The sequence below is a fragment of the Pseudomonas sp. GP01-A4 genome (genome assembly GCF_058780865.1).
This window is the reverse complement of the sequence record NZ_JBYSWF010000025.1, coordinates 1-56,469: the sequence shown is the minus strand read 5'-3', so window position 1 is coordinate 56,469 and position 56,469 is coordinate 1. Positions and strand designations below refer to the sequence as shown.

The window sequence follows — 56,469 nt, the reverse complement described above, 5'->3', positions numbered from 1 at the left end:
CAGTTTGTATAAGTTTCTATTCAAACGGATGGCGTTCCCGGATTTGGCAGCTGTAAAAGTGGCAACCCGTTTGCGGTTGTCGCACCGATATCCGGGGAGAGCGGGCCTTCAGGCTCGTTTCGAATCACTGGAGCGGCCACATATATGGCCATTGGATGGCGACCTCATCATGTTTACTCACCGACGGATCGAGCGGCATCAGTTACCTTGCTTCCTTCAAGTGTTCAACCGCCTGACGGACAAGCCAATCGGCTATCTGGGCAATGTTTCCGAGCAGGGCCTGATGTTGATCAGCCAGTTACCCATGATGGTCGATGTGGAGTTCGAGCTGCGCTTGAAGATCCCCGGGCCTGAGGGTGAGGTGCAGGCGGTAGACCTCACGGCCACCTGTCTGTGGTGTCATGAGGATATAAACCCCCAGCATTACGATTCCGGGTTCACCATATCCCAGGCCCCAGCCGAATATGGGGAGGTGATCAGCGCGCTGCTGGATTACTTCAGCTTTGATCCGTTGCAGGCCTCTGCCTAGGTGCTGCATCCGGCGTTCATAGCGCGCCGGCTTTTTTCCAGCCCAGGTAGCGGGTCACCAGGGCGGCGCCCAGGTCCGAAGGCAGTGTGTCCAGTACCGACAGCCCGTGGGCGTTCAAGCGGTCGTGGAGTTCGTCCCGGGTATTGAGATAGTTGATCGTGCCGCAGTAGGCCAGGGCTTCGTGCAGGGTTTGCACGGGAGCCTGGCGTAACTGGTCAAGGACCTCCTCCCGCAGGCTTGCGACCATTACCCGGTGCTGGCGGCTGATGCGCTTTACGGCGCTGAGTAACTCTTCATCTTCCTCATCCCGCAAATTGGTCACTACGATCACCAGCGAGCGACGTTTCTGCCGGGCCAGCAGTTGGCTGGCGGCCGCCTGGTAATCGGCCGTACGCCGGGACGTGTCCAGGTCATACACCGCATTCAGCAACAGGTTGAGCTGGCCACTGCCCTTGACCGGCGCCAGGTAGCGCGGCTGGTCGCAGGCAAAGGTGCACAGCCCTACGGCATCGCCCTGGCGCAAGGCTACATAACTGAGCAGCAGGCAGGCGTTGAGCGCGTGGTCGAAGTGCGACAGTTCGGCGTCCTGGCTGCGCATACGGCGGCCACAATCGAGCATGAACATAATCTGCTGGTCGCGCTCGTCCTGGTACTCCCTGGCAATGGGCGTGCGTTGCCGGGCGGTGGCTTTCCAGTCGATCTGGCGCAGGCTGTCACCTTCGCGAAACTCACGCAGCTGGTGAAACTCCAGGCCCAGCCCACGCCGTTGCCGCTGGCGTACGCCCAGCTGGTTGAGCCAGTTGTCCACCGCCAGCAACTGCGCACCATACAGGCGTGCGAAGTCCGGGTAGACCCGGGTGGCGTCGCTGACGTCGATCAGGCGCCGGGCCGACCATAGCCCCAGGGCGCTGGGCAGATGCACTTCACAGCGGGTAAAGCTGAAATGCCCGCGCCTTTGGGGCCTTAGCCGATAACCCAGTTCACTGTGCTCGCCGGGCCGCAGTTCGATGGATTGCGGCAGGTCCTCCACCGCCAGGCCGTCAGGCACATGATCGAATACCTGGACCGCCAACGGTTGGGGATAATCGTGCTCCAGGGTTACCCGCACTTCCCCCCAGCGCCCCAGTGCCAGGCTGCCGGGCATCTGCCGTCGCACGCGCGGGGACGGCCGGCGGCGCAGGCGGCTGGCATCCAGCAGGGCCAGCAGCAACAGGGCCAGCAGCAGGCCCCACGTCACTGAGTGCAGGGCGTCTGGCACCTTGACCTGTAGCGCCACCAGTGCGCCGAGCAGGATACTCAGGCCCAGCAGTACACCGAGCCAGGTCAACAGCAGGCGGGTTGGTCTCATGGGCGTCTCATTGGCGTGGCGCCGGGACTTGGTCCAGCAATTGCCGGAGCACCTGGTCGACTTCCAACCCGTCGATATCCAGCTCCGGGGCAATACGCACCCGATGGCGCAACACTGCCAGGGCGCAGCCCTTGATGTCGTCCGGGGTCACGAACTCGCCCCCGCGCAGCAAGGCCCGCGCCCGTGCACCGCGAACCAGGGCGATGGAGGCCCGGGGCCCGGCGCCGATGGTCAGGCCCGGCCAACTGCGCGTAGTGCGGGCCAGGCGCACGGCGTAGTCGAGCACCTGCTCATCCAGCGCCAACTCGCTGGCAATCTGTTGCAACAGCAGCACGTCTTCGGCTTGCAGCACCGTGCGCAGCGGCTGTACGTCGAGCATGTCGGCTCGGGACGAGCGGGTGACTTCGCGCACCATGTCCAGTTCCTGCTGTGCCTCGGGATAGTCCATGCGCACCTTGAGCATGAAACGGTCCAGTTCGGCTTCGGGCAACGGGTAAGTACCTTCCTGCTCGATGGGGTTCTGGGTGGCCAGTACCATGAACGGCTGGCCGATGGGCAGCGCCTCGCCTTCAAGGGTTACCTGGCGTTCCTGCATGGCTTCCAGCAACGCTGCCTGGGTTTTCGCCGGGGCACGGTTGATCTCGTCAGCCAACAGCAGGTTGGTGAACAACGGTCCCTTGCGCAGCTTGAACTGTTCGGTATGCAGGTCGTATACGGCATGGCCGGTCACGTCGCTGGGCATCAGGTCCGGGGTGAACTGGATGCGCGCGAACTCGCCTCCAAAACAGCGTGCCAGCGCGCGTACCAGCAAGGTCTTGCCCAGGCCGGGAACCCCTTCAAGCAACACATGGCCGCCCGCGATCAACGCCGTGAGCACGTCATCGATCACCGGGTCCTGACCGATAACCGCCTTGCGCAGTTCGACGCGCAAGGCCTGGGCCAGTTGGCTGGCGCGCTGAATCGGATCAGTGGCGGGAAATTCGCTCATAGGGCATTCCTGAGGGTTTGCAGGCAGGCCACCTGGCGGCTGAAATCGGCGCTGGAGAGCCGTTTCGTCGCAGGTGGGCCAAGGGCCTGGCTGATAACAAGGGAGGGTTGGCGGGTCAGGCGTTCAAGCACCCGCAATTGTTCGGCTGTATCGAGGTGTTCGAACCCGGGATGACGGCGCCGAGCGGTGCGCTGGATGTCGCGCTGCAAAGCTTGCAGCAAGCTGTCTTGCCCGCTGCGGCGCAACAGGAAGTCGGCACTGGCGTTCAAGTGTTCCTGCAATTGCCGCCGTGCCTTGGGCGCCGGTTGCCGGATCGGACCCTGGCGCAGGCTGGCGTGCCAGAGGCCCAGGGCGATCAGTGCGGCAAGTGCCACCAGTGCCTGGGGGAAGTAGCGCAACAACAGGCTGAACAGGTCCTCGACATCCGTGTTGAACAGCAGTGTGACCTGGGTGCCCTGGCTCAGGTACCAGAGCAGCCACGCGTTATCGTGCAGGCCGATGCCCGGGTTTTTCCACAGGTCGCTGTCGGTGACCACGGTCACACGCCCTTGCCCGAGGTTGACCTGCATCAGGTGCGTCGACCGGGCGCTGTTGGCCGAGAATTGTGCCAGGTGCCTGGGGTCGGTGAGGTTGAAGTCGGTGTCGAAGCTGAAATAGGCCGGCGCTGTTTCGTTGTCCACATAGAGTTTGGTCAGGTCCGGCGTTTTCTTTTTACGCGCGGGTGCCGGAGCGTCGAATTCTTCACTGAAGGATTGGTGTATCTGCACACGATCCAGCAACAGGTCGCCACTTTCACCGGTGTCCTCATCCCACAGCGCTTCGGCTACCAGCAGCAGATGGCCGCCAGCCCGGGTCCACTGCAGCAATTGATCAACCTGGGGCGGGCTCATGTTGCTGCGCTCGCCCAGCAACAGCAGGCTGTTGCCCTTGGGCGAAAGGCTGGCCAGCCGTTCGAGGCTGTTGGCATGTTCCACCACCAGGCCCTGCTGGCGCAGAAAGTGTTCAGCTGCCAGGTAGGGGTTGGCCAGGGCTTCGGGTGAAGGGCCGCGATCGACCACTTCCTGATAAGGAATCGCCGTGTGCCAGGCATAAAAACCGCCTGCTGCCACCAAGCCCGCGACCAGCAGCCCGACCCACAGCAACGGCCGGTTCATTGCGCCGCTCCCGAGCCGAACAGGGTTCGCCAATCGCTGCATAGCTGTTGTTGCGCCAAGGCAGGCGGCAGGCGATGGCCATAGGCAAGGTTTTGCCAGTAACGGGTCAGCTCACCGCTGAATGCCAGCAGCTGCGGTTGTTGCAGTTGGCGGATACGTTCCAGGACTTCACCTTCCGTGTCGGCACTTTTCAGCGGCAGGTTGAAGTCGTGCAGCAAGCGGCTGAGCAACCCACGGTAGAGCAGGCCGAGGGCTTCCCGGGGCTGTGTTACCCACAGCTGTTCGGCGGCGTCTGCGATATCTTCGGGCAAGGTGTCAGCCCCCAGTTCAAGGCCGAACAGCTGCGAAGGCACGGGTTTGGCAGCCTTGGGTTTGCGCGGGCTGCGGCGGCTGACAAAGGCATGCAGCCAGTCGCGGTAGCGCCAGATCACCAGTGCCAGGCCACCTGCCAGCAATCCCCAGAGCAGTACTTCAAGGCCCTTGGCGATGTGCTTGAACGAATCACTGTTGAGGTTTTTCAGCAATGCTTCCAGCCAGGCTGGCAGCTTGGCATCACCTGCCGCTTTGTTTTTGTCGGCTGCTTTATCCTCGCCGAAGCGGTAACGAGTGAGCGTTTCCGGGTTCTTGAACGGTGGCTGCTCCAACAGCGTCTTGATCGAGTGACTGGCCGATTGTGTAGTCAGCGGCGTTTGGGGAACCGGTTCATCAGCCCATGCCGATGGGATCGGCGGAATCAGCGTCAGCCCGGCCACCAGCAACAGCAGCGACGCCACACCGCTCAGGCGCTGGCGCATTCGGCGGAACACCAGTTCCAGGTCCCAGGCTTCCAGCACCGTGCGGCGGTTCAGGTAAAGGCTGAAGCCACAGGCGACATAGATCGGCTCCCAGAACACCAGGATCAAGGCGTAGAACATGTTGGTCAGGTGCTCCAGCCAACGCCAGTCGTGGCCGGCGGTGAGCACCAGTTGCTGCCAATCCCAGTCGCGTTCGACCTCTTGCGGCAGGAAGAAATAGAACACGGCCATCAACCCGAACCACAGGGCGATTTCCAGGTGCACCCCGATCAGGGTCAGCCAGCGCGCGGCGCCTGCGTTGCGCTGCTGCAACACCCCGAGACGTTGTTGGCGCGCCTGGCCTTGCAGCCCTTCGAGCTGGACCACCGGCATCTCGAAGCTGCGGCTGAGGCTGAAGCGCCGCCAGGTCAGGCTGGCCAGCAGTTGGCCCTTGAGCAGCCGCGGCGATTGGCGCAGCGCTTGTTTCAGGCTGGGTGTTTCGCCGAACAGGGCCTTGGACAGGATATACAGTGGCAGGCGGTCGAATGCCGGTTTCAACCACCAGAACAGCAACAGCGCGGTGGTGGGGTGATTCCACAGGAGCACGCTGAACAGGGCGAAGACCGGCAAGGTCACGATGGCCCAACTGCTCATCAACAGCAGCCGGTGTTCCCGGGCCAGCAGGATGCCGAGGTCCATGGCCTCCCAGGAGGTACGCGGGCGGATCACGACGCTGGCATCACTCAGGCGCATGGCGATTCCGTCCGGCAAACAGCAGGTAGGCCGCCATCAGCAACCACAGGGCGGTGCCGACCAGGTACTTGACCCACGGCGCCACGGCATTGGTGGACGACCAGTACGCCTCGATAAACGCGGCGATCAGCAGGAACACCATCACACCACAAATCATTTGCACACTTTTGCGCGCGGCCAGGCGCAGGGATTCGCCTCTGGTGAGGGGCCCCGGTGCAATCAGCGCCCAGCCCAGTTGCAGGCCAGCCGCGCCAGCCAGGGCAATTGCGCTGAGCTCGAAGGCGCCATGGCCGATGACAAATGACCAGAACGTTTGCCCGTAGCCGATTTGCGTCAGGTGCCCGGCAACGGCGCCAATGATCAGGCCATTGAAGAACAGGAAAAATACGCTGCCCAGGCCGAACAGCAACCCGGCGGCAAAGGTCTGGAAGGCGATACCGATGTTGTGCATCACGTAGTAGCCGAACATCATCCAATCTTCGCTGGAAGCGCGTTCGGCTGCCCGGCCCAGGCGGCTGGCATCGGGGTTGTACATGGCCTGCATCTCGGCCACCTGCCGGGGGCTGACGATGCTGTAGATCAAGTCCGGAAACAGGTACACCAGCAAGGCAATGCCGAGCAGGCTGCCAAAGAACAGCAGGCCGGCAGCCAGCACAAATGGCCATTGCGCGCGAACCAGCCTGGGGAAATCGGCCAGCAGGAAGCTCAGCACGTTTGCCCCCATCCGGCTGCGATGACGATACAACTGTTGATGGCCGCGCAAGGCAAGCTGCTGCAACGGGTCCACCAGGTAGCTGCTGTAGCCGCGCTCCTGGGCCAGGGCCAGGTGCTGGCACAACTGCCGGTATTGATGAGGGAAGTCGACGAAGTCGGCGCCTTTGGCTTTGCCTTTCTCCAACTGCGTCAATTGCTCGGCAAAGGCTTGCCATTGTGGCTGATGGCGGCTTTCGAAAAGACTCTGTTTCATGCTGGCCCCAACAATCCGCGGGCCACACCGTTGAGTTCTGCCACGGCGCGGGCAGGGGAGACCTGCAGGGGCGTGGCCAGGATAGCGGCCAGTTCGTTGACCCGTTCGGCCGACAGTTCGCCCTGGCGTTCGGCGAAGCTGAGAATCGCCCGTTGTTCGTTCAGCTCAAGGGCGAACGGCAGGCGCAGCGCCGGGGCCTGGGGCACTTGCGGGCGGGAAAGCGGTTGTTCGCGGTAGATCACCAGGGTCCCGGCCGCCAGGTCGCCCAGGCGCTTGAAGTTGGGGTGTTGCAGGCAACTGATGGCGCCGAGGAAATAGCCGAAGGGCAGCATGTCGACAAAGCGCAGCAGGTTACGGATCAGCGAGGCGGACCAGCCGATGGGCGTGCCATCGTCCTGTACCACCCGCAGGCCCATGACCTGTTTGCCGGGCGAGCAGCCCTGGTTGAGCACTTCGAAAAGCACCATGTACCACCAACTGACGAGGAACAGCAGCAGCGAACCCAGGCCAATGCCCAGGTTGCCGAGAAAGGCCAATGCGATAAACAGGATGCCGAGAATCAGGCCGCGCAAACCCAGGTCGAAGGCAAAGGCCAGTGAGCGTACCAGCAGGCCGGCCGGGCGCAGGGGCAGGTCGATACCCTCCGGGGTCTCGATCTGGTAGCGGGTATCCAGTGGCGCAGGTGGCATCGCGGTCCTTGGCAGTGCGGCGCTGGCGCCTGGGCGGCAGCGGCGGGGTTGGAAAGACCGATGCTAGCAGTGTCGACGGTGGAAGCAACCACTCAACGATTTACTGAATATTTGTACAGGGAACACAGCGCTGGCCCCCGATGCCTGCAAGCGCCTAGACTTTGCCGGTCTTCAGCACAGGAATAGCCCGTGACCACCATTTTCTGGTACGACTATGAAACCACCGGCATCAATCCGCGTACCGACCGCCCGCTGCAGGTAGCCGGTATTCGCACCGACCTCGAGCTTAACGAGGTCGGGCCGCCGGTCAATCTCTACTGCCACCCCAGCGACGATATCCTGCCGCATCCGGCAGCGTGCGCGATCACTGGCATCACTCCCGGCGTGCTGGCGGAAAAAGGCCTGGCCGAAGCCGACTTCATGACCCGGGTGCACGCCGAGCTGGCCACCCCGGGCACCTGCGGGGCCGGCTACAACACCTTGCGTTTTGACGATGAGATGACGCGCTACAGCTTGTACCGCAATTTCTTCGATCCCTATGCCCGGGAATGGCAAGGCGGCAACAGCCGCTGGGACCTGATCGACGTGGTGCGCACTGCCTACGCTCTGCGCCCTGACGGGATCGTCTGGCCGGAACAGGACGGGCGCGTCACCCTCAAGCTTGAGCGGTTGACGGCCGCCAACGGCATCGACCACGGCCAGGCCCACGACGCCTTGTCCGATGTGCGCGCCACCATCGCCCTGGCCCGGTTGATCCGCGAGAAGCAACCCAAGCTCTATGACTGGCTGTTTCAACTGCGCAGCAAACAACGGGTCATGGACCAGGTGCGGTTGTTGCAGCCGATGGTGCATATTTCCGGTCGTTTTTCTGCCGAGCGTCATTACCTGGGGGTGGTGCTGCCGCTGGCGTGGCACCCGCGCAATCGCAATGCATTGATCGTCTGCGACCTGGGGCTCGATCCGCAAGGGCTGTTGGACGAGGACGCCGATACCTTGCGCCGGCGCTTATATACCCGCCGCGACGAACTGGCCGAAGGTGAATTGCCGGTACCGCTCAAGTTGCTGCACATCAATCGTTGCCCGGTGGTCGCACCGTTGAGCGTGCTTCGGCCGCAAGACCGCGAGCGTTTGCAGCTGGATATGGATGAGTGTGATGCGCGGGCCCTGCGGCTAAGCGACGCACAGGAACTATGGCGCGATAAACTGGCGGCGATTTACGCCGAGGAAGATTTTGCGCCAAGCGCCGATCCCGAGCAGCAGCTATACGATGGTTTTATCGGGGATCGTGATCGACGTTTATGCGAGCAAGTGAGAGTCGCCGAGCCGGCGCAACTAGCGCGCCAGCAATGGCCTTTCGATGATGAACGTTTGCCTGAATTATTATTTCGCTATCGTGCACGCAACTTCCCGGACACCTTGAATAGTGAAGAGCAACAACGCTGGAGAGTTTTCTGTCAGCAACGTTTGTCAGACCCTCAATGGGGCGCGCCAAACACCCTTGAGGGTTTTAAGCAGGCGTGTCTTGAGTTGGCTGTTAGTGCCACACCGTTTCAGCGCCAGGTGCTTGATGAATGGCAGGAGTATGTTGATGCCTTAGCGACTCGAATGAGTCTGTAATCAGCTTCCCGGTAAAATACGGACAATAAAAAACGCCAGCAAGCTGGCGTTTTTTATTGCGTTGCGTATCACGCAGCGTCCTGGCGAGGCTTAGCCCAGCAGGGTAGCCCAGCCTTCAACCACGTCGCCGCCCCACTTGGCTTTCCACTCTTTCAGAGTCTTGTGGTTGCCACCTTTGGTTTCAATCACTTCGCCGTTGTGCGGGTTTTTGTATTGTTTAACCTTGCGAGCACGCTTGGTGCCGGTAGTTTTTACGGCGCCACGTGGAGCCTTAACTTTCGAATCCGGATCCAGCAGCGCGATGATGTCACGCAGGGATTTGGAGTATTCGCCCATCAGGGTGCGCAATTTGCCTTCGAATTCCAGCTCGGTTTGCAGTTTGTCGTCTTGGGACAGGTTCTTCAAACGGGCTTGCAGCTCTTTGATAGCTTCTTCGGTGGCGCGATATTCGTTGATCAGGGACATGGGGACTACCTTATGCAGGGCGCTGGGTGAAAGGGGATAGTGGCTCAATAATAGTCAGACAGTTTGCCCAAGTAAACATTTAAGGCCGCATTTATGTAATTTACTTTGGTTGTTTGTGGCAAAAGCGTGGAATTGAGTTAATTAGTAAGGGGGATGGCCTAAAGATACTCTGGTTAAGTCTTGGCTTACTGCCGGAGTCCACGCGTTTGCACACATAATGGGGAAAAACCTTACGCTATTAAGGGGCAGGGTTGACGCAGCCGATCAGAATAAGCGTTGAGGAATACTGCAGTTTTTCTGCGCAATCGCTAGAATGGCGGCCTTTGCGAAGTTCTGGAGTTTCCCCCTAATGCGCACTTTTCGGCTGGTGATTGCTTGCCCGGACCGGGTTGGCATCGTTGCCAAGGTCAGTAACTTTCTGGCTTCCCACAACGGTTGGATCACCGAAGCGAGCCATCACTCGGACAATCTCAGCGGCTGGTTTTTCATGCGTCACGAAATTCGTGCCGATACGCTGCCCTTTGGTCTAGAGGCATTTCGCGAGGCATTTGCGCCGATCGCTGAAGAGTTCTCGATGACCTGGCGCATCACCGACACGGAACAGAAAAAACGCGTGGTCCTGATGGCCAGTCGTGAGTCCCACTGCCTGGCAGACCTGCTGCACCGCTGGCACAGCGATGAACTGGACTGCGAAATCTCCTGCGTGATTTCCAACCATGACGACCTGCGCAGCATGGTCGAGTGGCATGGCATTCCGTACTACCACGTCCCGGTCAACCCGCAGGACAAGGAGCCGGCCTTTGCCGAGGTCTCGCGCCTGGTCAAGCAGCACGATGCGGACGTCGTGGTACTGGCGCGCTACATGCAGATTCTGCCGCCGGAGTTGTGCAGTGAATACGCTGGCAAGGTGATCAATATTCACCACAGTTTCCTGCCATCGTTTGTGGGTGCCAAGCCGTATCACCAGGCATCCCTGCGTGGCGTGAAGCTGATCGGTGCAACGTGCCACTACGTCACCGAAGAGTTGGACGCCGGTCCCATCATCGAGCAGGACGTGGTGCGTGTCAGCCATAGCGACAGCATCGAAGACATGGTCCGTTTTGGCCGTGACGTCGAGAAGATGGTGCTGGCTCGCGGCCTGCGCTATCACCTGGAAGACCGGGTACTGGTGCACGGCAACAAGACTGTCGTGTTCTGATTGAAGTGTTTTGATTGAAGAATGAAGGGCCTGGGCGTTAAATCGCTACAGGCCCTTTTTTTGAGCGCGGGTGAGGACTGGAGCATGAGCGATCCACTGGACAAGGCGACTTCCAAAGCCCCCGCGACGCTGGGAGAGGGTTGTTTGAGTCGATATGACCCGGATGACCTGAGCAGTGAGGACGGCACCGAGTTTCCAGGCGCCGCCGAGTTGTGGGAACAATTGCAGGACACATCCGAATTGCCTGAAGAAAAGGCGTCAGCGGCTGTGCAAGGCAGCCGCTGACCCGGCGGGATCAAATCCGGAAACTACCCACCAGTTGTTTCAAGCGCGCCGCTTGCTGTTCCAGGTCGGAACAGGCCCGCAAGGTTGATTGCAGGTTTTCCACACCTTCCTGATTGAGGGTGTTGATCTCGGTGATGTCCATGTTGATTGACTCCACCACCGAGGTCTGTTCCTCGGTAGCGGTGGCTACCGACTGGTTCATCCCGTCAATTTCGCCGATACGCTGGGTCACGCTGTTCAGACGCTCGCCCGCCAGGTTGGCGATTTCCACACTGTCCTGGCTGTGCCGCTGGCTTTCGCTCATGGTGCTGACCGAATCCCGGGCGCCGACTTGCAGCTCCTCGATCATCTTCTGCACCTGCTGCGCCGACTCCTGGGTGCGGTGCGCCAGGTTGCGCACTTCATCGGCCACCACCGCAAAGCCGCGCCCGGCTTCCCCGGCCCGTGCGGCTTCAATCGCCGCGTTGAGGGCCAGCAGGTTGGTTTGCTGGGAAATGCTGGTGATCACTTCCAGAATCTGCCCGATGTTCACTGTCTTGCTGTTAAGCGCTTCGATATTGGTGCTGGAGGCGCTGATCATCTGCGACAACTGGTTCATCGCCTTGATATTGCGTTCCACCACTTGCTGACCGTCTTCGGCCAAGTGCCGGGCATCGCTGGCCTGGTTGGAGGCCTGTGCGGCGTTGCGGGCGATTTCCTGGGCGGCGGCCCCCAGCTCGTTGATCGCGGCCGCGACGCTGTTGGTCCGGTTGGCCTGCTCGTCGGAATTGACCATCGAGGAATTGGAGGCGCTGACCACCCGCAGGGCCACTTCATTGACCTGCTCGGTGGCCGAGGAAACTTCGCGAATCGAGGTGTGAATCCGCTCCACGAAACGATTGAAAGCGCTGCCAAGCACGCCGAATTCGTCGTGGTTCTGGATGGTCAGGCGGCGGGTCAGGTCGCCTTCACCGTCGGCGATGTCTTCCATGGCGCGGGTCATGACGTGCAGTGGCTGCAGGAGGATGCGAATCAGCATGCCCAGCAGGGCGATGATGATGACCACGGCGATGATCGTGGCGATGATCGCCGAGGTGCGGAATTCGCTGAGCATGGCGAAGGATTTATCTTTATCCACCGACAGGCCGAGGTACCAGTTCACCGAGGGCAGGCCCTTGATCGGGGTAAAGGTGACGATACGTGTCTTGCCGTTTACCTCGACTTCACTGAAGTCGCTGCTGATTCGGGGGGTGTTGTTCGGATAGACGTCGGCCAGGGTTTTCATCACCAGGCCCTTGTCCGGGTGTACCAGCACTTTACCGTCGGCACTGACCAGGAAGGCATAACCCATGCCGCCGAAGTTCAGGGCACCGATGTTGTCTACCAGGGTTTGCAGGCTCAGGTCGCCGCCCACCACGCCGACACTCTGGCCGGCCTTGGTGCTGGGGGTGGCGATGGAGATGATCAACTGGCCGGTGGCCGCGTCAATGTAGGGTTCGGTCAGGGTTGAGCCGTTGCTGCCCTGCGCGCCCTTGTACCAGGGGCGTACCCGTGGGTCGAAGCCGTCGGGCATCTTGGTATCGGGGCGGATGACGAAGCCGCCCTTGCTGTCGCCAAGGTACGTGGCCATGAACGAGGACGTCAGGGCCTTCTGTTCCAGAAGGCTGGCGACGCTGGTTGAATCCGGGTTGATGGCGATGTTCTGTGCGGCGCTTTCTATTAGCACTATGCGCCCGGTAAGCCAGGTCTGGATGTTGCTGGCAGTGACATCGCCCATTTCATGCAGGTAGTTGTTCAGGTCGTCGCGAATCGCATTACGCTGCAAGTAGTCGTTGTAGAGGGTAAACAACGCAAAGGCGGCAATGACGACAAGAGCGGCGGCAAGCAGGATTTTATGGCTGAAACGCAGATTTTTATTCATGGCTTGTGGGGTCCGCTATGGTCTTAATATCCGATGCACGTCCTTCTGGGACGCGCGGAATGGCTGCGTCAAAAAAAGTGTGATATTTCCATCTGCTCCTGCAGGAATTATCCGGCCTGTTTTTCCAAGACTTTTTGGGTCTCTCGCTTTATCTGTATCGACCATTCAGCGCCAAAGATTAACCATGGGTGACAAAATGCCTGACTCCTCGCAACTCATTATTGGTGCAGATCTTCAGGGCCAGCCGATTGCCCAGTCGATGCGCCTGGCCAACCGCCACGGCCTGATCGCAGGCGCCACCGGCACCGGCAAGACCGTGACCTTGCAGCGCCTGGCGGAAGCTTTCAGCGACGCCGGGGTCGCGGTATTTGCCGCCGATATCAAGGGTGACCTGTGTGGCCTGGGCGCTGCGGCCAACCCTCAGGGCAAGGTCGCCGAGCGCATAGCCGGCATGCCTTTCCTTAATTACACGCCCAAGGCGTATCCGGTGACGTTGTGGGATATCCACGGCCAGTCCGGTCATCCGTTGCGCACCACCATGAGTGAAATGGGCCCGCTGTTGCTCGGCAGCCTGTTGGAGCTCACCGACAGCCAGCAATCGGCCCTCTACGCAGCCTTCAAGGTGGCCGATCGTGAAGGCCTGTTGTTGCTGGACCTCAAGGACCTCAAGGCGCTGCTGAACCATTTGCGCTATCACCCGGAGTTGCTCGGGGAAGACGCGGCCTTGATGACCATCGGTTCCAGCCAGGCGCTGTTGCGGCGCCTGGCGGTGCTGGAGCAGCAGGGTGCCGAAGCGTTGTTCGGCGAGCCGGCGCTGCAACTCGAAGACATCCTGCAACCGGCCAGTGACGGCCGCGGGCGTATTCATCTATTGGACGCCAGCCGGCTGGTGCATGAGGCGCCGAAGGTCTACGCGACCTTCCTGCTTTGGCTGTTGGCCGAACTGTTCGAGCAACTGCCGGAACGTGGCGATGCCGACAAGCCGCTGCTGGCGCTGTTTTTCGATGAGGCGCATCTGTTGTTTGCCGACACCCCCAAGGCCCTGCAGGATCGCCTGGAGCAAGTGGTGCGGCTGATTCGCTCGAAAGGCGTCGGTGTGTATTTCGTCACCCAGTCTCCCGGGGACTTGCCGGACACCGTGCTGGCGCAACTCGGCTTGCGCATCCAGCACGGGCTGCGGGCGTTCACCACCAAGGAGCAGAAGTCCCTGCGGGCGGTGGCCGATGGTTTCCGGCCCAATCCGGCATTTGATGCGCTGGCGGTGCTGACCGAGTTGGGTACAGGTGAGGCATTGGTGGGAACCTTGCAGGAAAAGGGGACGCCTGAAGTAGTCCAACGCGTACTGGTAGCACCGCCGCAATCGCGGATCGGGCCACTGAGCGAAGCTGAGCGGGCAGCACTGATTGCCAGTTCGCCATTGCAGGGGCGCTATGACAAGCCGATTGACCGTGAGTCGGCGTACGAAGTGTTGATGGCGCGCAAGGACTTGGGCCCGCAAGAGGATTCGACGCCCGCCGCTGAAGAGCCAAGCTTTACCGACAAGGCCGGTGCTTTCCTCGGTACTACGGCAGGCAAGGCACTGAAATCGGCGATGCAACAGGCGGCCAATCAGATGGGCCGGCAGTTGGTGCGCGGGTTACTGGGGTCTTTGTTAGGCGGCAGCAAACGTAAATAACGATGGGATCAAATGTGGGAGCGGGCTTGCTCGCGAAAGCGGTGGATCAGTCAATATATCCAGTGACTGACACGCCACCTTCGCGAGCAAGCCCGCTCCCACACTTGGTTCTACGCCGGTCTCAGGTTTTGGGTTTGGCGTGAGCGGCCAGCCGCTCCAGCGCAGCGCGTAAATTCGGATCGGTAATCCCGTCTGCCGTGGCCTGAATGGTTTCGGCGGCGATTTCCGACAAATCCATCGTGTGCCCCACCGCACCTTGCGGCACGGTCGGCGGTTGCACCTTGAACTGGATGCGCGTCAGGCTGGCGAATTCGTCGAAGGCCATCAATTGGCGCTGCAAACGTTTCTGCTGGTAGCGCAGGCGCGTCGCCCAATGGCCGTCAGTGACGATCAGCAGCAGATTGCCCTCGCGCCACGAGGCCACATGGCAGTGTTCGCGAGCGGCGGGCTGCAGTTGGCTTTCTACCAGGCGTTGCAGATGACCAAGGCGTTGCGCATGGCCGAAGATGGCTTTTAAAGGCTTGGCTTCGCGAAGCAACACGGCGGGAGCTCGGGCCGTAAGAGGGCGAAATGCCATGACTAGACACCTTAAGTAACAGAGAGGCCATGGTAGCAGAAAGCGTCTGCGACACCGCCGCCATTGCATTACCGGCAGTTTATCCATTAAATCAACGAGTAACTTATTGCCCGAATGGGTTGAAGTTCAGCAAAAAGCCCTTATTTTAAACAAGCCCTCCAAGAGCGCCGTGCCAGCATCGTGGAATAACGCCACTTTCCTCACCCACGTTTCCGGGTAGAATGCTCGTTCGCATGCGGCCGTGAGGGCTGCTCGGGCGACTCACGGGGCGCCCTCCATCCCTATGTGTGGAAGAACCTGCCGATATGTTTGCGCCTTTGTTAAAGAAACTTTTTGGAAGCAAGAATGAGCGCGAAGTCAAACGCATGCTCAAGACGGTGCAGCTGGTCAATGCCTTCGAAGAGCAGATGGTTGCCCTTTCGGACGAGCAATTGCGCGCCAAGACCGAAGAGTTCAAGGCCCGCATAGCCAAAGGTGAAACCCTCGACAAGCTGCTTCCCGAAGCCTTTGCGGTCGCCCGCGAAGCCGGTAAGCGTGTCATGGGCATGCGCCACTTCGACGTCCAGTTGATCGGCGGCATGACCTTGCATGAAGGCATGATTGCCGAAATGCGTACCGGTGAAGGCAAGACCCTGGTAGCTACCCTGGGCGTTTACCTCAACGCATTGTCCGGCAAGGGCGTGCACGTTGTGACGGTGAACGACTACCTCGCCCGCCGGGATGCCAACTGGATGCGTCCGCTGTACGAATTCCTCGGCCTGACCGTCGGCGTTGTCACGCCGTTCCAGCCGCCGGAAGAGAAGCGCGCCGCCTACGCTGCCGACATCACCTACGGTACCAACAACGAATTCGGTTTCGACTACCTGCGCGACAACATGGCGTTCAGCATGGAAGAAAAATTCCAGCGCGAACTCAATTTTGCCGTGATCGACGAAGTCGACTCCATCCTGATCGACGAAGCCCGTACCCCGCTGATCATCTCCGGTCAGGCCGAGGACAGCTCGCGCCTGTACACCGAGATCAACAAGCTGATCCCGCGCCTTGAGCAACACATCGAGGAAGTGGAAGGCGTGGTGACCAAAGAAGGTCACTTCACCATCGACGAGAAGACCCGCCAGGTCGAACTCAACGAAGCCGGTCACCAGTTCGTCGAAGACATGCTGACCCAGATCGGCCTGCTGGCTGAAGGCGAGAGCCTGTACTCGGCGCACAACCTGGGCCTGTTGACCCACGTGTATGCCGGCCTGCGTGCCCACAAGCTGTTCCATCGCAACGTTGAATACATCGTGCAGGACGGCCAGGTCGTACTGGTCGACGAACACACCGGTCGTACCATGCCGGGTCGCCGTTTGTCGGAAGGCCTGCACCAGGCGATCGAAGCCAAGGAAGCCCTGAACATCCAGGCTGAAAGCCAGACCCTGGCCTCGACCACCTTCCAGAACTACTTCCGTCTGTACAACAAACTGTCCGGCATGACCGGTACAGCCGACACCGAAGCGTTCGAATTCCACCAGATCTACGGTCTGTCGGTGATGGTTATCCCGCCGAACAAGCCGCTGGCGCGTAAAGACTTCAACGACCTGGTGTTCCTGACCGCCGACGAGAAATACGCTGCAATCGTCGCCGACATCAAGGAATGCATGGCCCAGGGCCGTCCAGTGCTGGTGGGTACTGCCACCATCGAAACTTCCGAGCACATGTCCAGCTTGCTGGCCAAGGAAGGCATCGAGCACAAGGTCCTCAACGCCAAGTTCCACGAAAAAGAAGCCGAGATCATTGCCCAGGCCGGTCGCCCGGGCGCACTGACCATCGCCACCAACATGGCCGGTCGTGGTACCGACATCCTGTTGGGCGGTAACTGGGAAGTGGAAGTTGCGTCCCTGGACAACCCGACCCCTGAGCAGATCGCGCAGATCAAGGCCGACTGGCAGAAGCGCCACCAGCAAGTGCTGGAGTCCGGCGGCTTGCAGGTGATCGCGTCCGAGCGTCACGAATCGCGCCGTATCGACAACCAGCTGCGTGGTCGTGCCGGTCGTCAGGGTGACGCCGGTTCCAGCCGTTTCTACCTGTCCCTGGAAGACAGCCTGATGCGCATCTTCGCCTCGGATCGGGTGAAGAACTTCATGAAAGCCCTGGGCATGCAGTCCGGTGAGGCGATTGAACACCGCATGGTGACCAACGCCATCGAGAAGGCCCAGCGCAAGGTAGAAGGCCGTAACTTCGACATTCGTAAGCAACTGCTCGAGTTCGATGACGTCAACAACGAACAGCGTAAAGTGATTTATCACATGCGTAACAGTTTGTTGGCTGCCACCAACATCGGCGAGACCATTGCCGATTTCCGCCAGGACGTGCTCAACGCCACCGTCAGCGCCCATATCCCGCCACAGTCCCTGCCTGAGCAGTGGGATGTTGCCGGCCTGGAAGCTGCGTTGAAGAGCGACTTCGGTGTCGACTTGCCGGTCCAGCAATGGCTCGACGAAGACGACCACCTGTACGAAGAAACCCTGCGCGAGAAGCTCATGACCGAGCTGCTGGCCGCTTACAACGAGAAAGAAGAGCAGGCGAGTGCCGAAGCACTGCGCACCTTCGAGAAGCAAATCGTACTGCGCGTGCTGGACGACCTGTGGAAAGACCACCTGTCGACCATGGACCACCTGCGTCACGGCATCCACTTGCGTGGCTACGCCCAGAAGAACCCGAAGCAGGAGTACAAGCGCGAGTCGTTCACGCTGTTCTCCGAACTGCTGGATTCGATCAAGCGCGATTCGATTCGTGTGCTGTCCCACGTTCAGGTGCGTCGCGAAGACCCGATCGAGGAAGAAGCCCGCCTGCGTCAGGAAGCCGAGGCACTGGCTGCGCGCATGCAGTTCCAGCACGACGAAGCGCCTGGTCTTGAGGCTCCGGAAGTATTGGGTGAAGAGGTCGATGTGGCCCTGGCCCAGGCCCCGGTGCGCAACGAACAGAAGCTGGGCCGCAACGAACTGTGCTGGTGCGGTTCGGGCAAGAAGTTCAAGCACTGCCACGGCGAAATCAACTAAGATTTTCGCCTGACGCTGCAACACCCCCGCGCCGCGACCGGCATCAGCCGTCGCGGCGTTTTGCCATTTCGTCACCGTCGATAGCGACGGGGTACACACCCAATATTTTTAGGAGCGCATTCATGGCTGTTGGTCTTGGTCCTTTGCCCACGTTGCACCCGGTTGCCGGTTTTGAACTCGGTATCGCTTCGGCGGGCATCAAGCGCCCGGGGCGCAAGGATGTGGTGGTGATGCGCTGTGCCGAAGGCTCGACCGTCGCGGGTGTGTTCACCCTGAACGCGTTTTGCGCCGCGCCCGTGATTCTGGCCAAGCAGCGTGTCGAAGGCCCGGTGCGTTACCTTTTGACCAACACCGGCAATGCCAACGCCGGGACCGGCGAGCCTGGCCTGGCCGCCGCTGCCCGCACCTGCGCCAAGCTGGCGGAGCTGACGGGCGTAGACGCCAGCCAGGTGCTGCCGTACTCCACCGGCGTGATCGGTGAGCCGCTGCCGGTAGAGAAAATCGAAGGCGCGCTGCAAGCAGCGCTGGATGACCTGTCGGTGGATAACTGGGCGGCTGCGGCTACCGGGATCATGACCACCGACACCCTGCCAAAAGGCGCCAGCCGTCAGTTTGTGCACGAAGGCGTGACCGTTACCGTCACGGGCATCAGCAAAGGCGCCGGCATGATTCGCCCGAACATGGCGACCATGCTGGGCTATATCGCCACCGACGCCAAAGTCTCCCGTGACGTGCTGCAAAACCTGATGCTCGACGGCGCCAACAAGTCCTTCAACCGCATCACCATCGACGGCGACACCTCGACCAACGATTGCTGCATGTTGATCGCCACCGGCCAGGCTGACCTGCCGGAAATCACCTCGTCCAACGGCGCGTATTTCGCCGCGTTGAAGCAGGCGGTGTTCGAAGTGTGCATGGACGTGGCCCAGGCCATCGTGCGCGACGGCGAAGGCGCCACCAAGTTTGTGACGGTTGAAGTCAACGGCGGCGGTAACCACCAGGAATGCCTGGATGTCGGTTACACCGTGGCTCACTCGCCGCTGATCAAGACCGCGCTGTTTGCCTCCGATCCGAACTGGGGCCGTATCCTGGCCGCTGTGGGCCGTGCCGGCGTGCCGAACCTGGACGTGAGCAAGATCGACGTGTTCCTCGGCGAAGTGTGCATCGCCAGCCGTGGCGCCCGGGCCGAGACGTACACCGAAGCCCAGGGTTCGGCGGTGATGCAGCAGGAAGAAATCACCATCCGTATCGAATTGGGTCGCGGTGAGTGCAGCGAAACCATCTGGACCACTGACCTGTCCCACGAGTACGTGAAGATCAACGCGGAATACCGCACCTGATACCAGGCAGGTCTTCAAACCGATTCAGAGGAAATAGTGCGGTGAAACGAGTTCATGTAGCAGCAGCGGTCATCCGGGGTGTCGACGGCAGGATTCTGCTGGCGCGCCGCGCCGATACCCAGCATCAGGGCGGCCTCTGGGAGTTTCCCGGTGGCAAGGTGGAGGCCGATGAGTCGGTCGCTACCGCGCTGTCCCGTGAATTGCAGGAGGAGCTGGGCATCCAGGTCACGGCGGCTCGTCCGTTGATCAAGGTGCAGCATGATTACCCGGACAAACAGGTGTTGCTGGATGTCTGGGAAGTCTCGGCCTTTAACGGCGAGCCCCACGGTGCCGAAGGCCAACCCCTTGAGTGGGTGGCCCAGCGGGACCTGCCGAACTATGAGTTTCCGGCAGCCAATGCGCCGATCGTTGCGGCGGCGCGTTTACCGGCTGACTACTTGATCACTCCGGGCGAGCTGGAGACACCCGTCCTGCTGCGCGGTATTCAAAAAGCCATCGCTGGTGGTATCAAGCTGGTTCAGCTGCGTGCCCCCAACGGTTACGACCCCAAGTACCGTGACCTGGCGGTGGATGCCGTGGGCCTGTGTGCGGGCAAGGCGCAACTGATGCTCAAGGGGCCGTTTGAATGGCTGGGGGATTTTCCCGCGGCCGGCTGGCATATGACCTCGGCGCAACTGCGCAAGTACGCCAGCAAGGGACGTCCTTTGCCGAAGGATCGCTGGTTGGCGGCGTCTTGCCACAATGCTGAGGAATTAGCCTTGGCGGAGTTGATGGACGTGGATTTCGTCACCTTGTCGCCGGTGCAGCCGACCCAGACTCATCCTGATGCCGAGCCGTTGGGCTGGGAGCAGGCACAGCAGTTGATCAGTGGGTTCAGCAAGCCGGTGTTCTTGCTCGGTGGGGTGGGTCCTGCTGAGCGGGAAAAGGCCTGGGAGGCTGGTGCTCAAGGTGTGGCGGGGATTCGGGCGTTCTGGCCTGAGGTTTAGGCATAACCCTGGCGAGTGGCCAGGGGAGCTGTTGTGGCGAGGGAGCTTGCTCCCGCTGGAGTGCGCAGCGCTCCCAATATTTTGGGTCTGCTACGCAGCCCAGCGGGAGCAAGCTCCCTCGCCACAGGTTGCAATCGGTCAGTAAGCGTCAGTGCGGCTTTGCCGCCGCCTGCCACAAGATCTCTGCAACGCCCTGGCGCTTGGCAATCACCCTGGCTGCCACAAAGAGCAAGTCCGACAGCCGGTTGATGTACGCCAACCCGACGCCTTCCAGCGGTTCCTCTGCATTCAGGTGCTGACACCGGCGCTCCGCACTGCGAGCCAGGCTTCGGCATACATGGGCCTGGGCAATCAACGCCGAACCACCCGGCAGAATGAAGTTCTCCAGCGGCCCGACCTCTTCATTCCAGCGATCGATCGCCGCCTCAAGGCGGTCGACTTCCGCCGCGTTCAGCGCCTTGTACACCGGCATCGCCAATTCGCCGCCCAGGTCAAACAGACGATGCTGGCAAGGTGTCAGCACCTCGATCACATCCTTCAACGCTGGATGCTGCCCGCTTTGTTCCTCCAATCCCGCCAGCAACAAACCCAACTGGCTGTTCAGCGCATCCACCTCGCCAATCGCCTCCACCCGTGGATGGTCCTTGGGCACGCGGCGGCCGTCGCCCAGGCCGGTTTCGCCCTTGTCGCCGGTACGGGTGTAAATTTTCGACAGGCGAAAGCCCATGGTTAGCGCTCCAGTTGAGTGAGTTCGTTGGGTGGCAATTGGCTGCCCGCCAGGGGCAGGCGCAAGGTGAAGCAGGTACCCTGGCCAAGGGTCGAATGCACTTCCATCTGCCCCTTGTGATTGTTGGTGATGATGAAATACGAAACCGACAACCCAAGCCCGGTGCCCTGGCCGATTTCCTTGGTGGTGAAGAACGGCTCAAACGTGCGTTTGCGCACGTTCTCGCTCATGCCGATGCCGTTGTCTTCCACCTGGATTTCTGCCCACGGCGGGTTGAGCCGGGTGCGCAGGATGATCCGGCCGGGCTCGCTGCCGTCTTCGCGCTGGTGAATCGCCTGGGCGGCGTTTTTCAGCAGGTTGAGCAGTACTTGCTCCAGTTCGTTGGCGGTGCCGGGGACCGGGCCCAGTTGCGGGTCGAACTGGCGGATGATCGCCTGGCCCTTGAAGTCGAAGCCGACGGTGAGGTCGAAGTCGTTGCCGGCAATTTCCACGGCCTGGTCGATCAAGGCCGGCAAGTCGCACGGCGCCATCTGCCGGTTGCTGCGGCGGCTGAAGCTGAGCATATGAGTGACAATTTTCGCCGCCCGGGCGCCAGCCTGCTGGATGCCGTCGAGCAACTGCGGCACTTCGCGGCTTTGCAGGTAGCGGTTGACCGAGTCCAGGTCGATGCCCGCCTGTTCGGCGTGCTCGAGGTTTTTCGGCAGTTCGTTGGACAACCGGCGGCGAATGTTCTGCACGTTATGCAGGATCGCTCCCAGCGGGTTGTTGATTTCGTGCGCCATGCCGGCGGCCAGGCCACCGACCGAGAGCATTTTCTCTGACTGCACCATCATTTCTTCCAGGGACAAGCGCTGGGTGATGTCGTCGATCCGGATCACCACGCCGCGCCCGGCACCGCCCATCAACGGGTAGAAGGTCAGGGCGTAGTGCTTGGGTTCGTCATCCTTGACCCAGGTAACGCGCTCGATCCGCTCTACGGTGTGTTGCTCTACCGTGGCCTTGATCTGCGGCAGGAACGGCTTGAGCGGCTGGAAGGCGAGGAAGATCGGCTGGTTCAGCGCCTCGTCCAGGCGGGTCCCGGAAAGTGCGCTGGCTTCCTGGTTCCACTGGGTGACGTAGAGTTGTTCGTCGAGGGCGATCAGCGCCGAGGGCATCGAGTCGATGATGCTGTTGAGGTAGTTCTGGAAGCCGGTGAGCTTTTTCTCGATCTTGCTGCGCACCTGGACTTCCAGTTCCAGCTTGCGGTTGGTGTGGCGGGTTTCTTCCGCCAGGCCCTGGGCTTGATCGTAGGCGGCCTGGGAATCGTCTCGCGCGCGCTTGAGTTGCTGCTCACGGGCTTCAATGCGCGAAAGCATGGTGTTGAAAGCTTCGGCGAGGCTGCCGATTTCATCATGATTGCCGCGCCCGGCGCGCAGGGCGTAGTTCTCTTCCCGGGTGACCTGGCGCGACAATTCTTCCAGTTCGTGGATCGGCCGGGTAATCAGGCGCTTGATCTGCCGGGCGATCACCAGCCACAGCAGCACGCTGAAGATCAGGATACCCAGGCTGGCGGTGAAGGTCCCGGTATAGAAAGCCACCGGCAGTTCGCTGCTGGCCACCAACAGCAAGTGCCCGGACGGTTTGCCGGCACGGGGTAGGGTGATCACCTGGTTGCTGCGAAATTCGGTGGTACGCCAGGTTTCAATGTCCCGGAAATTATCTGGCAGGTGCAGGCGATTGGCATGTTGCAGCTGGGCCAGGCGCGTGCCATCTCCGTCGTATAAGGCCGCGGCCCGCAATGGCGAGTAGCTGGTCAGTTCATCCAGCAGGGTTTGCGCCTTGAGCGGTGAGTCCAGGGACTCGGCGGCGAGCGACGGGTTGGACACCAGCCGACCGATGGCCTGCAAGGCCTGGGGCGCCATGCTTTCCTGGGAGATCCAGTAGGCGGCGCTGATAAAGGTCAGGTTGGCCACCAGCAAGACGGTGGTCAACAAAACCAGCAGGGCCGCCAGCAGTTTCTGCCCAACCGGTAGATTTTCGAGACGCTGGCGCAGTGGCATCAAGGTTTTCGCTGCAAAGGAACAAGCAGGCAGGGTAGCGCGTGCTTCAGTCGCTGGGCAATCCGCGTGCAGACAGTTGCCGTACCAGGCGCGCCTGGAGTTGTTGCAGGTGCGGCAAGCTCAGTTGGTGGCGGGCGGCCGCCTGGCAGGCATAGCCCAGCAAATAGCTGATTTCGGTGCGTCGGGCACTGGCCACGTCCTGGTACATCGAGGAGTAATTGGCCGCCGTGGCCTGGATTACCCGTTCCACTTCGCTGTGCAAATCTTCTGCGGCAGCGGGTTGGCCGCAGCATTCCAGCAGGTCGGCGAGTTCGGCGCACAGGGTGGCCACTTCGCACTGATGGGCTTGCAGCTCGCCATTGCGACATTGGTAAAGCACGGTCAGCGGGTTGATGGCGCAGTTCAGGGCCAGTTTGCGCCACAGGCGGGTGAGGATGTCGGTGCTCCACTCATGGGGAATGCCGGCGGCTTGCAGGTCATCCAGCCACAGCGGCGGAGTAGGGTGCCGAGCATCCCCCAGCCAGGTGTAGCCATGGCCGGCAAACACTACTCGCCAGTCACTCTCGCGAAACGCGCCTTCGGTGCTGGAGGCGAAGATGCAGCGTGCCTGGGGCAGTTGGGCGGCGACTGCGTCCTGGCTGCCAAGCCCGTTTTGCAACAGGATCAGTTCGGCGTCCGGCACCAGTCGATGTTCCAGCTGTGCGACGGCTTCCTGGGCGTCGTAGGCCTTGCATGCCACCAGCAGGCGATGAATTGGCCCAGGGCTGTCGGAGGTTTCGCCGACGACCGGGTAGGTGTGAGCCAGGCCTTGCTCGACCAGGGTCAGGCCATTGGCCGTCTGATAACTCGCCAACCGCCCGTGATCCCGCAGGATCAGGCGCACGGGCAGACCGGCGCGGGCCAGGCGGGCGGCCCACAGTGTTCCGAGGCTGCCGGCGCCGAGGACGTGCCAGGTGGTCGACATCAGTTTTTACTCCGTAAGGCTGCCCGCAGTGAACGAGGCGAAAGAACCGCTATAATGCCCGGGCATTTTAGCCCGGGCGTGCTCCATCTCTACTGAGCCGCGCCCCTTTTTTATTGGAGAAATTACATGCCGTCGTTCGACGTGGTATCCGAACTGGACAAACATGAAGTCACCAACGCCGTCGAGAACGCCGTCAAGGAGCTGGATCGTCGCTATGACTTGAAAGGCAAGGGCAGCTTCGAGTTCAAGGAAAAAGAGCTGACCGTCAACCTGACCGCGGAAGCCGACTTCCAGCTGGAAGCGATGATTGAGATCCTCAAGCTGTCTCTGGTCAAGCGCAAGATCGATGCACAGTGCCTTGAAATCAAGGATGCCTATGCGTCCGGCAAGCTGATGAAGCAGGAGGCCGTGCTCAAGGAAGGCATCGACAAGGAGCTGGCGAAGAAAATCGTCGCTCACGTCAAGGACGCCAAGCTCAAGGTCCAGGCCGCCATCCAGGGCGAGCAGGTGCGTATCACCGGCAAGAAGCGTGACGATTTGCAGGAGGCCATTGCTGCCCTGCGCGCCAAGACCTTCGACATGCCGCTGCAGTTCAATAACTTCCGCGACTGATAGCACTTTGGGGAACCTGTGGGCGTTTTTGACGTCCCACGCCCCAGAACCTGCGCCCACCATTGAGCCCTACGGGGCTCAATTGTATTTAGGGCCAACCAATAGGCCGAGCATCCGGTAAACAGGAGAATGTAGATGGACTTGAACGCTGAAGTGGATCACCTGATCAAGAGCTCGGAGTCATGGTTACCGATGATCATGGAATACGGCAGCCGATTTTTGCTGGCGGTGGTCACCCTGGCCATCGGTTGGTGGCTGATCAACGTCTTGACCCACCGAGTGGGGCGTTTGCTGGCACTGCGTAATGCGGACCTGGCGCTGCAACACTTCATTACCAACCTGGCGAACATTGCGCTCAAGGTCATGCTGGTGGTCAACGTGGCCTCGATGATCGGCGTCGCAACCACCTCGTTCGTTGCCGCGATCGGCGCCGCCACCCTGGCCATCGGCCTGGCCTTGCAAGGCAGCCTGGCGAACTTCGCCGGCGGCGTGCTGATTCTGTTGTTCCGTCCGTTCCGCATTGGTGACTGGATCGAAGCCCAGGGCACTTCCGGTACCGTCGACAGCATCCAGATCTTCCACACCGTGTTGCGCACCGGCGACAACAAGACGGTGATCATCCCGAACGGCAGCCTGTCCAACGGCCTCATCACCAACACCAACCGTCAGCCGACCCGCAAGGTGGTGTTTGACGTGGGGGTCGACTACGAAGCCGACCTGCAGAAAGCACGTGAAGTGCTGCTGGAACTGGCCAAGGATCCACGGGTACTGGCTGATCCTGCGCCGGCAGCCGTGGTTTCGACCCTGGGCGACAGTTCAATCACTGTATCCCTGCGAGTCTGGACCAAGACCTCGGATTATTGGGATGTGATGTTCATGTTCAATGAACTGGCACGTGACCGTTTGAAAGCGGCGGGGATTGATATTCCGTTTCCACAACGGGTTATTCGCGTCATGCAGGAAAGTGCTACGAAGTAATGCTATGACTTGCGGATCAAACTTGTCGGATGTGTCAGGTTTGATGTGTAGGATCAAACTAGATAGTTAGCTTGCTAGTTATGTGGTTATTGAGATCAAGTTGCAATAAAAAAGCCGCTCACTTGCGAACAAGTGAGCGGCTTTTTAGTTAGGGCCGAAACCCTAAGTCATCGTTGTAATCAAACTGCCAATTACAAGATGTTCAGCGGGTATTGCGCGATCAGACGCAGTTCGTCGATGGACGCCGAACCGTAGTACACACCATCGCTGGAGCGATAAGTGGCTTGACGCACGCGCAGGCTCAGGTCTTTTGCCGGGCCGCTCTGGATCACGTACTTGGCTTCGATGTCACGTTCCCACTCTTTGCCGTTCGAGGTGTCGGCGGTGTTGGCGCCGGTACCTTTGACGTAGCGAGTCATGAAGCTCAGGCCTGGTACGCCGAAAGTCGCCATGTTCAGGTCGTAGCGAGCCTGGAACGACTTCTCGTCTTCAGCGTTGAAGTCGGAACGAGCGATGGAGTTGGCAAGGAAGATCGTGCCGCCGCCGTCTACGCCGTAGCCGTAGTCACCGTCACCGCTGACCTTCTGGTAGGCCAGGGTAAAGGTGTGAGCCTGGATGGTGTACGCGCCTTGCAAGCTGTAGGCACGGTTGTCCAGTTTGGTGGTGCCGTCTTTCTCAGCCCGTTGCAGGCCAGCGCCATCACTTTTGGTGCTGTAGATGTTGAAGTCGACTGCCAGGGACTGCTCATTGCTGAGCGCATGGGTCCAGTTCAGGTTGGCGTAGGTTTTCTTCCAGTAGTCTTCGGTCTTCGCGTAGTAGAGGCTGGCGCTGACTTCTGGAGTCAGGGCGTAGACACCACCGATGAAGTCGGTTTTTGTCAGGCCCAGGCTGTCGCGGTAGGTCTGGGCTTGTGCCACGCTCGAAGTGAAGTGACCGCCTTCAAGTTTCAGGCCTTTGATCTCGTTGCTGGTCAGCGAGATACCCTGTGGCAATTCAGGCAGCAGACGGCTGTCATCGGAAGCGAATACAGGCGCGGTGGTGTACTGGTCGCCGATTTTCAGGACCGTATCGGAGATACGGAACTTAACTGCGCCGCCGCCCTTGGAGTAATCATCCTGAGCGCGACCGTCGGAGCCAGTTGGAAACAGGCCAGTGCCGGAACGACCCTTGCCGCTGTCCAGTTTGACGCCCAACAGACCGATGACGTCGACACCCACACCGATGGTGCCTTGGGTGAAGCCCGACTGGTACAGGCCGTTGAAGCCCAGACCGGTTTCGTCGACGCGGCTCTTGCCGGTGTCATTGTTACGGAAGTCGCGGCTAAAGTTCAGGAGGCGAGTGTTGATGCTGAAAGTACTGTCTTCAACAAAGCCCTTGGAATCGTCCTGGGAGGACGCCATTGCGAACTGCGAGGTGCCTGCTGAAACAGCCAGGGCGATCATGCTCCACTTCATCACGCGCATCGTGATTTGCTCCTTTGGTTTTAGGAAGAGTACTGCCGTCCCACCTATATTTTTGTCTGGGCGGCTCTTTCTTTTTTGTGTCGGCGCAAAGTTATATCACGCAGACATTATTGACGATACTTGCACATCTATCCTTTCAGCTTCTTTACGGGCCTGTCGTAAATTGCTAGCTCCATGTCGCAAATTCACAGTCCACTTGTAACCGGACTGACAACTTCAATGCTGTTTTAAAACCTTGGAAGCGGGGTGGAAAAGTCACCCCTGAAAGTTTCAACTCATCCCTGTCAGGCATTGAACCGCTGTTATTTTCCGTCGCGAAACACCTGCTTCCCGCCGGTGCCGTTGTCGACGATATGGGTGTGAATGCAACAAGCGTGCACAAACCCGTAACCGAATGTGATTTTTTCGTGAAAAGTGTCAACGGCCTGTAAAAACCGCATAAGCACGGGCTTTTTACGCCGTTTGGTTTGGCCTTGACGCGCCTGCCGCACTCCGGTTCGGTGGCGCATAAAACCTGTACCAGAGCAAAACGTTACCGGTTCACCCCGTTCGGTGGGTAGTTGGCGGATCCCTTTGAAGCACAAATGGGTCATTTTGGTGCAGTGCTTCACTGACTGCGTTTCTGCTCCCGTTCACCCTTGGCCTTTTGAAAGCCGTCTGGCTCAAGGTCTTGAAGCATGTTCTGCGTCCCGACTTTGACCAGAATTGGATACATTGGTCATTTAGCGTAGCTGAAATATTGGCCTGTCTCGAAATGGTGCGCTTTTTTTCGTGGCGTCCTGTTTGGGCGCATATTCGGCCACGCGCATTCGCCGTGAAGCGACCGGCATTCGCAGGTATGCTGGGCGCCTGAAACCTGACCCGCCGAACGGGAGTGACTGCTGTGTTCGCCTTAGATCCACGCCTTCAACAAGACACCTTGCCTATCGGGGATTTCCCCCTGTGTCGGCTGCTGCTTTCCAATGACTCGAATTACCCCTGGTTCATCCTAGTGCCGCGCATCGACGGTATCAGCGAAGTGTTTCAACTGGATGTCGCCGACCAGCAGCGGGTGTGGCAGGAAAGCACGGCACTGGCACAGTGGCTGAACGAAGGGTTCGGCGCCGACAAAATGAATATCGGTGCCTTGGGTAATGTGGTCAGCCAACTGCACGTGCATGTGATCGTACGCAAGCGCGACGACGCGGCCTGGCCTGCGCCGGTCTGGGGCAAGCACCCGGCGAAGCCCTACAGTGACGAGCAAGTGGTGGCAATTCGTGCGCGCCTGCGCGAGATCCTGCCGGCCGACTTCACGTTCCTGGAGGCTTGAGCCATGGATCTTCAAGCCCGCGTGACCGACCTGGAAAGCCGCCTGGCCTTTCAGGACGACACCATCGAGACCCTGAATGACATCCTGGTCACCCAGCAGCGTGCCGTGGAACGCCTGCAGTTGCAGATGACTGCGTTGCTCAAGCGCCAGGAAGAAATGGGCGGCCAGTTCGAGTCGTCCGAGGAAGAGGCGCCGCCGCCTCATTATTAATAAGGCAGGGGTTGACCCCCCGGGCATAAAAAAACCGCGATGCAGCCAGGCTGCATCGTGGTTTCTTTTTTTCGGGGTGCTGGAATCAGCGACGCGGCAATGCGGCGATCACATCTTCAGCTTGCAGCCCCTTGTCACGGTTCATGACGGAGAACTCCACGCGCTGGCCTTCCACCAGTACGCGATGGCCTTCGCCGCGAATCGCCCGGAAGTGGACGAAGATATCGTCGCCCGAATCCCGGGAAATAAAGCCGAAGCCCTTGGAGGTGTTGAACCACTTGACGGTCCCGGTATCCCGGTTGGTCATGTCGTAGCTTTGCGACGCAGCGGCCGGGGAGGAGCGGTAAAAACTGATGGCCAGATGAAGAACGATGGCGACCAGTGCTATTGCCAGGCTGAGCAGGACGGCCGGGTGGCCACCCACTTCAGGCATAGGCGCCAGCAGGGTGAGGGTTTGCACGACAACAGCCAGGACCAGCAGGGCGCTGACCAGGTTTTGCAGTTGATGACGCGGGCCTTTGTTCCAGTATGGAATGACTGGAGCCAGTGTCAGGTTAAGAAGACCAAAGAAGGTCAGGTAGAGAGCGTCAGGTTGCTGCAGGTAAGGCAGGGTCTCTGATCGCAGGCTGGGGATAAAGGACAGCAGCAAAGCTGCAGCGCCCGTTAGCAGGTGGACGATTTTCAACATTTTGATTAACTCACGTTAAGACGGATCACAAGGAAGAGCTGACGGGCACGGTTCGCTTCTGAACAATGGGAGGCGTTGGGCACGTGCACGGGTATCAGCCTATGCCGCTTGCCGCGAAAAATATCGGCGGCGACACGCTGCCTATTTAACAGCAAAGCCTGTGCCTACTCAAATCAAGCATTTCAGGCTGTTACAAGGGGCGCGGCATTTCTGCGTCAAACACTTGTCCTAGACAGGTGCAGGCTTTTTCGCAGGTGCTGGGTAATTTTTCCGGTAGCTGTTGAAGCCTTGCCTGTCGGGCAAGCCCGCTCTGCAAGGGGCGATTTGCCGCACCTTGAAAGGGTCAGCCAGGCTGCGCACGGCCGGCACTCTTGCTAGAGTGGTCCTGCACCTGATCAATGAATTTTTATCAATTGAAGGGGAAACACATGGCAATCGATATTGGTATCAGTGAAGAAGACCGTAAATCAATCGTTGATGGACTTTCGCGACTGCTTTCCGATACCTATGTACTTTACCTGAAGACCCACAACTTCCATTGGAACGTAACGGGGCCCATGTTTCGTACACTGCACTTGATGTTTGAAGAGCAGTACAACGAACTGGCGCTGGCGGTGGATTCAATCGCAGAGCGTATTCGTGCCCTGGGCTTTCCCGCGCCGGGTGCCTACTCGGTGTATGCGCGACTTTCTTCGATCAAGGAAGAAGAGGGTGTGCCAAGCGCTGAAGACATGATCAAGCAACTGGTCGAAGGCCAGGAAGCGGTGACTCGCACAGCCCGGGGGATCTTCCCGTTGTTGGATAAAGTCAGTGATGAACCGACGGCGGACTTGCTGACCCAGCGTATGCAAGTGCATGAAAAGACCGCATGGATGTTGCGTTCCCTGCTCGAAAACAAATAACACCGGTGGCGGGCGGGCGTCGAGCTGACGCCCCTCGCATGCCTGCTTTCCGGCGATTTCCGCGATTCCGCGAGCTTCCTGATACGCGCGTTGGCTTGTCCTACGGTGATCGGCTCCCTGTCTTCTGGCTGCACTTGTCGTCTTGATGTTTTATAGCTCAACGGCCAACGAGAACATGAGTGGCCGTCAGGCAATGGAGTGTCAAGTGTATGTCACGCGGAGCAGGTAATGGAGTTATGGAAACGTGCGGATTGCACAAGATAAAGGTAGATCCCTTTGCCAAGGGGTTCGATATGAACTTGGCCAGGCCATTGTCCCGATCGGTTCGGCTTAATGGTTTTTCGACGTGTTTGCGGCTCGAAGAGGTGTATTGGAATATCCTCGCGGAGATCGCCAGGATCAATACGTGTTCGGTCAGTGCGCTGCTGTCTTACGTGGACCGGGAAGTGCACTTGCGTTATGGCGGTGTAAAGAACTTCAGCGGTCTGGTCAGGGTGGTTTGCGTGGTGCATGTATTGAAAGGGCGGCTTGTCGCGCCCAGTGTCCAGCCGGACCCTGCATGAACCTTGTGCCGGGCGCCCGTCCCGGGATTGCCCTGGGTCGGGCGCCCGGCAGAAGCCTGCTGCAGTCATCTATATAAAGAGCAGCGCGCCGCTACGGCTGCACAGCCTCGATTTACCAGATATAATCCCGGGCTTTGCTGCGCATGCCGGGACTTTCCCACAGGATAGAGCCAGGGCAGGGCGTGGCGCAGTAATGATCTGATCGCCGAGACATCTCCATGCCCATGTACGACTATCAATGCGCTTCCTGTGGTCATCAGTTGGAAGCCATTCAAAAGATCAGCGCAGCGCCGCTGGTCGATTGCCCTGCCTGCCAGGCACCGGAGCTCAAGAAGATGTTGTCCATGCCGGGCTTTCGCCTGAGTGGCAACGGTTGGTACGAGACCGACTTCAAGACCGGTTCGAAGAAGAATCTGGCCGGCGGCGACAAAGCAGACTGAGTTGAACTCTACGCGCAGGCTCCTGCATTATCCGTCACCTGACTTAGCTGTACGGTGATGAGGCGGGCCTCCACCGAATTTCGAATTACGAGAAGCGAAACCACTATCATGATGCGCAGCCACTATTGCGGCCAACTGAACGAGACCCTGGAAGGTCAGGAAATCACCCTTTGCGGATGGGTTCACCGTCGCCGCGACCACGGCGGGGTGATCTTCCTCGATATCCGTGATCGTGATGGTCTGGCCCAGGTGGTGTTCGATCCGGACCGCGCCGAGAGCTTCGCCGCCGCCGATCGCGTGCGCAGCGAGTACGTCGTGAAGATCACCGGCAAGGTTCGCCTGCGTCCGGCCGGTGCCACCAACGCCAACATGGCGTCGGGCATGATCGAAGTGCTGGGTTACGAACTGGAAGTGCTGAACGAGTCGGAAACTCCGCCGTTCCCGCTGAACGAGTTCTCTGACGTTGGCGAAGAAACCCGCCTGCGTTATCGCTTCCTGGACCTGCGTCGCCCGGAAATGGCCGAGAAGCTGCGCCTGCGTTCGCGCATGACCACCAGCATCCGTCGCTTCCTCGACGAGAACGGCTTCCTCGACGTCGAGACGCCGATCCTGACCCGTGCTACCCCGGAAGGCGCCCGCGACTACCTGGTGCCGAGCCGTACCCACGCCGGTTCCTTCTTCGCCTTGCCGCAATCGCCACAGCTGTTCAAGCAACTGCTGATGGTCGCCGGCTTCGACCGTTACTACCAGATCGCCAAGTGCTTCCGTGACGAAGACCTGCGGGCCGACCGCCAGCCGGAATTCACCCAGATCGACATCGAGACCAGTTTCCTCGATGAAAAAGAGATCATGGGCATCACCGAGCAGATGATCCGCAACCTGTTCAAGGAAGTGCTGAACCTGGAGTTCGGCGAATTCCCGCACATGACCTTCGAAGAAGCCATGCGTCGTTACGGTTCCGACAAGCCAGACCTGCGTAACCCGCTGGAACTGGTTGACGTTGAAGACCAACTGAAAGATGTCGACTTCAAGGTGTTCAGCGGCCCGGCCAACGACCCGAAATGCCGTATCGCCGCACTGCGCGTGCCTGGCGCTGCGAGCATGCCGCGCAAGCAGATCGACGACTACACCAAGTTCGTCGGCATCTACGGTGCCAAGGGCCTGGCGTACATCAAGGTCAACGAGCGCGCCAAGGGCGTCGAAGGCCTGCAGTCGCCAATCGTCAAGAACATCCCTGAAGCCAACCTCAATGTGATCCTGGATCGTGTTGGCGCGGTTGACGGCGACATCGTGTTCTTCGGTGCCGACAAGTCGAAGATCGTCAGCGAAGCGCTGGGTGCACTGCGGATCAAGGTCGGCAACGACCTGAACCTGCTGACCTGCCAGTGGGCGCCGATGTGGGTTGTCGACTTCCCGATGTTCGAAGAAAACGACGACGGCAGCTTCAGCGCACTGCACCACCCGTTCACCGCGCCGAAGTGCACGCCGCAAGAGCTGGAAGCCAACCCGGCTGGCGCTCTGTCCCGTGCCTACGACATGGTGCTCAACGGCACCGAGCTGGGTGGCGGTTCGATCCGTATCCACCGCAAGGAAATGCAGCAATCGGTCTTCCGCCTGCTGGGCATCAACGAAGATGAGCAGCAAGAGAAGTTCGGCTTCCTGCTCGACGCCCTGAAATACGGCGCGCCACCCCATGGCGGCCTGGCCTTTGGCCTGGACCGTCTGGTGATGCTGATGACCGGTGCCCAGTCGATCCGTGAAGTGATTGCCTTCCCGAAAACCCAAAGTGCTGCCGACGTCATGACGCAAGCGCCGGGTGTGGTGGATGCCAAGGCACTGCGCGAGCTGCATATCCGTCTGCGCGAGACACCAAAGGCTGAGTAAGGCCGCAGCGTGAAAGCGCGATAAGGTTTTACATTGTCAGCTAAGGGCGCATCTTCGGATGCGCCTTTGCGTTACAAGGGCTGCACGTTAAAGAGGGAAGTCCCGCCTGGGGCGGGATCGACAGGTTTCTACAGAATTTCGGAGTTGTGTTATGGCTGGCCATTCCAAGTGGGCGAACATCAAGCACCGCAAAGAGCGTCAGGATGCCAAGAAAGGCAAGATCTTCACCAAGTGGATTCGCGAGCTGACCGTTGCCGCGCGCCAGGGTGGCGGTGACCCGGGTTCCAACCCGCGCCTGCGCCTGGCCCTGGACAAAGCCCTCGGCGCCAACATGAGCCGCGACATCATCGACCGCGCCGTGGCCCGTGGTGCCGGTGCGGCCGATACCGACGACATGGTCGAGTTGAGCTACGAAGGCTACGGCCCGGGTGGCGTGGCGGTGATGGTCGAGTGCATGACCGACAACCGCAACCGTACCGCGGCTGCCGTGCGCCATGCGTTCAGCAAATGTGGCGGCAACCTCGGCACTGACGGTTCGGTGGCCTACCTATTTGAGCGCAAGGGGCAGATTTCCTTCGCGCCTGGCGTGGATGAAGATGCGCTGATTGAGGCGGCAATGGAGGCCGATGCCGACGACGTGGTGACCAACGAAGACGGTTCCATCGACGTGTTCACCTCGTTCGCGGGCTTCTATTCGGTGCGTAACGCCCTGGAAGCGGCTGGTTTCAAAGGCACCGACGCGGAAATCGTGATGCTGCCGACCACCAGCGCCGAGCTGGACCTGGACGGGGCGCAGAAGGTACTCAAGATGCTCGACATGCTTGAAGACCTGGATGACGTGCAGAACGTCTATTCCAATGCCGATATTCCGGAATCGGTGGCTGAACAGCTAGGCTGAAGGATGATGCAGATCTAATGTGGGAGCGGGCTTGCTCGCGAAGGCGGCGTGTCAGTCAGTCAATACGGTGACTGATACACCGCCTTCGCGAGCAAGCCCGCTCCCACATTTTGATCTTGGCTATATCAAGAATTTTTTATCCAACTGCAGGCGTTATGACTCTAATCCTAGGTATCGACCCCGGTTCGCGAATCACCGGCTTTGGCGTGGTCCAACAGACCCCGCGAGGCTGCGTGTACGTGGCGTCGGGCTGTATCCGTACCGGCGCCGGCGAGTTGGCCGAGCGCTTGCAGATCGTGTATCGCGGCGTGCGTGAAGTGATCCAGACCTATGGGCCGGTGACCATGGGCATCGAAAAAGTGTTCATGGCGAAAAACGCCGACTCCGCCCTGAAGCTCGGCCAGGCCCGCGGTGCGGCCATTGTGGCCGGAGCCGAGGAGGGCATGGAGATCGCTGAATACACCGCGACCCAGGTCAAGCAAGCCGTGGTCGGTACCGGTGCTGCCAATAAAGAGCAGGTGATGATGATGGTCATGCACATGCTCAAACTCACCGCCAAACCGCAAATCGATGCCTCCGACGCCCTGGCCATTGCCATTTGCCATGCCCATACCCGTTCCAGCCTGATGCCCCATGGCTTGGGGACCGCACGCAGTCGTGGCGGCCGGCTGCGTCTCTGATAGCATCAGCGCATTCATTCTGCGTGGGGTGCATGAACGGCCTGTGCTGTCGGCCGGCATGCCCGCGTTATTACCGGCCAGGCCTTGATTTGAGCCGATTCTTAAGGATTCGAACGTGATTGGACGCTTGCGCGGCACCCTGGCTGAGAAACAGCCACCGCACCTGATTCTGGATGTAAACGGGCTGGGTTATGAGCTTGAAGTGCCCATGACCACCCTCTACCGCTTACCGTCGGTCGGTGAACCGCTGACCCTGCACACTCACCTGGTGGTGCGCGAAGACGCGCAATTGCTCTATGGGTTCGTTGGCAAGCGTGACCGGGATTTTTTCCGTGAGCTGATCCGCCTCAACGGCGTGGGGCCGAAGCTGGCGCTGGCGCTGATGTCGAGCCTGGAAGTGGATGAATTGGTGCGCTGTGTGTCGGCCCAGGACACGTCCGCGCTGACCAAGGTGCCGGGCGTTGGCAAGAAAACCGCCGAGCGCCTGCTGGTGGAGCTCAAAGACCGCTTCAAGGCCTGGGAGGTTGTGCCGAGCATGTTTGCCCTGGTGCCCAACCAGCCTGATGCGCCGGGTGTGCCGGTGGCCAGCGCTGAAAGCGATGCGGTCAGCGCGCTGATCTCCCTGGGCTACAAGCCGCAAGAGGCGAGCAAGGCCGTGTCAGCCATCAAGGACAAGAACCTGAGCAGCGAAGACATGATCCGCCGCGCCCTGAAGGGAATGATTTAAGTGATTGAAGCTGATCGTCTGATCGCGGCCACCGGGCCTCGTGATCGTGAAGAAATCCAGGACCGGGCGATTCGCCCCCTGAGCCTTGCCGAATACATCGGCCAGCCCACCGTGCGCGAGCAGATGGAGCTGTTCATCCAGGCCGCGCGCGGGCGCAGCGAGTCCCTGGACCACACGTTGATCTTCGGCCCGCCCGGGCTCGGCAAGACCACCCTGGCCAACATCATCGCCCAGGAAATGGGCGTGTCGATCAAGTCCACCTCCGGCCCCGTGCTGGAGCGCCCGGGCGACCTGGCGGCGCTGCTGACCAACCTGGAGCCCCACGACGTACTGTTTATCGACGAGATCCACCGGCTTTCGCCCATCGTCGAGGAAGTACTGTACCCGGCCATGGAAGACTTCCAGCTGGACATCATGATCGGTGAAGGCCCGGCGGCGCGCTCGATCAAGCTCGACCTGCCACCGTTCACGCTGGTGGGTGCGACCACCCGTGCGGGCATGCTGACCAACCCGCTGCGAGACCGTTTCGGGATTGTTCAACGTCTAGAGTTCTATAGCACGGCGGATCTGGCCACCATCGTCAGCCGTTCGGCGAGCATCCTTGGCTTGCCCCTGGACCCGGAAGGCGCCTTTGAAATCGCCCGCCGCGCCCGTGGTACCCCGCGGATTGCCAACCGTCTGCTGCGCCGGGTGCGCGACTTTGCCGAAGTGCGGGCCAAGGGGCATATCACCAAGCCCGTGGCAGACCTGGCGCTGAACCTGCTGGATGTGGATGAGCATGGCTTTGATCACCAGGACCGGCGCCTGCTGTTGACCATGATCGAGAAGTTCGACGGCGGCCCGGTGGGCGTGGACAGCCTCGCCGCCGCCATCAGCGAAGAGCGGCATACGATTGAGGATGTACTGGAGCCGTATCTGATTCAGCAGGGCTACATCATGCGCACGCCAAGGGGGCGTGTGGTCACCCGGCATGCGTATCTGCACTTTGGGTTAAACATTCCGTCACGATTGGGCGAGATGCCCGTAGTAGACGAATTCCTCGATGCAGTAGACGATTAAAAACGCTTGGCGATTCGATTTATTCGGAGTTTGTGCTGTCCTAGTGGCTGGCGTCGTCATTCTTTCGTTAGAAATGTGCCACAGAATGAAAAACAGTTGCCTGGCCGGATTGGCAACCTGAGGAGTAAGCACTAGAGTATGCGCGCGCAAAACGGGGATCAGTCGTTCGCACATCGCTGTCGCGTTTATTACGAGGACACCGATGCTGGCGGCATCGTTTATTACGTCAATTACCTAAAGTTCATGGAGCGGGCTCGAACCGAGCGGCTACGGGAGCTGGGCTTTGCCCAATCCCAGCTGGCAGGGGAGGACCTGTTGTTTGTCGTGCATTCCAGCGAGGCGCGTTACCACGCGCCGGCGCGACTGGACGACGAGCTGCTGGTCAGCGCAGAAATAACCGAATTGAACCGTGCCAGCCTGCGCTTTAAACAGCAGGTCAGGCGGGCTACGGATGCAACGCTGCTCTGTGAGGGGCAGTTCCTGGTGGCCTGTGTTCGCACCAATAGTTTGAAACCCCGGGCCATTCCCGAAACTCTACGCGCGGCCTTTGCCGGCGTGAGCGGCGCGGGTAAACATTCAGAGCAGGAGATTTAGCGTGGAACCTACCGTCGTCGACCATTCCTCCATGTGGAGCCTGGTCAGCAATGCCAGTGTCGTGGTTCAACTGGTGATGCTGGTCCTGGTAGCCGCATCGGTTACCTCTTGGGTCATGATTTTTCAGCGCAGCAACCTGCTGCGTGCTGGTCGACGTGCCCTGGAGAGCTTCGAAGAGCGCTTCTGGTCGGGTATCGACCTGTCCAAGCTGTACCGCCAGGCGGGCAGCAACCCGGACCCGGATTCGGGCGTCGAGCAGATCTTCCGCGCCGGCTTCAAGGAATTCTCCCGTCTGCGCCAGCAGCCAGGCGTTGACCCGGAAGCGGTCATGGAAGGTGTGGCCCGTGCCATGCGCGTCGCCATCTCCCGCGAAGAAGAAAAGCTTGAGCAAAGCCTGCCGTTCCTCGCCACCGTAGGTTCCGTCAGCCCGTATATCGGCCTGTTCGGTACCGTATGGGGGATCATGAACTCCTTCCGCGGCCTGGCCCAGGCCCAGCAAGCGACCCTGGCCACCGTGGCCCCGGGTATCGCCGAAGCGCTGATCGCCACCGCCATCGGCCTGTTCGCAGCTATTCCCGCAGTAATCGCCTACAACCGTTTTGCCGCTCGTGGCGAAACCTTGATCAGCCGTTACTACACCTTCGCCGATGAATTCCAGGCGATCCTGCACCGTAAAGTGCACACCAGCGAAGAATAAGCAGGTAATTCCCAATGGCTTTAATCGCTCGAGCTCGCAAAAAGCGCAAGCCGGTCGCCGAGATGAACGTAGTGCCTTACATCGACGTGATGCTGGTGCTGCTGGTTATCTTCATGGTGACCGCGCCGATGCTCAATCAGGGCGTGAAGGTTGATCTGCCCAAGGTTTCCAGCGAAGCCTTGCCGCAGGACAACAACACCCAGGTCCTGACCATTTCGATCAAGGCTGACAAGACCTATTACTGGAACCTTGGCAGCGAAGTTGACACTCAGAAACAGCAGGACAAGGCCATGACCTTGCCGCAGATGACTGATGCCGTGACCAAGATCATTCGCGCCGGCAACGAAGGTGGCAAGCACACCCAGGTGTTCATTCGCGGCGACAAGGTCGTCGACTACGGCTCCGTCATGGGCGCCATGGGCGGGCTGCAGAAGGCCGGGGTCGGTAATGTTGGCTTGATTACCGAGGCGCCCTGATGCACCAACAGCGAGAGCCGTCCGCCTCGGAAAGCTACTTCTGGCCTAGCGTCTGGGCAATTGCCCTGCACGTCCTGGTGTTTGGCATGCTGTTCGTCAGCTTTGCCATGACCCCGGACCTGCCGCCAGCCAAGCCGATCGTGCAGGCGACCCTGTATCAGCTGAAATCGAAAAGCCAGGCCACCACCCAGACCAATCAGAAGATTGCGGGTGAGGCCCAGAAGTCGGCTGCGCGCCAGACTGAAGTCGAGCAGATGGAACAGAAGAAGGTCGAGCAGGAAGCGGTGAAGGCTGCTGCGGAACAAAAGAAAGAAGAGGCGGCTCAAAAGGCCGAGGAATCGAAAAAGGCTGACGAGGCGAAGAAAGCTGCAGAGGCGCAAAAGGCTGATGAAGCCAAGAAAGCCGATAAAGCTGCCGAAGCCAAGAAGGCTGAAGAGAAACAATTGGCTGATATAGCCAAGAAGAAATCTGAAGAAGAAGCCAAGAAGGCTGCCGAAGAAGAGGCCAAGAAAAAGGCCGCTGAAGACGCGAAGAAAAAGATAGTCGAAGACGCGAAGAAGAAAGCCGCGGACGACGCCAAGAAGAAAGCTGAAGCTGACGAGGCGAAGAAGAAGATCGCCGACGATGCGAAGAAGAAAGCTGCCGCCGATGCCTCCAAGAAAAAGGCCCAGGAAGCAGCGCGTAAATCGACCGAAGACAAAAAGGCCCAGGCCTTGGCCGATTTGCTTTCCGACACGCCGCAGCGCCAGCAAGCCTTGGCCGATGAACGTGGTGATGAAGTCGCGGGCAGTTTCGACGACCTGATTCGTTCACGGGCAGCGGAAGGGTGGACCCGTCCTCCTTCGGCACGTAAAGGCATGACAGTAGTGCTGCAGATCGGCATGTTGCCGGACGGTACGGTGACTTCGGTCAGCGTGGCCAAGTCCAGTGGCGACGGTTCGTTCGACAGTTCGGCGGTAGCAGCGGTCAAGAACATTGGCCGGTTGACCGAGATGCAGGGAATGAAACCAAGCGACTTCGCTCCCTACCGTTCATTCAAGATGACATTCACACCTGAGGATCTAGCCTTGTGAGAAACCTTCTTCGAGGAATGCTTGTCGTTATTTGCTGCATGGCAGGGATAGCGGCGGCGGATGAAAAGAACATCCTGGTCACCAGCGGTAGCGATCGGGCCACCCCGATCGCCGTTGTGCCGTTTGGCTGGCAGGGCGGCAGCGTGCTGCCGGACGACATGTCGCAGATCATCAGCGATGACCTGCGCAACTCCGGCTACTACGCACCGATCGACAAAGGCAACATGATCAGCCAGCCTACCCAGGCCAGCGAAGTCATCTTCCGTGACTGGAAAGCGCTGAACGCCCAGTACCTGATGGTGGGCAGCATCACGCCCGCCGGCGGTCGCCTGCAGATCCAGTACACCCTGTTCAACGTCGCGACCGAGCAGCAAGTGCTGACCGGCAGCGTGTCGGGCACCACGGATCAGCTGCGGGACATGGCGCACTACATCTCCGACCAGTCGTTTGAAAAACTGACCGGGATCAAGGGTGCCTTCTCCACGCGCTTGCTCTATGTAACGGCCGAGCGTTTTTCGGTAGACAACACTCGTTACACTTTGCAGCGTTCCGACTATGACGGCGCGCGTGCAGTGACGCTGCTGCAATCCCGTGAGCCGATCCTGTCGCCGCGTTTCGCGCCAGATGGCAAGCGTATCGCCTACGTGTCCTTTGAACAGAAGCGTCCACGGATCTTCGTCCAGCACATCGATACCGGTCGCCGTGAGCAGATCACCAACTTCGAAGGCCTGAATGGCGCGCCAGCCTGGTCGCCGGATGGTTCGCGCCTGGCATTCGTGCTGTCCAAAGATGGCAACCCGGACATCTACGTGATGAACATGGCTTCGCGCCAACTGAGCCGTGTTACCAGCGGCCCGGGTATCAACACCGAACCGTTCTGGGGCAAGGATGGCTCGACCATCTACTTCACCTCCGACCGTGGCGGCAAGCCGCAAGTCTACAAAACCAGCGTCAACGGCGGCGGCGCCGAACGAGTGACCTTTATTGGTAACTACAACGCTGCACCTAAGCTTTCGGCTGATGAAAAGACGTTGGTGATGATTCACCGTCAGGATGGTTTCACTAATTTCCGGGTTGCGGCCCAGGATTTGCAGCGTGGAACCGTAAAAATCCTTACAGATACCAACCTTGATGAGTCAGCTACTGTTGCGCCCAACGGCACCATGGTAATCTACGCCACCCGCCAGCAGGGCCGGGGAGTCTTGATGCTCGTGTCCATTAATGGACGCGTAAGGCTCCCGCTTCCTACCGCTCAAGGCGAAGTCAGAGAACCGTCCTGGTCCCCTTACCTGAACTGACGCGGCGCTACAAAAAGAAGTACTTAACACACTGGGGTTCATTAGGAGTTTCACGATGGAAATGCTGAAGTTTGGTAAGTTTGCTGCTCTGGCTCTGGCTCTGTCCGTAGCCGTTGGTTGCTCGTCTAAAGGCGGCGACAATGCCGGTGAAGGCGCAGCTGTTGATCCAAACGCTGGTTACGGCGCTAACACTGGTGCAGTTGACGGCTCCCTGAGCGAAGAAGCTGCTCTGCGCGCTATCACCACTTTCTACTTCGAATACGACAGTTCGGACCTGAAACCAGAAGCCATGCGCGCTCTGGACGTTCACGCGAAGGACCTGAAAGCTAACGGCGCTCGCGTTGTTCTGGAAGGTAACACCGACGAACGTGGTACTCGTGAGTACAACATGGCACTGGGCGAGCGTCGTGCGAAAGCCGTTCAGCGCTACCTGGTTCTGCAAGGTGTTGCTCCAGGCCAACTGGAACTGGTTTCCTACGGTAAAGAGCGTCCAGTTGCTACTGGCCACGACGAGCAGTCCTGGGCTCAAAACCGTCGCGTCGAACTGCGTAAGTAATTCGTCATGCGAACGTGCCGTCGTGCTCTAACTGTATTGGCTCTCAGCCTGGCACCGCTTGCGGTGTGGGCTGCGGTTCCTGTGGAAGATAGCAACTCTGGCTATAACAATAGCGGGAGCAGTTATCCGCCAGCGGGTTATGGCACGAACGGCGCCTATGCCGGGGGCGCGGCAACTGCCGCGCCTTCGGCACAGGGCGAACTGTTCAACCAGCTGCAACGCATGCAGGATCAATTGTCGCAGCAACAAGGCACGATTGAGGTTCTGCAGAATCAAGTGAACCAGCTGAAGCAAGAAGGCCTGGAGCGTTACCAGGATCTTGATCGACGCATTGGAGCCGGCGTTACACCAGCCGCCACTCCTGATAATTCTTCTGCCGGTGGCGCCGCAAGCGCCGCCGGTGGTGCAGCGGCAGGGGCCGCGGCTGCGAGCCAAGCCCCTGCCGCCAGCAGCGAACCGGGTGATCCGGCGAAGGAAAAGCTGTATTACGATGCAGCCTTCGACCTGATCAAAGCCAAGGATTTCGATAAGGCCAGCCAGGCTTTTACCGCATTCCTGCGCAAATACCCGAACAGCCAGTACGCGGGCAACGCCCAGTACTGGTTGGGTGAGGTGAACCTGGCCAAGGGTGATCTGCAGGGCGCAGGCCAGGCATTTGCCAAGGTCAGCCAGCTGTACCCCAAGCACGCCAAGGTGCCGGATTCGCTGTACAAACTGGCTGACGTAGAACGCCGCCTGGGTCATACCGACAAGGTCAAAGGCATTCTGCAGCAGGTGGTGGCCCAATATCCGGGTACCTCTGCGGCCCAGTTGGCTCAGCGGGATCTGCAACGCATGTAAGCGTCGCAACCCGTTCAGAAGAAACCCGCGCCCTGCGCGGGTTTTTTCGTTAGAATCCACGCCCTTTTATGAAACACGCTTCCTGGGGTTTACGCGTTGGCGGAATTCCTCGAAGTGCCTGACGGAGGCGGACAGCCTGTTTAGCTGTTACGCCCGTGGCGACTATGCAAGACACATTACGTATCACCGAAGTTTTTTACTCGTTGCAGGGTGAAACGCGCACTGCCGGGCTGCCCACTGTATTTGTGCGCCTCACCGGTTGCCCGCTGCGTTGCCAGTACTGCGACAGCGCCTACGCCTTCAGCGGCGGCACCGTGCGCACCCTTGAAGACATCCTTGAGCAGGTGGCCGGTTACCGGCCGCGTTATGTCTGCGTCACGGGTGGCGAGCCACTGGCACAGCCCAATGCCATTCCCTTGCTCAGGCAGTTGTGCGATGCCGGCTACGAGGTGTCCCTGGAAACCAGCGGCGCCCTCGATATCTCTGCAGTCGACCCTCGGGTCAGCCGAGTCGTCGACCTCAAGACCCCAGGCTCCAAGGAAGTGCACCGCAACCGCTACGAGAACATTGAGCTGCTGACGGCCAACGATCAGGTCAAGTTCGTCATCTGTTCCCGTGAAGACTACGACTGGGCGACCTCCAAGCTGATCCAATATGGCCTGGACCGCCGGGCCGGCGAAGTGCTGTTTTCCCCCAGCCATCATGACCTGAATGCTCGCGACCTGGCCGACTGGGTTGTTGCAGACAACCTTCCGGTGCGTCTGCAACTGCAGCTGCACAAGTACCTGTGGAACGATGAGCCGGGGCGCTGAGATGACTGATCAAAAGCGTGCGGTGATCCTGCTGTCCGGCGGCCTCGACTCCGCGACCGTGGTCGCCATGGCCCGTGCAGAAGGCTACAGCTGCTACACCATGAGCTTCGACTACGGCCAGCGTCACCGTGCCGAACTGAACGCTGCCGCCCGTGTCGCCCGAGACCTGGGCGCGGTGGAGCACAAGGTGATCGGCCTGAATCTCGACGGCATGGGTGGCTCGGCGCTGACCGACAGCTCCATCGACGTGCCGCAAGGCCCCAGCGAAGGCATTCCGGTGACGTACGTGCCGGCACGCAACACGGTCTTCCTGTCCCTGGCCCTCGGCTGGGCCGAGGTGCTCAATGCCCGCGACATCTTCATCGGCGTCAACGCCCTGGACTACGCCGGATACCCGGACTGCCGCCCCGAGTACATCGAGTCGTTCGAGCGCATGGCCAACCTGGCGACCAAGGCCGGTGTAGAAGGGCAGGGCTTTCGCATCCTGGCGCCACTGCAGAACCGTAGCAAGGCCGATATCGTGAAGGCAGGCGTAGGACTTGGCGTCGATTACTCGCTGACTGTTTCCTGCTATCAGGCAGACACTGATGGTCGCGCTTGTGGGAAATGCGACAGCTGCAGACTGCGTGCAGAGGGCTTCCAAGCGGCCGGAATTACTGACCCAACGCGTTATTTCTGATTTATTTTAAATAAGGTGTTGAATAATCCTTAGAAATCAGTATTATACGCGCCACCACACAGCGGGTCGTTAGCTCAGTTGGTAGAGCAGTTGGCTTTTAACCAATTGGTCGTAGGTTCGAATCCCACACGACCCACCATTTTTGGCGGTTTAGAAAATCCGGAAGGCCCACGCAAGTGAGGATTTCCGGGTTTTTTTTTGCCCAGTAAAAAGCCGATCACTCTCGCGACAGAGAGTGATCGGCTTTTTTGTTAAAGCTAGCCAAACCGCCCGGTGATGTAGTCCTCGGTCTGTTTCATCTTCGGCTTGGTGAAGATCTCATCCGTATTGCCATGCTCAATCAGTTCGCCCATGAACATGAACGCCGTGCTGTCCGACACCCGGGCGGCCTGCTGCATGTTGTGGGTCACGATGATCACCGTGTATTGCTCTTTCAGCTCGGTGATCAACTGCTCGATGCGCCCGGTGGAAATCGGGTCGAGCGCCGAGGTCGGTTCATCCAGCAACAATACCTGCGGGCGCAGAGCGATGGTGCGGGCGATGCACAGGCGTTGCTGTTGTCCGCCGGAAAGACTCTGGGCGCTTTGTTTGAGTTTGTCCTTCACCTCATCCCACAGCGCGCCGCCGCGCAAGGCTTGCTCGACTCGATCATCCATTTCCCGGCGCGACAGCTTTTCGTGGTGGCGCACGGCATAGGCGATGTTGTCGTAGATCGACATCGGGAACGGCACCGGCTTCTGGAAGACCATCCCGACGTGGCTGCGCAGGCGGTTCATCGAGTAGCCGGGGGCGAGGATGTTTTCGCCATTGAGCAGCACTTCACCGCGGGCTTCCTGCTTCGGGTACATCGAGTAGATACGGTTGAACACCCGCAGCAAGGTCGACTTGCCGCAGCCCGATGGGCCGATGATCGCGGTGATGCGTTTTTCCGGAATGTCGATGTCGATGGATTTCAGCGAACGTTGGTTGTTGTAGAAAAACTCCAATCCACGGACACGGATTTTGGTTTTTTCAGGATCAAGGCGGGTCGATTGCATCAGTGGGACCTATTGCGCAAAAGAATCAGGCGAGACAGCAAGCTCAGCACCAGCACGAACATCGTCAGTACCAAGGCGCCTGCCCATGCGAGGGAGTGCCAGTCATCGAAGGGGCTCATGGCGTACTGGAAAATAACCACCGGCACGCTGGCAATCGGCTTGAGCAGGTTGCTGCTCCAGAACTGGTTGCCGAAGGCGGTGAACAGCAGCGGCGCGGTTTCCCCGGTAATCCGCGCCAGCGCCAGCAGGATGCCGGTCACCACGCCGGCCTTGGCCGCTCTCAACACGATCTGCAACGTCAGTTTCCACTGGGGTACGCCCAGGGCCAGGGCCGCCTCGCGCATGGTGGAAGGTTGCAGTTGGAGCATCTCGTCGGTCGTGCGCACCACCACCGGAATCACCAGCAAGGCCAGCGCCAGGGCACCGGCAATGGCGGAGAAACCTACCTGGTGATTGGTCAGCAGGTTCAGCGGCAGGATCACCCCGGTGTAGATGAACAGGCCCAGCACGATCGACGGCGCGGACAGCAGGATGTCGTTGATGAAACGCACCGTGGTACCCAGGCGCGAGTGCCGTGCGAATTCCGCCAGCCAGATACCGGCCATCAGTCCGATGGGCGTGCCAATCAGCAGCGCAATCCCGGACATCAGGGCGCTGCCATAAAACGCGTTGGCCAGGCCGCCGTCTGTTCCGGGTGGCGGCGTCATCTCGGTAAACAGGCGCAGGTTGAGCGTCTGAAAGCCGTTGATGATGGTGGTCAGCAGAATCCACGCCAGCCACAGCAGGCCAAAGACTGTCGCGCCACAACTGAGCAGCATGGCCACCCGGTTCTTCAAGGCACGCTTGCGGTACAGGCGTTCGTTGCTGCTCATAGGCCCTCCTTGCGGGACAGGCGCATGAGCATCAGCCGCGCCAGTGCCAGCACCACGAATGTCACGATAAACAGCAGGAAGCCCAGGGCGATCAGCGCCGAACGATGCAGGTCGGTGTACGCCTCGCTGAACTCGTTGGCGATGACGGACGCGATGGAACTGCTGGGCATCAGCAACGAGGCGGAGAACTGTTGCGCGTTGCCCAGCACGAAGGTCACGGCCATGGTTTCACCCAGGGCGCGACCGAGGCCGAGAAAGATCCCGCCGACCACTGCCGAACGGGTGTAGGGCAGGACGATGTCCCACACCACTTCCCAGGTAGTACTGCCCAGTGCGTAGGCCGACTCCTTCAATTGAGTCGGCACACTGCGGAAAACCTCATGCATCACCGACGTGATGAACGGCGTGATCATGATCGCCAGCACGATGCCGGCGGTCAGCATCCCGATGCCCAGCGGTGGCCCCTGGAACAGCGATCCAATAAACGGAAGCGCACCCAGGTAATCGTTGATCCAGGGTGACAAGTGTTCAGCCATAAAGGGCCCGAAAACAAACAGGCCCCACATGCCATAGATAATCGAGGGAATGCCCGCGAGCAATTCAACGGCGGAGGCGACCGGCATTCTGAGCCAGGGCGGCGCCACTTCGGTGAGGAAAATCGCGATGCCGAAACTCACCGGCACCGCAATCAGCAACGCCAGCAACGAGGTGACCAAGGTGCCGTAGATCGGTACCAGGGCGCCAAAGTGGTTGTTGACCGCATCCCACTCGGTGCTGGTGATGAAACCGAAACCGAAGGTCTTGAAGGCCAGGCCACCGCCCCACAGGGTGGAGGCGGCGATGCTTGCCAAGAGCAGCAGCACCAGCATCGCGGCCCCGAACATCGAGCGTTTGAACCACAGATCGTGGCGCTGATCGCGAGCGGCGCGGCTATCACCCGACACGTCGCTTGCGTGAGTAGTCATAACCAGGGATTGCACGGTGTCGTTCATATCAGAAGTGCTCACCCGCCTCCATCAAGCATGCACATGCTTGAGGAAGGGGGCTATAGAGGCGGATCAGTGGGCGAAGTCAGACTTCCAGTAACCTTCGATCCGGGTCACGAGGGAATCGGGCAACGCTACGTAGTCCAATGCCGCAGCCTGCTGCTGACCTTTCTCCAACGACCATTTGAAGAAGTTGAAAGCGGCCTGGCTTTGCTCGGCGTTTTTTGCCTGCTTGTACATGATGATCCAGGTGGTCGCCGTGATCGGCCACGCGTTCTCGCCCGGTGCGTTGGTCATGATCAGGTTGAAGTCATGGGCGTTGGCCCAATCGGCAGTATCAGCCGCTGCCTGGAAGGCCTTGGCGTTGGGCTCGACGAATTTGCCGGACGCGTTCTTCAGTGAGGCGTAGGTCATCTTGTTTTGCAGGGCGTAGGCGTATTCAACAAAGCCGATGGAGTTCTTGATCTGCTTCACGTAGGCCGAAACACCTTCGTTACCCTTGCCGCCCACACCGACCGGCCACGGCACGGTGGTGCCGAAACCGATTTTGGTTTTCCAGCCATCACTGACCTTGGAGAGGTAGTTGGTGAAGTTGTACGAGGTGCCCGAGCCGTCCGAGCGGTGGACCACGGTGATATTCGCGCCCGGCAGTTTCAAGCCGGGGTTGAGGGCGGCAATCGCCGGGTCGTTCCAGGCCTTGATGTCACCGAGGAAGATCTTCGCCAGCACATCACCATCGAGTTTCAGCTGGCCAGCTGCAACGCCCTCGACGTTCATCACCGGCACGATGCCGCCAATCACGCTTGGGAATTGGCCGAGGCCGCCGGCCTTCAGTTCATCCGCCGACAGCGGCGCGTCGGACGCACCGAAGTCCACGGTAGCCGCCTTGATCTGGGCGATACCACCACCGGAGCCGATGGACTGGTAGTTGATCCGGTCACTGGAGCTTTTGCTGTATTCCTGGGACCACTTGGACAGCACCGGGTAGACGAAACTGGAGCCTGCGCCCGTGACGTCAGTGGCGTGAGCGACACCACTCAGGCACAGGGCAGTGAACAACACTGACAGACTCTTTTTGGTCAGCAACATCACGACGACACCTCAAAGGAAGGGGGCAGGTGGAGGACTCCACCTGCCTGGGACGTGACGATTTAATTCCTGAAATGTGTCTGTTTAATGACGGTTTGGCTTTATGAAGAAACATTTAGAAATATCTGTGGGCGACCCCGGAATGGATGCTCCGAGGTCGCTGCACTGATCAACCCTGGCTGCGCACCAGGATCGACTCATCGATCTGGGCGATCGACGTGACTCCGGTCAACGTCATGGCCACGCGCATTTCCTTGGCGAAGATATCCAGCAGGTTCTCCACGCCACGCTGCCCGTCGGCGGCCAGTGCGTAAGCCTGTGCACGGCCCAGCAGAACGCCCTTGGCGCCCAGCGCGAGCATGCGCACCACGTCCAGCCCCGAGCGTACGCCGGAGTCCACCAGCACCGTCAGATCGCTGCCCACGGCTTGTACGATAGGCGCCAGTGCCTTGGCTGTGGACAGCACGCCATCCAACTGGCGCCCGCCGTGGTTGGATACGACGATGCCGTCGGCACCAAAGCTCACCGCGTCCTTGGCATCTTGTGGGTCGAGGATGCCTTTGATGATCATCGGGCCTTTCCAGAATTCGCGGATCCACTCCAGGTCTTTCCAACTGATGGAAGGGTCGAAGTTGTTGGCCAGCCAGCCGATGTAGTCCTTCAGTTGGGTGGGCTTGCCCAGGTACTTGGAGATGTTGCCCAGGTCGTGGGGGCGACCCAGCAGGCCCACATCGAAGGCCCAGGCCGGTTTGGTCATGGCCTGCAGGATTTGGCGTTGCGGCCCGTAGGCACCGGACATACCCGAATGGGCGTCGCGATAACGCGCGCCGGGGGTGGGCATGTCGACCGTGAACACGAGGTTTTTCACCCCGGCGGCCTGGGCGCGCTCCAGGGCGTTTTTCATGAAGCCGCGGTCTTTCAGCACATACAGCTGAAACCAGATCGATTGCGGGCTCTGGGACGCCACTTCCTCGATCGGGCACACGGAAACGGTCGACAGGCAAAACGGAATGCCCTTGTTCGCTGCCGCCTTCGCCGCCTGGACTTCACCACGCCGGGCAAACATGCCGGTCAGGCCCACCGGGCTGAGGACCACCGGCATCGCCAATGGCTGGTCGAACAACGTGGTTTCAAGGCTCAGGCTTTCGACGTTGCGCAGGATGCGCTGGCGCAGGCTGATATCCGACAGGTCGGAGCTGTTGGCCCTGAGGGTGTGTTCGGCGTAGGCGCCGCCGTCGATGTAGTCGAACAGGAAACGCGGCAGTTTGCGGCGGGCGGCTTCGCGGTAATCCGATGCAGACGAAATGATCATGAACAGTGATGCCCCGAGTGAAGAAAACGGTGGGGTGAGGATAGACAAAGGCCTTTCATGGTAAAAACAACTTTTCCAACTTGAATCAAGTCGCAAACGGAATACTCATGAACCTTCGTACGTTGCTGGCCTTTGTCGAAGTAGTTCGCCAGGGCAGCTTCTCACAAGCAGCCGAGGTGGTTTCGCTCACCCAGTCTACCGTCAGCAAGGCGGTCAAGACTCTGGAAGATGAATTGGGCACGCCGCTGTTCAATCGCATCGGCCACAAGAGCGAGCTCACGGCCGCCGGCGAAATTGCCTACCGCCGAGCGCTGGTGTTGCTGGCGGAGCGCAGTGACCTGGTGGCCGAGATCAACGACTTGCTGGGGCTCAAGCGCGGTGTATTGCGCATCGGCTTGCCGCCGGTGGGCAGTGGGGTGCTGTTTGCGGCGATGTTTGCCTTGTATCGACAGCGTTATCCGGAAATCGAGATCGAGCTGATCGAGCATGGCAGCAAGAAGTTGGGCGAATGCCTGGAGGCCGGGGAGGTGGACCTGGCCGCGTTGCTGGTACCGGTGGCGGGAGAATTTGAATATCAGGATGTGCGCGTCGAGCCACTGATGGTGGTGATGCCGATCGACCATCCTTTGGCCGGGCGTAAAAGCGTCGATTTTTCCGACCTGGCTGACTCGCCCTTTATTCTGTTCGAGGCCGGGTTTGCGCTTAACCGGATCATTCTCACAGCCTGCGAGCGCAGAGGCGTAGTCCCGCGTATCACCGCCCGCAGTGCCCAGATCGACTTTATCGTCGACCTGGTTGCCGCAGGCCTGGGTGTCGCGTTTCTACCGAGCATGCTGGCTTACAAACACCTGCACGCCGGCATCGCCCTGATCCAGCTGGACGAGCCCCAGACTGATTGGCACATCGCCCTGGCTTGGCGGCGACAGGCGCACTTGCCACCGGCGGCGCGGGCCTGGCTGGATCTGGCCCTGGAGATGGGGAATGTTCCGGACACGACCCGGCCTGCGGTCTAGCCTTGTGCGACCAGGGGCAGGCGGCTCTTGACGACTTTTTGCAGCAGCAGGGCCAGCACCTCGGTGGAATACGGCTTTTGCAGCAAGACAAAACGGCTGGCTTCTTCCTGGGCGATACGCGCGTATTCGTCGTTGTAGCCGGTGGTGAGCACCACCGGCAGCCATGGGTACAAGGCTTCGATTGCGTCCAGCAACTCCAGGCCACTCATGCCGGGCATGGAGATATCCGAGAACACCACCTGGAAGCTTTCTGGGTTGGGGGCCAGGGCTTCCAGCGCGCTGTTCGCATCCGGCACCCACAGCACGTGAAAGCCCATCTGTTCCAGGGTTTGCGAGGTGTACAGGCCCACATCGGCGTTGTCCTCGACCATCAGCACGCACAAGCCTGAGATGATGGGCGAAGCGCTGGTGTCTTGAGGTACCGGCATGGCACTTGGCTCGACCTTGGGCAGGTACAGCGTAAATTGGCTACCCCTGCCGCACTCGCTCTGTACCAGGATTTCCCCGCCTGATTGCTTGGCGAAGCCGTACACCTGGGACAAGCCCAGGCCGGTGCCCTGGCCGATACCCTTGGTGGTGTAGAAGGGCTCAAAGATCGCGTCGAGTTTTTCCGGCGGGATACCCGAGCCGGTGTCCGCCAGTTCGATGGTCACGTAATCGGCGACACGTACCGGGTGAGCGCGAACCGAGGGTAGCCAGCTTGCCGTCGAAACGGTGATGGTCAAATGCCCGTTGCCGGCCATGGCATCCCTGGCGTTCACCACCATGTTGACCAGCGCGGTATCGAACTGGCTTTCGTCGGCGTTGATAAAGCAGGCGTCGTCAGGCACCTGGATGCTTACCTTGACCCGCGAGCCGGTCAGGCTGTCCATCATCTCGCCCACCCGCTTTACACTTTCGCCGACGTTGAACACCTCGGGTCGCAAAGCCTGGCGGCGGGCGAATGTGAGCAACTGGGCCGTCAGGCGGGCCGCGCGATCGACCGTGCTGGCGATGGCTTCCACGTATTTCACGCGGCGTGCTTCGCTCAGGGCAGGTGGCTTGAGCAAGTCGGCACAGGACTTGATCACCGTCAGCAGGTTATTGAAATCATGTGCGACACCGCCAGTGAGTTGGCCGATGGCTTCCAGTTTCTGTGACTGACGCAGGGCGTCTTCCGACAGTCGCAGGGCTTCCTTGGCTTCTTCCTCAGCCTGGATATCACGGCCCACGGCGTGGATGTAGTCGCTGTCGGGCACGGCCGTCCAGGCGATCATGCGGTAGCTGCCGTCCTGGTGGCGGTAACGGTTCTTGAAATTGGGGAAGTTCTTGCCATCGCCCAAACGGCTGACCGCAGAGGATGAGACGGCCAGATCGTCGGGGTGAACCAGGGCCAGCAACTGGCTGCCCACCAGGTCGTTTTCGGCGTGGCCGAGCATGCGTGTCCAGGCCGGGTTCACGGCGGAGATCACACCGTCGAGTTGTGCCACCAGCATCAGGTCCGGCGACAGACGCCAGATACGGTCGCGATCGCGAGTGCGTTCGACCACCCGCTGTTCCAGGGACTCGTTGAGTTTGCGCAGGGACTCTTCGGCTTCGCGCAGGGGCGTGATGTCCCGGGACACGCAGAGGATTTTCTCCGGCAGGCCGTCACTGCCCATGATCGGGCTGACGTTCACGTGCCACCATTTAAGGTTGCCGGCCAGGGTGTGGGCAGCGCCGACAAAGCTGGCATTGCGACCGGCCTTGGCGGCCTCAACGGCAGCCTTGGCATCGAGATTGCCCTGGTCGTGCCAGAAGTCGGGCCAGGGGCAGCCGCGGATCGCATTGAAGTCGCTGACTTCCATGATCTGCTTGCCGCCTTCGCTCATAAAGGTCAGGCGGGCGTCGAGGTCCAGCACCTTGATGCAATCGTTGATGCTGGCAAGCACGCGTTCGGTGAAGGCTTCGCTGTGGTTGAGGCCCGCGGCGGACAAATCACTCTCGCCAGATTCAGGTGGGCTGTTTGTCTCAGGCCCCGTCCCGATAGTGCTATTCATTTGAGTGCTGCCACGCGTGTTAAATGGCCGTCATCATGTCATTGCGACACTTATATCACCAGCGCCTTCACGCTTATTCGATGGCAGGCAATCCGGCATGCTCCAAGCGTGACGGCGAGATTAAAACCCGTCAGTCATATTCAGGTTCCGGGGTCTGAATAAGTGCTGGAAAAACCGTCGAAGTCTTTGAAAAAAATAGGATTGTCGGACAATTTTGCGCATGAAAAACTCTTCATAATTTGCCCGCTCGAAGATTGGTAGCTTCCTCTCGCTGCCCAATAATTCGAGTTCTAATAATGAATAAAAAACTCTTCAAGAGCGCTTTGGCGCTGTCGATTTCCCTTGCCTCCACTTCCTTGTTTGCCGGTGGTTTTGCCCTCAACGAACAAAGCATCAGTTCAATGGGGACCGGTTACGCCGGGCGTTCCTCCTCCGCGGATGACGCCAGCACGGTGTTCGGCAACCCGGCGGGCATGTCTCGCCTCAAGCAGAATGAAGTGAGCATCGGGGCGACCTACCTGGATGCCAAGTCGAACATCAAGGATGCCAGCTCCAGCCAAGGTGGCGTGGACAACCCCGGCACCAACAAAGGCGATATGGTCCCCGGCATCGCCGTACCGATGGGCTACCTGGTGACGCCGATTGATGAACACTGGGCGTTTGGCCTGGGAATCTACGCGCCGTTCGGCCTCGTGACCGACTATGAACACAGCTTCCAGGGCAATGGCTTTGGCAACAAAAGCAAGGTTCAAGTCATCACCGTGCAGCCAACCGTCAGCTATGCCTTCAACGACAAGGTTTCGGTGGGCTTCGGTCCGACCTTCAACCGTATCAGTGGCGAACTGGACTCCAAGGTCCCGGCATTTGGCCTCGGCACGGAAAACGTAAAGGTCAAGGGCGACGACACCGCCACCGGTTTCAACGCCGGTATCCTGGTGCAGCCGATTGAAAGCACGCGCATTGGTGTGACCTACCACTCGCAGGTTGTGTATCACCTGTCGGGCAAAACCAACGCCTCGGGGGTGCTCACCGACCTGGTGGATGGCGGCCCGCAGCGGTATGACGCCAAGCTGGATGTCACCACGCCGTCGTCCGTGGACTTCTCGGTCACCCATAAACTCAACGATGACTGGACCCTGTACGTCGGCAGCACCTACACCCGCTGGAGCCAGTTGAAGAAGATTACGATCAACAACAGTGGCGTCTCTGACCTCGCCACCGAACTGGCCGGCCTGAACTCCATCACCGAAGAACAGCACTGGCATGACACCTGGTCTCACGCCATCGGCCTGTCGTACCAGTTGAACAAGCAACTGGTGCTGCGTACCGGCTTTTCGGTGGACCAGACGCCCACCAACAACACCGACCGGTCCGTACGTATTCCTACGGGCGATCGCACGGTGTTCAGCTTGGGCGCCGGCTGGACGCCAGTGGATAACCTGACCTTCGACGTCGCTTATTCCTACCTGAAAGAAGAGCCGATCAAGGTCCGCGACAATAATCCGCAACTGGCGCTGACCTACGACGCCAAGTATGAAAACAGCGCCAACGGTTTCGGCGGTTCGGTGACTTACCGCTTCTGATGCACCGGAAGAGGGCAAAGAGTCAGTTTTCTGACATGGCTCTTTGCTAGCAATTGTATCAATCGTGCTACCAAACCTTCCCTGTCTTGGTTAAATTGGCTGCAATCCAGTTCAAGACAGGGATCGTCATGACTAGGCTTTCGCCGATCAGCTCCGCCATCGCCCTTACCAATCGACCCGCCGTTAACCCGCCAGCTACGCAGGCGCCAGAAACGGACGCCGCTGCCGTGCGACCTTCCTCGGTGGTCAGCCTTGGCAATGTCACGGTAGACGTTCAAGCCGAGACGTATTCCCGCAACGGCCAATTGCCCGGCCATGGGCCGATCAATGCCTGGGAAAGTGGCAGCGACGATGCGGTTACCAAAGCGATCAGCACGAATTTCCCTGCACTGCCCAGAGGCACAGGCTTCAGCGGCCTGGGCGCTACCCTGATCGAGCAATTTGCGAAGAGCGGTACCGACATTTCCCAGTCGGCGCTGAGCACCAGCTCTTCCAGGACCCAAAGCCCCGCCGAACTCAAGGTTCAACAGGCGCTGCTGCACAGCAAGGCCGACAACCTGGTCAGCCTGACCGTCAAGACGGCCAGCGGCAAGACCGTCACCTTCAGCCTGGCCAGCCAGTCCGCAGGCCTGGCCGTGCAGGCGAAGGTGGACGGTGGCGCCCTCAGCGCCGCCGAACTCAAGGAAGTCGCCAAGTTGGGCGAAGCCTTCCAAGACGCGATCGACGGCCTGGCCGCCCAGCCGCCGAAACTCGAGCTGAGCAAGCTGACGCAGTTTGATTCCAGCGTATTGGCTTCGGTGGACCTCAGCGGCAAATTGAAAGTGAGCAATACTGACGACCTCACGCTTGCATTCCATGCGGACAGCCAGGGCCGCACCACGCGCATGAGTAGCCCGGCGGGGGAAGTGAATCTCTCGGTCGACCTGAAGAACGCCGGCATCCTCGGTAACGCCAAGCAACAGGCAATCGCGCTGAAAAGCTACCTGGCCCAGTTCGACAAGGCCCAGGCGCGGGGCAAGGCCGATGCTGACCTGATGGCGATGTTCAAGGATGCGTTTAGCGCCATGAACAGCAACTACCCGCAGGGCGCCAAAGCGCCTGCGCCGCTGACCCGCAGCGCGGCAGATCAAGGCCTGCTGACGGGCCTGGCGGATTTCAAGGCCTCCATCAGCCAGGCGGCCAGCTCCCCCAACCCGGCGCGCCCAGGAGAAACCGATACGTTTGCCTATGGGATTTCCCAGAAAACGCGCATCGGCGGCAATGACCTTTCCAATCGCACGATCGATCAGGTCCAGCGATCAAGCCTCAAGGCCAGTTTCCATCAGGGCCTGGATGGCGGGAAGCCGCCGGCTTTCGATACCAGGCGCGAGTCGCAGAACTACCTCTATGTGCAGGTCGACGACAAGGCCAGCAGTGCGGCGAACATCACCTACAAGGATGGCTTCCTGACCAACGCCTCCGTGGACCAAAGCGCCAGTCAGAACACCCGCACCCAGCGATACGAGATGGCTCGACTGGTTAAAGACAGCGTGGTACCGAACGAGGCCACCAGCCATCGCGACTACCTGGTACTGCTGGAATATGCGGCGCGGGAAGGCAAGAGTGCCAAGGGCGCCGATGAAACCATCCTGAAGGATGCCCTGGCGAACATGCATCAGTGGGCGTTGCTGCAAGACGATCCGTCCGCTTTGCCCGGTTAAACCGGTCGTTGTAAAAAAGGGAAACCCCTGGCCGGGTTTCCCTTTTTCATGCCTGGCCGAATCCCAGATTAGGCTTTTGAAACCATTCGATATTCTGTAGCCTTGCGCAGCTTCACCGTGCTTGATGAACACAATCACTTCGTCCGGCGGCGCCCGAAAGGCTCCAGAGCCGGTGGTACACTCGACTTTCGCGCAACTGCGCCTGCAGGTCTTGCGAACATGACGCAAATTTCCGAACGCCTTCTGGTCCAAGCCCACCTCGACGCCAAGCAGCCCAAGGTGCTGAGCGCCGAAGAAGAGGCGGGCTACCGCGCCGCCATCGCCGCCGAGCTCAAGGCTCAGGACGCGGTGCTGGTGGCACACTTCTACTGCGACCCGGTGATTCAGGCCCTGGCCGAAGAAACCGGTGGTTGTGTGTCCGACTCCCTGGAAATGGCCCGCTTCGGCGCGGCGCACCCGGCCAAGACCGTATTGGTGGCGGGCGTGCGATTCATGGGGGAGACGGCCAAGATCCTCACGCCTGAAAAACGCATCCTGATGCCGACACTGGAAGCCACGTGCTCTCTGGACCTTGGCTGCCCGGTGGATGAGTTCTCGGCATTCTGTGATCAGCACCCTGAGCGCACGGTGGTGGTATATGCCAACACGTCGGCGGCGGTGAAAGCCCGTGCTGATTGGGTGGTGACTTCCAGTTGTGCGCTGGAGATTGTCGAAAGCCTGATGGATAACGGCGAGACGATTATCTGGGGGCCGGACAAGCACCTGGGCACCTATATCCAGCGTCAGACGGGTGCAGACATGTTGCTGTGGGATGGTGCGTGCATCGTGCACGAGGAGTTCAAGTCCAAGCAGTTGGAGGACATGAAGGCGTTGTACCCGGACGCGGCGATTCTGGTGCACCCGGAGTCGCCCACTTCGGTGATTGAGTTGGCGGATGCGGTGGGGTCTACCAGCCAGTTGATTGCGGCGGCGCAGCGGTTGCCGAACAAGACGTTTATCGTGGCCACCGACCGCGGCATTTTCTACAAGATGCAGCAGCTGTGCCCGGACAAGGTGTTTGTCGAGGCGCCGACGGCGGGGAATGGGGCGGCGTGTCGCAGTTGTGCGCATTGCCCGTGGATGGCGATGAATACCCTGGAGCGCACGCTGCAGTGCTTGCGTGAGGGGAGTAATGAGATTTTTGTTGAGCCTTCGGTGATTCCGCAGGCGGTTAGACCGCTGAAGCGGATGTTGGATTTTACTCAGGCGGCTCGGTTGAGGTTGGCGGGGAATGCTTGATTTGCGGTGGGTTGGTTTGTGTACATATCCATTGCTGCGGTAACGGCCACCTATGGTTCCGCTCTTACAGCGGGTCACTTTTGGCAAACGCCCCAAAAGTAACCAAAAGGTCTTTGCCCCACCACTCG

53 protein-coding genes, 1 tRNA gene and 1 pseudogene are annotated in these 56,469 nt (G+C 59.8%); 34 read left to right on the top strand and 21 right to left on the bottom strand.

Annotated elements, in window-relative coordinates:
• Positions 1-169 precede the first annotated feature (169 nt).
• The gene (locus AC3WKX_RS16245) at positions 170-529 is read left to right on the top strand and encodes a PilZ domain-containing protein (RefSeq protein WP_023659226.1); all 360 of its coding nucleotides are present in this window, start codon (positions 170-172) and stop codon (positions 527-529) included.
• A 16-nt stretch (positions 530-545) separates the two neighbouring features.
• Here AC3WKX_RS16245 and AC3WKX_RS16240 read toward each other — a convergent pair whose 3' ends face one another.
• The 6 genes from AC3WKX_RS16240 to AC3WKX_RS16215 are packed head-to-tail and all read right to left on the bottom strand — an operon-like array spanning position 546 to position 7,201.
• Complete coding sequence (locus AC3WKX_RS16240) at positions 546-1,877, bottom strand: DUF58 domain-containing protein (protein WP_102605685.1); 1,332 nt, start codon at positions 1,875-1,877, stop codon at positions 546-548.
• A 7-nt stretch (positions 1,878-1,884) separates the two neighbouring features.
• Entirely contained in the window at positions 1,885-2,865 is a 981-nt protein-coding gene (locus AC3WKX_RS16235; RefSeq protein ID WP_008432346.1) for an AAA family ATPase, read from the bottom strand.
• On the bottom strand, positions 2,862-4,019 hold the full coding sequence (locus AC3WKX_RS16230) for a DUF4350 domain-containing protein (protein WP_102605684.1): 1,158 nt from the start codon (positions 4,017-4,019) through the stop codon (positions 2,862-2,864). The genes AC3WKX_RS16235 and AC3WKX_RS16230 overlap by 4 nt, the downstream gene beginning before the upstream one ends.
• Positions 4,016-5,545, bottom strand: a complete 1,530-nt coding sequence (locus AC3WKX_RS16225) for a DUF4129 domain-containing protein (RefSeq protein WP_102605683.1) — start codon at positions 5,543-5,545, stop codon at positions 4,016-4,018. The genes AC3WKX_RS16230 and AC3WKX_RS16225 overlap by 4 nt, the downstream gene beginning before the upstream one ends.
• Complete coding sequence (locus AC3WKX_RS16220; RefSeq protein WP_003214164.1) at positions 5,532-6,512, bottom strand: stage II sporulation protein M; 981 nt, start codon at positions 6,510-6,512, stop codon at positions 5,532-5,534. The genes AC3WKX_RS16225 and AC3WKX_RS16220 overlap by 14 nt, the downstream gene beginning before the upstream one ends.
• The gene (locus AC3WKX_RS16215; protein ID WP_003214165.1) at positions 6,509-7,201 is read right to left on the bottom strand and encodes an RDD family protein; all 693 of its coding nucleotides are present in this window, start codon (positions 7,199-7,201) and stop codon (positions 6,509-6,511) included. The genes AC3WKX_RS16220 and AC3WKX_RS16215 overlap by 4 nt, the downstream gene beginning before the upstream one ends.
• A 189-nt stretch (positions 7,202-7,390) precedes the next feature.
• On the opposite strand from AC3WKX_RS16215, the gene sbcB reads away from it, so the two are divergent.
• Positions 7,391-8,818, top strand: a complete 1,428-nt coding sequence (gene sbcB, locus AC3WKX_RS16210; RefSeq protein ID WP_003214166.1) for an exodeoxyribonuclease I — start codon at positions 7,391-7,393, stop codon at positions 8,816-8,818.
• 90 nt (positions 8,819-8,908) lie between these two features.
• Here the strand turns inward: sbcB and mvaT are convergent, their stop codons facing one another.
• Positions 8,909-9,283 (bottom strand): histone-like nucleoid-structuring protein MvaT, encoded by a 375-nt coding sequence (gene mvaT / locus AC3WKX_RS16205; protein ID WP_008432352.1) that lies wholly within the window; start codon positions 9,281-9,283, stop codon positions 8,909-8,911.
• Positions 9,284-9,632: 349 nt separating this feature from the next.
• On the opposite strand from mvaT, the gene purU reads away from it, so the two are divergent.
• Together purU and AC3WKX_RS16195 are read left to right on the top strand one after the other, a co-directional pair.
• The gene (gene purU / locus AC3WKX_RS16200) at positions 9,633-10,481 is read left to right on the top strand and encodes a formyltetrahydrofolate deformylase (protein ID WP_003209762.1); all 849 of its coding nucleotides are present in this window, start codon (positions 9,633-9,635) and stop codon (positions 10,479-10,481) included.
• An 84-nt stretch (positions 10,482-10,565) separates the two neighbouring features.
• The gene (locus AC3WKX_RS16195) at positions 10,566-10,766 is read left to right on the top strand and encodes a hypothetical protein (RefSeq protein WP_023659227.1); all 201 of its coding nucleotides are present in this window, start codon (positions 10,566-10,568) and stop codon (positions 10,764-10,766) included.
• Between the two features lie 10 nt (positions 10,767-10,776).
• Here AC3WKX_RS16195 and AC3WKX_RS16190 read toward each other — a convergent pair whose 3' ends face one another.
• Both AC3WKX_RS16190 and AC3WKX_RS16185 read right to left on the bottom strand, forming a co-directional pair.
• A complete protein-coding gene (locus AC3WKX_RS16190; protein ID WP_371132408.1) occupies positions 10,777-11,541 on the bottom strand; it encodes a methyl-accepting chemotaxis protein in 765 nt (254 codons plus the stop codon).
• A gap of 93 nt (positions 11,542-11,634) precedes the next feature.
• Positions 11,635-12,666 (bottom strand): annotated as a pseudogene (locus AC3WKX_RS16185) (HAMP domain-containing protein); the annotation flags it as partial.
• A 196-nt stretch (positions 12,667-12,862) separates the two neighbouring features.
• On the opposite strand from AC3WKX_RS16185, the gene AC3WKX_RS16180 reads away from it, so the two are divergent.
• Positions 12,863-14,341, top strand: a complete 1,479-nt coding sequence (locus AC3WKX_RS16180; RefSeq protein WP_102605694.1) for a helicase HerA-like domain-containing protein — start codon at positions 12,863-12,865, stop codon at positions 14,339-14,341.
• A gap of 121 nt (positions 14,342-14,462) precedes the next feature.
• On the opposite strand, the gene AC3WKX_RS16175 is transcribed toward AC3WKX_RS16180, so the two are convergent.
• On the bottom strand, positions 14,463-14,918 hold the full coding sequence (locus AC3WKX_RS16175) for a DUF721 domain-containing protein (protein ID WP_008432358.1): 456 nt from the start codon (positions 14,916-14,918) through the stop codon (positions 14,463-14,465).
• A gap of 305 nt (positions 14,919-15,223) precedes the next feature.
• On the opposite strand from AC3WKX_RS16175, the gene secA reads away from it, so the two are divergent.
• From secA to AC3WKX_RS16160, 3 genes are all read left to right on the top strand, one after another.
• Positions 15,224-17,959: a preprotein translocase subunit SecA gene (gene secA / locus AC3WKX_RS16170; protein WP_003209775.1), complete on the top strand. Its 2,736-nt coding sequence runs from the start codon at positions 15,224-15,226 to the stop codon at positions 17,957-17,959.
• A 122-nt stretch (positions 17,960-18,081) separates the two neighbouring features.
• Positions 18,082-19,299, top strand: a complete 1,218-nt coding sequence (gene argJ, locus AC3WKX_RS16165) for a bifunctional glutamate N-acetyltransferase/amino-acid acetyltransferase ArgJ (protein WP_003209777.1) — start codon at positions 18,082-18,084, stop codon at positions 19,297-19,299.
• Positions 19,300-19,340: 41 nt separating this feature from the next.
• A complete protein-coding gene (locus tag AC3WKX_RS16160; protein WP_102605682.1) occupies positions 19,341-20,285 on the top strand; it encodes a Nudix family hydrolase in 945 nt (314 codons plus the stop codon).
• A 148-nt stretch (positions 20,286-20,433) separates the two neighbouring features.
• On the opposite strand, the gene AC3WKX_RS16155 is transcribed toward AC3WKX_RS16160, so the two are convergent.
• Genes AC3WKX_RS16155 through AC3WKX_RS16145 form a run of 3 tightly spaced genes read right to left on the bottom strand, consistent with a single transcriptional unit; the run spans position 20,434 to position 24,015 of the window.
• On the bottom strand, positions 20,434-21,012 hold the full coding sequence (locus AC3WKX_RS16155; RefSeq protein WP_008432363.1) for a cob(I)yrinic acid a,c-diamide adenosyltransferase: 579 nt from the start codon (positions 21,010-21,012) through the stop codon (positions 20,434-20,436).
• A gap of 2 nt (positions 21,013-21,014) precedes the next feature.
• Complete coding sequence (locus AC3WKX_RS16150; protein ID WP_003209782.1) at positions 21,015-23,051, bottom strand: sensor histidine kinase; 2,037 nt, start codon at positions 23,049-23,051, stop codon at positions 21,015-21,017.
• 46 nt (positions 23,052-23,097) lie between these two features.
• The gene (locus AC3WKX_RS16145; RefSeq protein WP_102605681.1) at positions 23,098-24,015 is read right to left on the bottom strand and encodes a putative 2-dehydropantoate 2-reductase; all 918 of its coding nucleotides are present in this window, start codon (positions 24,013-24,015) and stop codon (positions 23,098-23,100) included.
• A gap of 126 nt (positions 24,016-24,141) precedes the next feature.
• On the opposite strand from AC3WKX_RS16145, the gene AC3WKX_RS16140 reads away from it, so the two are divergent.
• Positions 24,142-24,627, top strand: coding sequence for a YajQ family cyclic di-GMP-binding protein (locus AC3WKX_RS16140; protein ID WP_003209785.1), 486 nt, complete (start codon positions 24,142-24,144; stop codon positions 24,625-24,627).
• 135 nt (positions 24,628-24,762) lie between these two features.
• Positions 24,763-25,605 (top strand): mechanosensitive ion channel family protein, encoded by an 843-nt coding sequence (locus AC3WKX_RS16135; RefSeq protein ID WP_102605680.1) that lies wholly within the window; start codon positions 24,763-24,765, stop codon positions 25,603-25,605.
• Between the two features lie 191 nt (positions 25,606-25,796).
• Here the strand turns inward: AC3WKX_RS16135 and AC3WKX_RS16130 are convergent, their stop codons facing one another.
• The gene (locus AC3WKX_RS16130; RefSeq protein ID WP_003209790.1) at positions 25,797-27,068 is read right to left on the bottom strand and encodes an OprD family porin; all 1,272 of its coding nucleotides are present in this window, start codon (positions 27,066-27,068) and stop codon (positions 25,797-25,799) included.
• Between the two features lie 883 nt (positions 27,069-27,951).
• Between AC3WKX_RS16130 and AC3WKX_RS16125 the strand changes: the two genes are divergently transcribed.
• Together AC3WKX_RS16125 and AC3WKX_RS16120 are read left to right on the top strand one after the other, a co-directional pair.
• Positions 27,952-28,377, top strand: a complete 426-nt coding sequence (locus AC3WKX_RS16125) for an HIT domain-containing protein (RefSeq protein WP_003209794.1) — start codon at positions 27,952-27,954, stop codon at positions 28,375-28,377.
• 3 nt (positions 28,378-28,380) lie between these two features.
• The gene (locus tag AC3WKX_RS16120; RefSeq protein ID WP_003209796.1) at positions 28,381-28,587 is read left to right on the top strand and encodes a SlyX family protein; all 207 of its coding nucleotides are present in this window, start codon (positions 28,381-28,383) and stop codon (positions 28,585-28,587) included.
• 85 nt (positions 28,588-28,672) lie between these two features.
• On the opposite strand, the gene AC3WKX_RS16115 is transcribed toward AC3WKX_RS16120, so the two are convergent.
• Positions 28,673-29,275 (bottom strand): cold-shock protein, encoded by a 603-nt coding sequence (locus AC3WKX_RS16115; RefSeq protein ID WP_003209798.1) that lies wholly within the window; start codon positions 29,273-29,275, stop codon positions 28,673-28,675.
• 428 nt (positions 29,276-29,703) lie between these two features.
• Between AC3WKX_RS16115 and AC3WKX_RS16110 the strand changes: the two genes are divergently transcribed.
• The 18 genes from AC3WKX_RS16110 to AC3WKX_RS16025 all read left to right on the top strand — a co-directional run bounded on the left by AC3WKX_RS16110 (position 29,704) and on the right by AC3WKX_RS16025 (position 43,592).
• Complete coding sequence (locus tag AC3WKX_RS16110; protein WP_003209800.1) at positions 29,704-30,177, top strand: Dps family protein; 474 nt, start codon at positions 29,704-29,706, stop codon at positions 30,175-30,177.
• A 209-nt stretch (positions 30,178-30,386) separates the two neighbouring features.
• A complete protein-coding gene (locus AC3WKX_RS16105; RefSeq protein ID WP_043225921.1) occupies positions 30,387-30,740 on the top strand; it encodes a ribbon-helix-helix domain-containing protein in 354 nt (117 codons plus the stop codon).
• Positions 30,741-30,958: 218 nt separating this feature from the next.
• Positions 30,959-31,180 carry an FmdB family zinc ribbon protein gene (locus AC3WKX_RS16100; protein ID WP_003209804.1) on the top strand — a complete coding sequence of 74 codons (222 nt, stop codon included), beginning with the start codon at positions 30,959-30,961 and terminating at the stop codon, positions 31,178-31,180.
• A gap of 108 nt (positions 31,181-31,288) precedes the next feature.
• Positions 31,289-33,064 (top strand): aspartate--tRNA ligase, encoded by a 1,776-nt coding sequence (gene aspS / locus AC3WKX_RS16095; RefSeq protein ID WP_003209808.1) that lies wholly within the window; start codon positions 31,289-31,291, stop codon positions 33,062-33,064.
• Between the two features lie 151 nt (positions 33,065-33,215).
• Entirely contained in the window at positions 33,216-33,962 is a 747-nt protein-coding gene (locus AC3WKX_RS16090) for a YebC/PmpR family DNA-binding transcriptional regulator (RefSeq protein ID WP_003209810.1), read from the top strand.
• A gap of 155 nt (positions 33,963-34,117) precedes the next feature.
• Positions 34,118-34,642, top strand: a complete 525-nt coding sequence (gene ruvC / locus AC3WKX_RS16085) for a crossover junction endodeoxyribonuclease RuvC (RefSeq protein ID WP_003209812.1) — start codon at positions 34,118-34,120, stop codon at positions 34,640-34,642.
• A gap of 115 nt (positions 34,643-34,757) precedes the next feature.
• The gene (ruvA, locus tag AC3WKX_RS16080; protein ID WP_003209814.1) at positions 34,758-35,369 is read left to right on the top strand and encodes a Holliday junction branch migration protein RuvA; all 612 of its coding nucleotides are present in this window, start codon (positions 34,758-34,760) and stop codon (positions 35,367-35,369) included.
• Positions 35,370-36,428 (top strand): Holliday junction branch migration DNA helicase RuvB, encoded by a 1,059-nt coding sequence (gene ruvB / locus AC3WKX_RS16075; protein ID WP_003209815.1) that lies wholly within the window; start codon positions 35,370-35,372, stop codon positions 36,426-36,428. It abuts the gene before it with no gap.
• 138 nt (positions 36,429-36,566) lie between these two features.
• Positions 36,567-37,022 (top strand): tol-pal system-associated acyl-CoA thioesterase, encoded by a 456-nt coding sequence (ybgC, locus tag AC3WKX_RS16070; protein WP_008432379.1) that lies wholly within the window; start codon positions 36,567-36,569, stop codon positions 37,020-37,022.
• 1 nt (position 37,023) lies between these two features.
• Positions 37,024-37,719 (top strand): protein TolQ, encoded by a 696-nt coding sequence (gene tolQ / locus AC3WKX_RS16065; protein WP_003209819.1) that lies wholly within the window; start codon positions 37,024-37,026, stop codon positions 37,717-37,719.
• A 23-nt stretch (positions 37,720-37,742) separates the two neighbouring features.
• Complete coding sequence (gene tolR, locus AC3WKX_RS16060) at positions 37,743-38,195, top strand: protein TolR (protein ID WP_161635741.1); 453 nt, start codon at positions 37,743-37,745, stop codon at positions 38,193-38,195.
• Entirely contained in the window at positions 38,195-39,268 is a 1,074-nt protein-coding gene (gene tolA, locus AC3WKX_RS16055; RefSeq protein WP_003209823.1) for a cell envelope integrity protein TolA, read from the top strand. The genes tolR and tolA overlap by 1 nt, the downstream gene beginning before the upstream one ends.
• A 17-nt stretch (positions 39,269-39,285) precedes the next feature.
• Positions 39,286-40,566 (top strand): Tol-Pal system beta propeller repeat protein TolB, encoded by a 1,281-nt coding sequence (tolB, locus tag AC3WKX_RS16050; protein WP_032868196.1) that lies wholly within the window; start codon positions 39,286-39,288, stop codon positions 40,564-40,566.
• 55 nt (positions 40,567-40,621) lie between these two features.
• Positions 40,622-41,122, top strand: a complete 501-nt coding sequence (gene pal / locus AC3WKX_RS16045) for a peptidoglycan-associated lipoprotein Pal (protein ID WP_003209827.1) — start codon at positions 40,622-40,624, stop codon at positions 41,120-41,122.
• Between the two features lie 6 nt (positions 41,123-41,128).
• The gene (gene ybgF, locus AC3WKX_RS16040) at positions 41,129-41,962 is read left to right on the top strand and encodes a tol-pal system protein YbgF (RefSeq protein WP_023659229.1); all 834 of its coding nucleotides are present in this window, start codon (positions 41,129-41,131) and stop codon (positions 41,960-41,962) included.
• Between the two features lie 164 nt (positions 41,963-42,126).
• Positions 42,127-42,774 carry a 7-carboxy-7-deazaguanine synthase QueE gene (gene queE, locus AC3WKX_RS16035; protein ID WP_087692898.1) on the top strand — a complete coding sequence of 216 codons (648 nt, stop codon included), beginning with the start codon at positions 42,127-42,129 and terminating at the stop codon, positions 42,772-42,774.
• Position 42,775: 1 nt separating this feature from the next.
• A complete protein-coding gene (gene queC, locus AC3WKX_RS16030) occupies positions 42,776-43,453 on the top strand; it encodes a 7-cyano-7-deazaguanine synthase QueC (RefSeq protein WP_043225928.1) in 678 nt (225 codons plus the stop codon).
• A gap of 63 nt (positions 43,454-43,516) precedes the next feature.
• Positions 43,517-43,592, top strand: a tRNA-Lys gene (locus tag AC3WKX_RS16025).
• 118 nt (positions 43,593-43,710) lie between these two features.
• Here the strand turns inward: AC3WKX_RS16025 and pstB are convergent.
• From pstB to lldD, 5 genes are all read right to left on the bottom strand, one after another.
• A complete protein-coding gene (gene pstB, locus AC3WKX_RS16020; protein WP_003209835.1) occupies positions 43,711-44,490 on the bottom strand; it encodes a phosphate ABC transporter ATP-binding protein PstB in 780 nt (259 codons plus the stop codon).
• On the bottom strand, positions 44,490-45,362 hold the full coding sequence (pstA, locus tag AC3WKX_RS16015) for a phosphate ABC transporter permease PstA (protein ID WP_102606169.1): 873 nt from the start codon (positions 45,360-45,362) through the stop codon (positions 44,490-44,492). Before pstA ends, pstB begins: the two co-directional genes overlap by 1 nt.
• Positions 45,359-46,354: a phosphate ABC transporter permease subunit PstC gene (gene pstC, locus AC3WKX_RS16010; protein WP_087692899.1), complete on the bottom strand. Its 996-nt coding sequence runs from the start codon at positions 46,352-46,354 to the stop codon at positions 45,359-45,361. The genes pstA and pstC overlap by 4 nt, the downstream gene beginning before the upstream one ends.
• Positions 46,355-46,420: 66 nt before the next feature.
• A complete protein-coding gene (pstS, locus tag AC3WKX_RS16005; RefSeq protein ID WP_003209841.1) occupies positions 46,421-47,437 on the bottom strand; it encodes a phosphate ABC transporter substrate-binding protein PstS in 1,017 nt (338 codons plus the stop codon).
• A gap of 169 nt (positions 47,438-47,606) precedes the next feature.
• Positions 47,607-48,749 carry an FMN-dependent L-lactate dehydrogenase LldD gene (gene lldD / locus AC3WKX_RS16000; protein WP_003209842.1) on the bottom strand — a complete coding sequence of 381 codons (1,143 nt, stop codon included), beginning with the start codon at positions 48,747-48,749 and terminating at the stop codon, positions 47,607-47,609.
• 107 nt (positions 48,750-48,856) lie between these two features.
• On the opposite strand from lldD, the gene AC3WKX_RS15995 reads away from it, so the two are divergent.
• Positions 48,857-49,762, top strand: coding sequence for a LysR family transcriptional regulator (locus AC3WKX_RS15995; RefSeq protein ID WP_003209844.1), 906 nt, complete (start codon positions 48,857-48,859; stop codon positions 49,760-49,762).
• On the opposite strand, the gene AC3WKX_RS15990 is transcribed toward AC3WKX_RS15995, so the two are convergent.
• Entirely contained in the window at positions 49,759-51,717 is a 1,959-nt protein-coding gene (locus tag AC3WKX_RS15990) for a hybrid sensor histidine kinase/response regulator (protein WP_087692901.1), read from the bottom strand. The two genes, AC3WKX_RS15995 and AC3WKX_RS15990, sit on opposite strands and share 4 nt — an antisense overlap.
• Positions 51,718-52,076: 359 nt before the next feature.
• On the opposite strand from AC3WKX_RS15990, the gene AC3WKX_RS15985 reads away from it, so the two are divergent.
• The 3 genes from AC3WKX_RS15985 to nadA all read left to right on the top strand — a co-directional run bounded on the left by AC3WKX_RS15985 (position 52,077) and on the right by nadA (position 56,341).
• On the top strand, positions 52,077-53,363 hold the full coding sequence (locus tag AC3WKX_RS15985; RefSeq protein WP_003209847.1) for an OmpP1/FadL family transporter: 1,287 nt from the start codon (positions 52,077-52,079) through the stop codon (positions 53,361-53,363).
• Between the two features lie 128 nt (positions 53,364-53,491).
• Entirely contained in the window at positions 53,492-55,063 is a 1,572-nt protein-coding gene (locus AC3WKX_RS15980; protein WP_219736788.1) for a lactate dehydrogenase, read from the top strand.
• Between the two features lie 219 nt (positions 55,064-55,282).
• A complete protein-coding gene (nadA, locus tag AC3WKX_RS15975; RefSeq protein WP_003209852.1) occupies positions 55,283-56,341 on the top strand; it encodes a quinolinate synthase NadA in 1,059 nt (352 codons plus the stop codon).
• Positions 56,342-56,469: the final 128 nt, after the last annotated feature.

Bases quoted from the DNA above. Each gene is read 5' to 3' on its own strand.
- AC3WKX_RS16245 (WP_023659226.1), top strand. From the start codon at position 170: ATGTTTACTCACCGACGGATCGAGCGGCATCAGTTACCTTGCTTCCTT.
- AC3WKX_RS16240 (WP_102605685.1), bottom strand. From the start codon at position 1,877: ATGAGACCAACCCGCCTGCTGTTGACCTGGCTCGGTGTACTGCTGGGC.
- AC3WKX_RS16235 (WP_008432346.1), bottom strand. From the start codon at position 2,865: ATGAGCGAATTTCCCGCCACTGATCCGATTCAGCGCGCCAGCCAACTG.
- AC3WKX_RS16230 (WP_102605684.1), bottom strand. From the start codon at position 4,019: ATGAACCGGCCGTTGCTGTGGGTCGGGCTGCTGGTCGCGGGCTTGGTG.
- AC3WKX_RS16225 (WP_102605683.1), bottom strand. From the start codon at position 5,545: ATGCGCCTGAGTGATGCCAGCGTCGTGATCCGCCCGCGTACCTCCTGG.
- AC3WKX_RS16220 (WP_003214164.1), bottom strand. From the start codon at position 6,512: ATGAAACAGAGTCTTTTCGAAAGCCGCCATCAGCCACAATGGCAAGCC.
- AC3WKX_RS16215 (WP_003214165.1), bottom strand. From the start codon at position 7,201: ATGCCACCTGCGCCACTGGATACCCGCTACCAGATCGAGACCCCGGAG.
- mvaT (WP_008432352.1), bottom strand. From the start codon at position 9,283: ATGTCCCTGATCAACGAATATCGCGCCACCGAAGAAGCTATCAAAGAG.
- purU (WP_003209762.1), top strand. From the start codon at position 9,633: ATGCGCACTTTTCGGCTGGTGATTGCTTGCCCGGACCGGGTTGGCATC.
- AC3WKX_RS16195 (WP_023659227.1), top strand. From the start codon at position 10,566: ATGAGCGATCCACTGGACAAGGCGACTTCCAAAGCCCCCGCGACGCTG.
- AC3WKX_RS16190 (WP_371132408.1), bottom strand. From the start codon at position 11,541: ATGGTCAATTCCGACGAGCAGGCCAACCGGACCAACAGCGTCGCGGCC.
- AC3WKX_RS16180 (WP_102605694.1), top strand. From the start codon at position 12,863: ATGCCTGACTCCTCGCAACTCATTATTGGTGCAGATCTTCAGGGCCAG.
- AC3WKX_RS16175 (WP_008432358.1), bottom strand. From the start codon at position 14,918: ATGGCATTTCGCCCTCTTACGGCCCGAGCTCCCGCCGTGTTGCTTCGC.
- secA (WP_003209775.1), top strand. From the start codon at position 15,224: ATGTTTGCGCCTTTGTTAAAGAAACTTTTTGGAAGCAAGAATGAGCGC.
- argJ (WP_003209777.1), top strand. From the start codon at position 18,082: ATGGCTGTTGGTCTTGGTCCTTTGCCCACGTTGCACCCGGTTGCCGGT.
- AC3WKX_RS16155 (WP_008432363.1), bottom strand. From the start codon at position 21,012: ATGGGCTTTCGCCTGTCGAAAATTTACACCCGTACCGGCGACAAGGGC.
- AC3WKX_RS16150 (WP_003209782.1), bottom strand. From the start codon at position 23,051: ATGCCACTGCGCCAGCGTCTCGAAAATCTACCGGTTGGGCAGAAACTG.
- AC3WKX_RS16145 (WP_102605681.1), bottom strand. From the start codon at position 24,015: ATGTCGACCACCTGGCACGTCCTCGGCGCCGGCAGCCTCGGAACACTG.
- AC3WKX_RS16140 (WP_003209785.1), top strand. From the start codon at position 24,142: ATGCCGTCGTTCGACGTGGTATCCGAACTGGACAAACATGAAGTCACC.
- AC3WKX_RS16135 (WP_102605680.1), top strand. From the start codon at position 24,763: ATGGACTTGAACGCTGAAGTGGATCACCTGATCAAGAGCTCGGAGTCA.
- AC3WKX_RS16130 (WP_003209790.1), bottom strand. From the start codon at position 27,068: ATGCGCGTGATGAAGTGGAGCATGATCGCCCTGGCTGTTTCAGCAGGC.
- AC3WKX_RS16120 (WP_003209796.1), top strand. From the start codon at position 28,381: ATGGATCTTCAAGCCCGCGTGACCGACCTGGAAAGCCGCCTGGCCTTT.
- AC3WKX_RS16115 (WP_003209798.1), bottom strand. From the start codon at position 29,275: ATGTTGAAAATCGTCCACCTGCTAACGGGCGCTGCAGCTTTGCTGCTG.
- AC3WKX_RS16110 (WP_003209800.1), top strand. From the start codon at position 29,704: ATGGCAATCGATATTGGTATCAGTGAAGAAGACCGTAAATCAATCGTT.
- AC3WKX_RS16105 (WP_043225921.1), top strand. From the start codon at position 30,387: ATGTCACGCGGAGCAGGTAATGGAGTTATGGAAACGTGCGGATTGCAC.
- AC3WKX_RS16100 (WP_003209804.1), top strand. From the start codon at position 30,959: ATGCCCATGTACGACTATCAATGCGCTTCCTGTGGTCATCAGTTGGAA.
- aspS (WP_003209808.1), top strand. From the start codon at position 31,289: ATGATGCGCAGCCACTATTGCGGCCAACTGAACGAGACCCTGGAAGGT.
- AC3WKX_RS16090 (WP_003209810.1), top strand. From the start codon at position 33,216: ATGGCTGGCCATTCCAAGTGGGCGAACATCAAGCACCGCAAAGAGCGT.
- ruvC (WP_003209812.1), top strand. From the start codon at position 34,118: ATGACTCTAATCCTAGGTATCGACCCCGGTTCGCGAATCACCGGCTTT.
- ybgC (WP_008432379.1), top strand. From the start codon at position 36,567: ATGCGCGCGCAAAACGGGGATCAGTCGTTCGCACATCGCTGTCGCGTT.
- tolA (WP_003209823.1), top strand. From the start codon at position 38,195: ATGCACCAACAGCGAGAGCCGTCCGCCTCGGAAAGCTACTTCTGGCCT.
- tolB (WP_032868196.1), top strand. From the start codon at position 39,286: ATGCTTGTCGTTATTTGCTGCATGGCAGGGATAGCGGCGGCGGATGAA.
- pal (WP_003209827.1), top strand. From the start codon at position 40,622: ATGGAAATGCTGAAGTTTGGTAAGTTTGCTGCTCTGGCTCTGGCTCTG.
- ybgF (WP_023659229.1), top strand. From the start codon at position 41,129: ATGCGAACGTGCCGTCGTGCTCTAACTGTATTGGCTCTCAGCCTGGCA.
- queE (WP_087692898.1), top strand. From the start codon at position 42,127: ATGCAAGACACATTACGTATCACCGAAGTTTTTTACTCGTTGCAGGGT.
- queC (WP_043225928.1), top strand. From the start codon at position 42,776: ATGACTGATCAAAAGCGTGCGGTGATCCTGCTGTCCGGCGGCCTCGAC.
- pstB (WP_003209835.1), bottom strand. From the start codon at position 44,490: ATGCAATCGACCCGCCTTGATCCTGAAAAAACCAAAATCCGTGTCCGT.
- pstA (WP_102606169.1), bottom strand. From the start codon at position 45,362: ATGAGCAGCAACGAACGCCTGTACCGCAAGCGTGCCTTGAAGAACCGG.
- pstC (WP_087692899.1), bottom strand. From the start codon at position 46,354: ATGAACGACACCGTGCAATCCCTGGTTATGACTACTCACGCAAGCGAC.
- pstS (WP_003209841.1), bottom strand. From the start codon at position 47,437: ATGTTGCTGACCAAAAAGAGTCTGTCAGTGTTGTTCACTGCCCTGTGC.
- lldD (WP_003209842.1), bottom strand. From the start codon at position 48,749: ATGATCATTTCGTCTGCATCGGATTACCGCGAAGCCGCCCGCCGCAAA.
- AC3WKX_RS15995 (WP_003209844.1), top strand. From the start codon at position 48,857: ATGAACCTTCGTACGTTGCTGGCCTTTGTCGAAGTAGTTCGCCAGGGC.
- AC3WKX_RS15985 (WP_003209847.1), top strand. From the start codon at position 52,077: ATGAATAAAAAACTCTTCAAGAGCGCTTTGGCGCTGTCGATTTCCCTT.
- AC3WKX_RS15980 (WP_219736788.1), top strand. From the start codon at position 53,492: ATGACTAGGCTTTCGCCGATCAGCTCCGCCATCGCCCTTACCAATCGA.
- nadA (WP_003209852.1), top strand. From the start codon at position 55,283: ATGACGCAAATTTCCGAACGCCTTCTGGTCCAAGCCCACCTCGACGCC.